Below are 56226 nucleotides of genomic sequence, written 5' to 3' on the forward strand. Positions count from 1 at the left end.
TGTCAGAGACGCACACGTTCGACCTCGTGCTCCGCGGCGGACGGATTCTCGATCCGGCCAACGGGCTGGATCTGGTCGGCGATCTGGCGGTCGCGAAGGGCCGCATCGCGGCGGTGGCGGAACGGCTGCCCGACGATGCCGCCGACACCATCCTCGATGTGACCGGAAAGCTCGTGACGCCGGGCCTGATCGACACCCACGCGCACGTCTTCGAAAAGGTCACCGGGCGCTTCGGGCTCAACCCGGACATGGTGGGCGTGCGCTCCGGCGTGTCGACGCTGGTCGATCAGGGCGGGCCGAGCCTGATGACCCTGCCGGCCTTCCGCCGCTTCATCGCCGAGCCGGCGCGCTCGCGCACGCTGTGCTTCCTGTCGGCCTATCTGGTGGGCGGGCTGGAGGGCCATTACTACCCGCAGCTCTACCGCCCGGATTGCGTCGATGTGGACGCGACCATCCGCGTCGGGCGCGAGAACCGCGACATCGTGAAGGGCATCAAGGCCCACGCCGAGGTCGGCGGCGCCTCGCGCTGGGGCTTGGACGTCATCAAGCAGGCCAAGCGCATCGCCGACGGCATCGGCGTGCCGCTCTACGTCCATCTCGGCCAGCTCTGGCCGGAGGTCGAGGGCGGCGAGGCCGTCGATCCCGACATGCTGGTGGAGGAGCTGGTCCCGCTGCTGGATTCGCGCGACATCCTGGCCCATCCCTTCACCCGCCACCCCGGCGGCTTCATCTCCACCCGCACCGGCGAGGTGCACCCGGTCATTTACAAGGCGCTGGAGCGCGGCCTGACCGTGGACGTCGGCCACGGCTCGCACTTCAGCTTCGAGATGGCGCGGCGGACGCTGGTGGCGGGCATCCTGCCCTACACGCTGGGCGCCGACCTGCACGGCTACAACGTGAAGGCCCCGACGGCGGGCGCCGGCGGCGACCGCGAGGCCAACCCCTTCTACGGCGTCGCTCCCTTCAGCCTGACCCACGCGATGACCGAGCTTCTGACGCTCGGCATGGCGCTGGGCGACGTGCTGAAGACGGTGACCAGCAACCCCGCCGCCATGCTGGGCATGGCCGACGAGATCGGCGCGCTGACTCCGGGCATGGCCGCCGACGTGGCGGTGCTGGAGGTCAAGGCCGGCCGCTGGCAGCTCAGCGACAACAGCGGCGAGCGGGTGACCGCGCCGGAGATGATCGTCCCGGCCTTCTCGCTGCGCGACGGCGTGGTGCAGGAGGTGGACAGCCCGCTGCTGCCGAAGCCGATTCCGGTGGCGGCGTAAGGCGGCGGACTCGCCCCCACCCTAACCCTCCCCCGCTCTCGCAGGGGGGGACTGCCGCCGCTTCGCAGAAATCTCCCTCCCCTGCGAAGCGGGGGAGGGCCGGGGTGGGGGCAGCGACGGCACCCGAACACCTCATCATCCCACGAGGACTCCGCCCATGTCCGAAGCCGCGCTCGCCTTTTGGATGTTCGAGGTCCCGGCCCGCTGCCGCGACGCCGAGGGGCGGCGGCTGGGCAAGGCCCGCGCCCTGTTGCTATCCCACCCGCGGCGCCAGCAGCGTATGATGCTGGAACTGGCGCACGACACCCCGCTCACCACGGGAAGCCGCGTCGTCACGAGGCGCGCGGCCTTCGTGGTGGAGCGGTGCGAAGGCGAGTCCGGCTTCGGCTTCCGGCGCTACGCCGTGCGCTGCGTCGGGACTCGGCCGGCGCCCTGACAAAAGCAGGCGTGACAAAAGCTGGGCGCGGCTGATCCACATCAAGGCGCCGGGGGGCTTGGAAGCGAATATTAATCGAACGATTAATAACCCGCTTCGGAGACTCCCATGACCATCCCCGCCTCCGCGCCGCATGAGGGCCTGTGCGCGAAACTCCTGCGCGGCTGGCGCGGCGCGCGGTCCCTGGACGCGCTCCAGGCGCTGGCGCCGCACGACCGCGACCGCGTGCTGGCCGACGCCGGCCTGACCGACCTGACCGCCCCGGCCGTGCTGCGCGCCGGCCATGTCGGGGCGCTGCTGCCCGCCGCGATGGCGCTGCACGGCGTCGACGGCGCCGTGGTGGAGCAGGACCGCCCCGACCTGATGAACGACCTGCAGCGCGTCTGCGCGCTCTGCCGCAGCGCCCGCACCTGCCGCCGTCTGCTCGCCGAGGGCTGCACGCAGCCGGAGCACGCGCTGCTCTGCCCCAACGCCGACACGCTCGACGCGCTCCGCTGAGGAGCGCGCCGAACACGGCGCCAGAACACAGCCGCAAAAAATCCCCAACCGTCTTCGTCGGAAAAGCGATTGACAGCGCCGCGACGTGACCGTTAGCATCCCTGAATAATTAATTGGCCGTATAATAAAACACGGGAACGGTTGCCGCATCGGACGGCACGCGTTCCCGCAACGGGCCGACGCGCCCACGCCGAGAGCGGCGGGGCGCCGACAGGGAATCGTCATTCGCCGTCATCGCGACATCACCGTCGAACGCGGAGGGAGAGATGAGAAACGTGGTACTGGGCGGCCTGCTGTTGACCGGCATCGCCGCGTCGGTTCCGGCGCAGGCGCAGGACACGGTCAGGATCGGGCTGGTCCAGCCGCTGACCGGATCGGTCGCCTACAACGGCAAGTCCGTGGTGGAAGGCGCCCGGCTCGCCGTCGAGGAAATGAACGCCGCGGGGGGCGTCCTCGGCAAGAAGATCGAGCTGATCGTCGAGGACGGCCAGTGCACCCCGGCCAACTCGGTCAACGCCGTCGAAAAGCTGGTGCAGAAGGACAAGGTCGTCACGCTGGTCGGCGCCTTCTGCAGTTCCGCCACCGCGGCGATCATGCCGGTGGCCCAGAAGTACAAGCTGCCGCTGATCACCGGCGTGTCGTCGAAGGCCAGCCTGACGGAACAGGGCAACCCCTATTTCTTCCGCGCCGCCGAGACGGACGCGCTGATGGCGGAAGCCTTCGCCAAGATCCTCGCCAACGACCTGAAGCTGACCAAGGTCGCCTACATCGGCGTCAACGACGATTGGGGCCGCGGCGGGGTTGAGGAATTCTCCCGCGACCTGACGGCGCTGGGCGTCAAGACGGTGCTGACCGAGTATTTCGACCACGGCGCCACCGACTTCTTCACCCTGCTGACCAAGCTGCGCGCCGCCAAGCCGGACGGCGTATTCGTCGCCGCGGAGACGCAGGACGGCTCCATCCTGGTCAAGCAGATCCGCGAGATGGGGCTGGACACCAAGGTGTTCGGCGTCGGCTCCTGGGCCACCGCCGACTTCATCAACCTGACCGGCGAGGCCGCGGAGGGCATCCACGCCGCCGTCCCCTACGCCTCCAGCATGGACACCCCGCGCAACCAGGCCTTCGTCCAGAAATATCAGGCAAAGTACGGCATCAAGCCCGGCAAGTACGGCGCCGCCGGCTACAACGCGCTGAACATCGCCGGGCAGGCCATCGCGCGGGCTGGCGGCACCGACGCCGAGGCCATCCGGGCGTCGCTCGCCAAGACCAGCTACGAGGCGCCGAACGGCGTCTACAAGTTCACCGACAAGGGCCAGGCCTATGGCTTCGACGCGGTGCTGGTGCGGATCGAGAAGGGCGAACCGAAGGTGATCGCCTCCACCCCGGTGGACGCGCCGCACTGACCAGCGGACGCCGCCAGGGCCATCGCATTTGGCCAAATAGCCCTCTCCCCTCTGGGGAGAGGGTGGCCCGGAGGGCCGGTGAGGGGAATGTGCAAGACGATACGTCCGGCAAAAGCACAACCCCCTCACCCTAACCCTCTCCCCAGAGGGGAGAGGGGACTTCAAATGCGATTAACCCTGGGCACACCGATCCAACGCACCGTTTGTGCGGGCCTGCTTTTGCGAGAACGTCATGGATCTCTTTCCGCAGTTCCTGGCCAACGGGCTGGTCATGGGCGTGTTCTACGCGCTCTCCGCCCTCGGCCTGACGCTGATCTTCGGCCTGATGCGCGTGGTCAACTTCGCCCATGGCGAGTTCTACATGCTGGGCGGGGTCAGCGGCTGGTTCGTCACCAATTACCTGGGCCTCGACTTCTTCAGCGGCCTGATCGTGGTCGCCGCCTTAATGGCCGCCGTCGGCTGGCTGGTCGACCGTTTCCTGATCGAGCGGGTGCGCGGCCAGGGTGAGGAGCCAGGCATCCTGCTGACCATCGGCCTGTCGATCTTCCTGGTCAACGGCACGCTCCTGCTGGTCGGCCCGGCGCCCATGAAGGTGGCCGGCGCGATGGCCGAAGGGCCGCTGTTCTTCGGCCCGATCGCGGTGACCAAGCTGCGCCTGCTCGCCGTGGCGGTGGGCATCGCGCTGATCGTCGGCGCCCATCTGCTGATCCGCCGGACCCGGCTGGGGGCGGCGATGCGCGCCACCTTCCAGGACCCGATGGCGGCCAGCCTCGCCGGCATCCGCACCGGCCACGTCTACGCCGCCACCTTCGCGCTGGGCTGCACGCTGGCCGCCCTGTCGGGGATGCTGCTGGCCTCCATCTACTCCGCCCAGGCGTCGGTCGGCGGGCTGATCAGCCTGAAGAGCTTCGTCGTGGTGATTCTCGGCGGCATGGGCAGCTTCGCCGGCGCCATCGCCGGGGGCCTGCTGCTGGGCGTCGCCGAGGCGATGTGGGGCGGCTACGTCTCCATGGGCATGGTGGACGTGATCGGCTTCGTCCTGGTCATCCTGATCCTGCTGTTCCGGCCCCAGGGCCTGTTCTCGATCCGCACGGAAAGGGCCTGACATGACCCTGGAACGCAACATCCTGCTGGCCCTTCTGGCCGGGGCGGCGCTTCTGCCCTTCGCGGTGACGGACCAGTACATCCTGCACCTCGCCATCATGGCGCTGTTCTACGCGGTGCTGGCGAGCAGCCTCAATCTGGTGGTCGGCTATGTCGGCGAATTCTCGCTGGGCCATACCGCCTTCCTCGGCACCGGCGCCTACACGGCGGCGCTGCTGTCCACCCAGGCGGGGATGCCGATGTGGGTGACGATCCCGCTGGCCGGGCTGGTCTCCGCCGTCTTCGGCTTCGCCATCGGGGCGATCACGCTGCGCCTGCAAGGCCCCTATTTCGTGATCGTCACCCTGTCCTTCGCCGAGGTGCTGCGCATCATCGCCAACAACTGGATCGCGGTGACCAACGGCCCGATGGGGCTGGCGGGCGTCGGCCAGACTCTCTTCGGGGACGTGGCAGTCACCGACAAGGCCGGCTTCTTCCTGATCATGCTGGGCATCGCGGCGGTGGCGCTCTACCTCTCCTACCGCTTCGTCTATTCCAACGCCGGGCGGGCGGCGGTGGCGGTGCGCGAGAACCGCTACGTCGCGCAGTCCATCGGCGTCGATCCCTTCGGCACGGCCATGCAGGCCTTCGTCCTGGGCGCCTTCCTGGCCGGCTTGGCCGGGGGCTTCTACGCCCACTACATCTCCTTCGTCGGGCCGGAGGTGTTCCGCTTCGCCTTCATGGCAACGATGATCATCATGGTTCTGCTGGGCGGCAAGGGCACGCTGATCGGCCCGCTGGCCGGTGCTGTGATCGTGACCGTGCTGGAGGAATACCTGCGCGAGGTGCAGGAACTCCGCCTCACCCTGTTCGGGCTGATCGTCATGGCCATCGTCCTGTTCCTGCCCAACGGCCTGATGGGCTTCATCGCCCTGCGCCGCGAGCAGCAGGCCGCCAAGCCGACCCTCAACGCCGCGAAGGAGCGAACCGTATGACGGCGACCACCGACCGGCAGCCGCTGCTGCGCGCCGACGACCTGACCATGACCTTCGGCGGCATCACCGCGGTCAAGGACTTCAGCTTCCACATCGAGCCCGGCGAGATCGTCGGCCTGATCGGCCCCAACGGCGCCGGCAAGACCACCTGCTTCAACATGCTGACCGGCTTCTACGCGCCCAGCAACGGGCGGGTGCGCTTCAAGGGGCAGGACATCACCAACCGCAAGCCGCACGCCATCGCCCGGCTCGGCCTCGTCCGCAGCTTCCAGAAGACCAACGTCATGAAGCGGCTGACGGTCTTCGAGAATGTGCTGACCGGCCATTACATGGCGAGCCGCCAATCCCTCCTCGCCACCTTCTTCCCCGGCGAGGCGGTGCGCCGCGCCGAGCGCGAGGCGCGGGAGAGCGCCGCCGCCATCGTCGAGACCATGGGTCTGGCCCAGCGCATGAACGCCCCGGCGCACCTGCTGTCCTGCGGCGAGCTGCGCCTGCTGGAGGTCGCGGTGGCGCTGGCCGCCAAGCCCAGCCTGCTGATGCTCGACGAGCCCGCCGCCGGGCTGAACAGCCACGAGGCCGGGACCTTCGGCGCGGTGCTGAAGACGCTGGTCGGGCGCAGCATCGACGCGCTGCTGATCGTGGAGCACAACATGGATCTGGTCATGTCGGTGTCCGACCGGATCGTCGTCCTCAACTTCGGCCGCAAGCTGGCCGAGGGCCGGCCCGCCGAGATCCTGGAGAACCGGCAGGTCGCCGAAGCCTATCTCGGAAAGGCCGCCGCATGACGCTGCTCTCCGAATCCCCTTCGCCCTCCGCCATCGCCGAGGCCGCAAACGCGCCGGTCCTCGCCGTGGAGGGCTTGCACGTCGCCTACGGCTCCACCGCGGCGCTGCACGGCGTGTCGCTGGACGTGCGGGCCGGCGAGACCGTCGCCCTGATCGGCGCCAACGGTGCCGGCAAGAGCACCATCCTGCGGGCCATCTCCGGCCTGCTGAAGGCGCGCTCCGGGACCATCGTCTGGAACGGCAAGCCGATCGCGAACCTGCCCGCCGACCGCATCGTCGCCGCCGGCATCGCCCACTGCCCGGAGGAACGGCACGTCTGGCCGAACATGACGGTGCAGGAGAACATCGCGCTCGGCGCCTATCTCTGCCGCTCGCGCGAGGAGGTGCAGCGGCGCATCGGCATGGCCTTCCACCGCTTCCCCCGCCTGCGCGAGCGGTCGCGCCAGATGGCCGGCACGCTCAGCGGCGGCGAACAGCAGATGCTCGCCATCGCCCGCGCGCTGATGTCGGAGCCGCGGCTGCTGATGCTGGACGAGCCCAGCCTCGGCCTCAGCCCGAAGATGGCCGACGAGGTGTTCGACGTGGTGCGCTCCGTCAACGCCCACGGCGTCACCGTCCTGCTGGTCGAGCAGAACATCCACAACGCGCTGGGCGTCGCCAGCCGCGCCTATGTGGTCAAGACGGGCCGCATCACCGCCAGCCGCCCCTCGGCGGAGCTGCGCGGCGATCCCGACCTGCTGCGCGCCTATCTGGGCGGCTGACGGCCGCAAGCGACGGCGAAAGGCCGTGTCACGAATAATTAAACGAACGACCGAACAATTCTCGGTCGCCGTCCTTCAGGAGGCAAGAGTGCGAACCAACATGCGAATTGGCATCGTCGGCGGCGGCATCGGCGGCGTCGCGCTGGCCGGCAGCCTGCTCCAGCGCGGCTTCGAGGTCCGCCTGTTCGAGCGGGCGCCGGGCTTCGGCGAGATCGGCGCCGGCATCCAGATGACGCCGAACGCGGTGAAGGTCATCAAGTCGCTGGGCCTGCTCGACCAGATGCTGGCCGCCGGCTTCCTGCCGCAGTCGCTGGTCGGGCGCAACTGGCGCAGCGGGCGGGAGACCTTCCGCACGCCGCTGATCGAGACCTGCCCGGTGCTCTACGACGCGCCCTTCATCCACATCCACCGGGCCGACCTGCACGCCATCCTGGCCTCGCTGGTTCCGGAGAGCGTCGCCCAGTTCGGGGTGAGCTGCACCGGCGTGCGCCAGGACAAGAGCACGGCGGTCGCCAGCTTCAGCGACGGCAGCGAGTTCGAGGCCGACCTGATCGTCGGCGCCGACGGCGTGCGCTCCGTCGTGCGCTCCGCCCTGTTCGGGCCGGAGGCCCCGCGCTTCACCGGACACATGTGCTACCGCGCCGTGGTGCCGACCGGCGGTGTGGTGGATTACGTCAGCCCCGACGCCTCCTTCTGGTTCGGGCCGCACAGCCACGTCGTGACCTACTACGTGCGCGGCGGCAAGGCCGTGAACATCGTGGCGGTCGCCGAAACCAAGGAGTGGGTGGAGGAGTCCTGGAACGCCCCCAGCAGCAAGGAGGAGATGCTCGGCGCCTTCCGCGGCTGGCACCGCAACGTGGAGACTCTCTTCAGCAAGGTGGATCAGGTCTACAAGTGGGGCCTGTTCGACCGCGACCCGATGACGAGCTGGTCGAAGGGCCGCATCACGCTGATGGGCGACGCCGCACACCCCATGCTGCCCTTCCTCTCGCAGGGCGCGGCGATGGCGATCGAGGACGCCTATGTGCTGGCCGAATCCCTGAAGGGGCACGGCAGCGACGTGGCCTCGGCGCTGCGCGACTACGAGGCGGAGCGGCTCCCCCGCACCAGCCGCGTCCAGTTGGAGGCGCGGGAGCGCGGGCGGACCTACCACCTGCCCTCCCCGCTGGCCCAGGCGAAGCGCGACTTCATGTACTGGCTGCGCGGGCTCTTCAACCCGCAGGCCACCGGCATCCAGGCCAACTGGGTCTACCAGTACGACGCCCGCGCCTTCCGCCCGAACCTCTCCGCCAAGCCGCGCCTCGTGGCGTGAGCGGGCGTCGCTTGCCCCCTCCCTAACCCTCCCCCGCTTCGCAGGGGAGGGGACAAAACTCCCTCACCTGCGAAGCGGGGGAGGGCCGGGGTGGGGGTCAGCCGCAAGACCTCTCCAAGGACCGACCATGACCAACAAGACCTATCGCATCGGCCAGATCGTCCCCAGCTCCAACACGACCATGGAGACGGAAATCCCGGCGATGCTGACCGCCCACGCGCTGGCGCACGGCACCCGCTTCACCTTCCATTCCAGCCGCATGCGCATGAAGACGGTGAAGAAGGAGGAGCTCGCCGCCATGGACGCCGAGTCCGACCGCTGCGCGTTGGAGCTGTCGGACGCCCGCGTCGACGTGCTGGGCTACGCCTGTCTCGTCGCCATCATGAGCATGGGCAAGGGCTACCACCGCGTCTCGCAGGAGCGGCTGCACGGGCGCACCGCGGAGAACGGCGGGACGGCCCCGGTCATCACCAGCGCCGGCGCGCTCGTCGACGGGCTGCACGTGCTGGGCGCCAAGAGGATCGCCCTGGTCGCCCCTTACATGAAGCCGCTGGCCCAGCTCGTCGTCGATTACATCGAGCATGAGGGCGTGCAGGTCGCCGATTGGCGCGCACTGGAAATCCCCGACAATCTGGAGGTCGGGCGCCACGACCCGTCCCGCCTGCCGGGGATCGTCGCAAGCATGGACACCGCCGGGGTGGATGCCATCGTGCTGTCGGCCTGCGTCCAGATGCCGTCGCTGCCCGCCATCGCGCAGGTCGAGGCGATGACCGGCAAGCCGGTGCTGAGCGCCGCCGTCGCCACCACCTACGCCAAGCTGAAGGCGCTGGGCCTGCCGACGCGCGTTCCGGGGGCCGGCGCCCTGCTCTCCGGCGCCTACTGACGGGGGTTGCCATGACCAGCAGCACCTACCGCTACGGCGCGAACGTCCGCGCCAACGGCATCCGCCAGCATTACCTGCGCTACGGCGGCGAGGGGAAAACCCGTCCCGTGGTGATCGTGCCGGGCATCACCAGCCCCGCCGTCACCTGGGGCTTCGTGGCGGAGCGCTTCGGGCGCAACTTCGACACCTACGTGCTCGACGTGCGCGGGCGCGGCCTGTCGGAGGCGTCGGACGCGCTCGATTACGGGCTGGACGCCATGGCCGCCGACGTGACGGCCTTCGCCGAGGCCCTGAACCTGCGCGACTACGCGCTGGTCGGCCACTCCATGGGCGCGCGCATCGGCCTGCGCGCGGTCAGCCGCCATGGCGCCGCCCCGGCGCGGCTGGTCATGGTCGATCCGCCGGTCTCCGGACCGGGCCGCCGTCCCTACCCGGCGCAGTTGCCCTGGTACGTGGACTCCATCCGCCTGATGCGCCAGGGCGCCGACCTGGAGGCGATGCGGCCCTTCTGCCCGACCTGGACGGAGGACCAGCTCCGCCTGCGCGCCGAATGGCTGCACACCTGCGACGAGCGGGCCATCGTCACCGCCTTCAACGACTTCCAGACCGACGACATCCACGCCGACTTCCCGTGCATCCCCTGCCCGGCCCTGCTGATCGCCGCCGGGCGCGGCGACGTGATCCGGCCCGAGGAGGAGGCGGAAATCCGCAAGCTCCAGCCCGAGCTGGCCGTCACCCGCGTCGAGGGGGCCGGCCACATGATCCCCTGGGACGACGAGGAGGGCTTCTACCGCGCCTTCGGCACCTTCCTCGGCACCGCCGTCTGACCGCCCATCCGGAGAGGGACACGCATCATGCCCGTCAGTGACGCCGATATGGTCCGCGCCTGGACCCATGTTCTGACCCTGTCGAAGCTGAAGCCGCAGGAGGTGGTCACCGTCCTGACCAGCGACGGCACCCATCCGCAGACCCTGCGCACCGCCCTGATCGCCGCCTCGAACCTGGGCGCGCGGGTCAACCGGCTGGACCTGCCGCCGGTGAACGCGGAGCACGCCCACAGCCGCGACAGCCTCGCCTATCTCGGCACCACCCCGCTGACCGGAAACCGCGCCGCCATGGCCGCGCTGAAGGAAAGCGATCTGGTGCTGGACCTGATGACGCTGCTCTTCTCGCCGGAGCAGATGGAGATCCTGGAGAGCGGCACGAAAATTCTCCTCGCCGTCGAGCCGCCGGAGGTGCTGGTCCGCCTGCTGCCCAGCCTGGAGGACAAGGCGACCGTCGGCGAGGCGACGGCGCTGCTGAAGGCGGCGAAGGAGATGCACGTCACCTCACGGGCCGGCACCGACCTGCGCCTGCCCATCGGCGAGTTCCCGACGGTGCAGGAATACGGCTTCGTCGACGAGCCCGGGCGCTGGGACCATTGGCCGAGCGGCTTCGGCTTCACCTTCCCCAACGAGGGACAGGCGAGCGGGCGGATCGTCCTCGACAAGGGTGACATCCTGCTGCCGATGAAGTCCTACCTGACCTCGCAGATCGAGATGACGGTGGAGAAGGGCTACGTCACCGCCATCACCGGCGGTTTGGACGCCGACCTGCTGAACGACTACATGGACGCCTTCGCCGACCCGGAGGCCTACGCCATCTCCCACATCGGCTGGGGCACGCAGAAGCGGGCGCGCTGGTCGACGCTCGGCCTCTACGACCGGGAGCAGACGCTGGGCATGGACGCGCGGGCCTTCGCCGGGAACTTCCTGTTCTCGCTCGGTCCCAACAACGAGGCGGGCGGGTCGCGCACCACCGCCTGCCACATCGACATCCCCATGCGGAACTGCACCGTCAGCCTGGACGGGCGCGCGGTCGTCCGCGAGGGCAAGCTGCTGGCCGGAAAGGAACTGGCATGAGTGTTTCGGAACAGGCCGTCTACGAGCGGCAGGGCTTCGGCCGGTCGCTGGGCATCCAGGGCCAGATCGGGCTGCTGATCGTCGATTTCGTCAACGGCTTCGCCGACCCGGCGGTGTTCGGCGGCGGCAACATCGCGCCGGCCATCGCCCGCACGGCGCAGGTGTTGGCGAAGGCCCGGCAGCGCGGCTGGTTCGTCGCCCACAGCCGGATCGTCTACGCCGACGACGGGTCGGACGGGAACGTCTTCTCCATCAAGGTGCCGGGCATGCAAACCCTGACCGAGCACGCCGCCATCAGCGCCATCGTGCCGGAGCTGACCCCGGTGCCGGGGGAGCTGGTGGTGCGCAAGACGGTTCCCTCGGCCTTTTTCGGGACCGGGCTGGCGCCGTGGTTGACACAGCGCGGCGTCGAGACTCTTTTGATCGCCGGAGCGACGACGAGCGGCTGCGTGCGGGCCAGCGTGGTGGACGCCATGTGCCACGGCTTCCGCCCGGTCGTCATGGCCGATTGCGTGGGCGACCGCGCCCTGGCGCCGCACGAGGCCAACCTGTTCGACATCGGCCAGAAATACGGTGACGTGGTTCCGGCGGAGCGCGTTCTCGCCTTGTGAGACGCGGCCGGGGTTGAAAGGAGGATCGCGCGTTGCACCATGTTAGACTTTCCATCCGAAGAGTGCCGCCGGGAGTGAGATGAGCCGACCGATGAGCAAAGTCCAGGACAGCGCGCCCGTCGCCGACACCGTGCCGGAAAGCGGCGCCGCGCGGGGCCGCCCCCCGCGCAGCCGCCGCGCCGGCCCGGGCCGTCCGGAGGGCACCAGCAACGTGCGCGACCAGATCCTGGACGCGGCGGAGCTGGAGTTCGCCAACCTCGGCTACGCCGGCACCAGCCTGCGCAACGTCGCCGACCGGGCCGAGGTGACCCAGGCCCTCATCAGCTATTACTTCGGGTCGAAGCACGGGCTGTTCGAGGAGGTCTTCCTGCGCCGCGGCCGGAAGATCGCCGACGAGCGCATGGAGCGGCTGGAGGCGCTGCGCCGCGGGCCCACGCCGCCGCCGGTGCGCGACATCGTTTACGCCTTCCTGATGCCGGCGCTCGCCATGCGCGAGACGGAGGGGGGCCGCACCTTCATGCGGCTCCAGGCCCGGCTGCACACCGAGCCGCCGGAGATTTCCTACAAGCTGCGCAACGAGGCCTACGACGCCTCGACGCGCATCTTCGCCGCCGCGCTGAAGGAGGCGTTGCCGCATCTGTCGGAGCGGGACGTCTACTGGCGGATGACGCTGATGATCGGCGCCTATCTCTACGCCTTCTCCGACACCCACCGGCTGGAGGAGCTGGCGCCGGGCATCTGCAATCCCGGCGACCCGGACGAGATCATCACGGAGATCAGCAGCTTCGTCAGCGCCGGCATGCTGGCCCCGGTGCCGGAACCGGCGCGGGCGCCGGGGAAGAGTAAGCGGGGGTAGGTTTTTTGGAAAGTGGCTGCGGTGCGCCCCCACCCAAACCCTCCCCCGCTTTGCAGGGGAGGGCTTTTTCTCCTCCCCCTGCGGAGCGGGGGGAGGCCGGGAGGGGGGCACCGCCGCAACCACTCCTCCCTCACCCCACCCCACCCGTCGACCCCCGCGCCACGCAGGTCCCCGACAGCACCACCTTGCGCGTCGCCCGCTCCGGATCGTCGAGCCGTTCGAACAGCAGAGTCATCGCCGCCCGCCCGATCTCGTGGACCGGCTGTTCGATCACCGTCAGGCCGGGGCCGACCAGCTCCGTCCAGGGCTCGTTGTCGAAGCCGGCCACCGCCAGATCGCCGGGAATCGTCAGCCCCAGCGTCCGCGTCGCCTTCACCACCCCCATCAGCAGCAGGCTGTTGCTGACCATCACCGCGTCCGGCATGGCGCCGGAGCGCCGGGCCTCCGCCAGCCAGCGGGCGATCTCCGCCTCCGCCGCCTCCGCCGTCGGCGGGACGAAGCGCGCCTCCGCGTGCAGACCGTGGGCGGCCAGCGCCGCCTGATAGCCGGCGTGGCGCTCCACCGCCGTGGTGCTGGTGTTGCCGAACAGGCCGGCGATGCGGCGGTAGCCCTGGCCATGCAGGTGATCGACCAGAAGGGCGGCGGCCTGCGGGTTGTCCAGCACCACCGAATCGAATCGCCCGGCCGGCGCGCTGCGGTCGATCAGCACGACGGGAAAATCGAGGTCGGTCCGGTCGAGCTGGGCCAGCGTCGCGCGGGTCGGCGCGAAGATCAGGCCGGTCACCCGCTCCTCCTGCATCAGCCGCAGGTACATGGCCTCCCGCTCCGGGTTCTCGTCGGTGTTGCACAGGATCACCCGCATGCCGGCCTGGAAGGCGGCGTCCTCCACCGCGCGGCTGACCGCGGTGAAGAAGGGGTTGCGGATGTCCGAGACGATCAGCCCAACGGTCTGGGAATGCTGCGAGCGCAGCCGCCGCGCCGACAGGTTCGGGCGGTAGCCGGTGGCCCGCACCGCGTCCTCCACCCGCGCGCGCAGCGCGTCGCTGACCGGGCCGTTGCTGAGCACCCGCGACACCGTGGCGACCGAGACGCCGGCCTCGCGGGCGACGTCCTTGATTCCGACCGCCTTGATTCCGATGGCTTTGACGTTGTCGCTCATGATGATCCGGCCACCGATCCGTCTTGAAACCGTTTTTGAAATCGTTTCCATCCCTTAGGGCCATTTCACCGCCCCATACGGTCCAGTCTGCCCGAAGGAGTCGGCGGATTCAATGCAAACTCCGTTGACAGACCCTGATGTAATCGTTTTCAATAACAGCGCTGCAAGGACGACACCCAAGACCGCCCGGCGCCAAACCGAACGGAGGAGACGGACCCGCCATGGCCCCCGACACCAACACCGCCATCATGCCCACCGGCCTGCCCACCGATCTGCTGCGGCCCGATCTGCTGCGGCTGAACGCCAGCCCCGCCAGCAAGGAGGAGGCGATCCACGAGGCCGCCCAGCTCCTGATCGCCGCCGGCTGCATCGATCCGGCCTACGCCGCCAGCATGCTGCGCCGGGAAGCGGTGGCGAACACCTTCCTCGGCCACGGTGTCGCCATCCCCCACGGCATGGTCGAGGACCGCGGCATGGTCCGCCGCAGCGGCATCGCCGTCCTCCAGGTGCCGGGCGGCATCGAATGGAATCCCGGCCAGACGGCCCATCTGGTGGTCGCCATCGCCGCCCAGTCCGACGCCCACATCGCCGTGCTGCGCCGCCTGACCCGGCTGATGCAGGACGAGGCGCGGCTGACCGCCCTGTTCACCGTCACCGACCCCGCCACCCTCGCCGCCGCCCTCGGCGAGGACGCGCCCGTTGCCGCCCCGGCCACACCGGGCGGCGATCTGGCGGAGCGGTTCGATTGGGTGGTGGATTACCCCACCGGCCTGCACGCCCGCCCGGCCACCGCCTGGGTGGAGACGGCGCGCGCGTCGGTCGCCCGCATCCAGGTCCGCCACGGCGATCTGGTGGCCGACGCCAAGGCGCTGGTGGCGCTGCTCCAGCTCGGCCTGCGCGCCGGCGACAGCGTGGTCGTCTCGGCGGAGGGCGAGGACGCCGTGGCGGCGCTCGCCCGCATGAAGGCGACCATCACCCGGCTGACCGCGCGGGAGAAGGCGGACGCCGCCGCCGCGGCGCAGAAGGCCCGCGCGCCCGCGCGCGGCTGGACGCCGCCGAACCCACTGCCCACCGTTCCGGGAATCGCCGCCAGCCCCGGACTCGCCATCGGCCCGGTGCATGTGCTGCCGCGCGCCGCGGTGTCGGTGCCCGACGAGCCGGTGCCGCTGATCGAGGGCGGCGACCGCCTGCACGAGGCGCTGAGCCTGACCCGCCAAAATCTGAAGGCGCTGGCCGACGACACCGCCCGCCGGCTCGGGCCTTCCGAAGCGGCGATCTTCACCGCCCAGGCGGAAATCCTGAACGACACCGACCTCGTGACTCTGGCCTGCCAGCTCATGGTCGAGGGGCACGGCGTCGCCTGGTCCTGGCATCAGGCGGTGGAGCGCACCGCCGCCGGGCTGGCCGCGCTCGACAACCCGGTGCTGGCCGGGCGCGCCGCCGACCTGCGCGACGTCGGCCAGCGCGTGCTGGCGCGGATCGACCCGGCGCTGCGCTCCGGCGGCGCGCCGGACCTGCCGGACACCCCCTGCATCCTGATCGCCGAGGATCTGTCGCCCTCCGACACGGCGGCTCTGGACATGGCGCGGGTGATCGGGCTGGCGACGGCGCAGGGCGGCCCGACCTCCCACACCGCGATCCTGGCCCGCACGCTGGGCCTGCCGGCCATGGTGGCGGGCGGCGCGGCGCTGATGGAACTGGCGAACGGCACCCCGGCCATCCTCGACGGGCAGAGCGGGCGCCTGCATCTGTCCCCCGCCGAGGCCGACACCGCCGACGCCCGCGCCTGGATCGCGCGGGAGGAGGCCCGCAAGGCCGAGGAGGAGGCCCGGCGCGGCCTGCCCGCCCGCACCCGCGACGGCCACGAGGTGGAGATCGGCGCCAACGTCAACCGCCCCGATCAGGTGGCGGTCGCCCTGTCGCAGGGGGCGGAGAGCGTCGGTCTGATGCGCACCGAGTTCCTGTTCCTGGAGCGCGGCGACGCCCCCGGCGAGGACGAGCAGTACGAGACCTACCGCGGCATGCTGACCGCGCTGGAGGGCCGCCCGCTGATCGTCCGCGCGCTCGACATCGGTGGCGACAAGCAGGTGCCGCACCTTCAGCTTCCCCATGAGGAGAATCCCTTCCTCGGCGTGCGCGGCGCCCGCCTGCTGCTGCGCAAGCCCGAGCTTCTGGAGACGCAGCTCCGCGCCCTCTACCGCGCTGCCAAGGACGGCGGAAATCTGTCGATCATGTTCCCGATGATCACGGCGCTGGGCGAGGTGCAGGCCCTGCGCGCCGCCTGCGAGCGCATCCGGGCGGAGTTGGACGCCCCGGCCGTGCCGCTGGGCATTATGGTCGAGGTTCCGGCGGCGGCCATCCAGGCCGACGTTCTGGCCCGCCATGTCGATTTCTTCTCCATCGGCACCAACGACCTGACCCAATACGCGCTGGCCATCGACCGCCAGCACCCCGAACTGGCGGCGGAGGCCGACAGCCTGCACCCCGCCGTGCTGCGGCTGATCCGCCTGACGGTGGAGGGGGCGGAGCGGCACGGCCGCTGGGTCGGCGTCTGCGGCGGCATCGCCGGCGACCCCTTCGGCGCGGCCCTGCTGACCGGGCTCGGCGTGCGCGAACTTTCCATGACGCCGCGCGACATTCCCGCCGTGAAGGACCGCCTGCGCGGCAGCGACCTGTCCGCCCTGAAGGAGGCCGCCCAACGGGCGCTGGAGTGCGAGACCGCCGACGCGGTGCGCGCGCTCGACGGAGGTGCTGCATGAGTACGCTCGAAGAGAACATCCGGCCCGTTGTCACCGTCACGCTGAACCCGGCCATCGACCAGACCATCACGGTCGAGGCGCTGCGCCCCGGCCACGTGCACCGGGCCAGCGCCGTGCGGCGCAACGCCGGCGGCAAGGGCGTGAACGTGGCGAGCTGCCTCGCCGACTGGGGAACGCCCGTCGTCGCCACCGGCCTGCTGGGCAGCGGCAACGCCGCCGCCTTCGAGGCGCTGTTCGCCGCCAAGGGCATCGCCGACCGCTTCGTCCGGCTGCCCGGCGAGACGCGCGTCAATGTGAAGATCGCCGACCTTGCCGCCGCCGACACCACCGACCTCAACCTGCCCGGCCTGACCGCCGACGCCGACGCGCTCGACCGCGTGCGCCGCACCCTGCGCGAGCTGGTCCTGCCCGGCACGCCGGTCCTGCTGGCGGGAAGCCTGCCGGACGGGCTGCCGGCGGACAGCTACGCGACGCTGACGGCGGACCTGCGCGCCCAGGGCGCCCGCGTCGTGCTGGACAGCAGCGGCCCGCCGCTGGCGGCGGCGCTGGCCGCCCCGGACCTGCCCTTCTGCATCAAGCCCAACCGGCACGAGCTGGAAGCCTGGGCCGGATCGTCCCTGCCCGCCACCGCCGACCTGCTGGAGGCGGCGCGCGGCCTGCACCGCAGCGGCGTGGCGGTCGTGGTGGTCTCGCTGGGGGCGGACGGGGCGCTGTTCGTGGCCGATGGCCCGGCGCTGCACGCCCGGCTGCCGGCGGTCACCGCGCTGAGCACGGTGGGGGCCGGCGACGCCATGGTGGCGGGGCTGATCGCCGCCTTCGGCGCGGAGCTGCCGCTGGAGGGCGTCGCCCGCCTGTCCGTGGCCTTCGCCACGGCGAAGCTCGGCTGCTTCGGACCCAACCTGCCGGGGGCGGACGCGGTCCGCGCGCTGGCCGGACAGGTCGAACTCTCAACGCTTTAATGAACGGGGAGCGGGTGACCGCTCGGGAGGAAACCATGGCGAACATGCTGGCCGTGATCGCGGCGGGCGATCTCAGCACCCAGGCCGTCCTGGCCGCCGAAGCGCTGCGCAAGGCCGCGGCGGCACTCGGCCACACCATCCAGGTGGAGGTGCGCTCCAGCCTCGGCGTCCGCAACACGCTGCCCGCCGGGGCGGCGCAGGGCGCGCAGGGAGTCATTCTCGTCGGCTCCGGCGACCTGGGCGAGGAGCGCTTCGCCGGGCTGAAGCGCAGCGCCGCGGCGCTCGACGCCGTGCTGCGCGACGCGCGGGCCGTGCTGGAGCAGGCGTTGGCGACCGCCCAGGCCCAGACGGCGACGCAGACGGGCACCAAGAAGATCGTCGCCATCACCTCCTGCCCCACCGGCATCGCCCACACCTTCATGGCGGCGGAGGGCATCCAGCAGGCCGCCCAGGCGCTGGGCCACGCCGTGCGGGTGGAGACGCAGGGCTCGGTCGGCGCCCGCGACACGCTGACCGAGCAGGAGATCCGCGAGGCCGACGTGGTGCTGATCGCCGCCGACACGCAGGTGGACCTCGCCCGCTTCGCCGGCAAGCGCGTCTTCAAGAGCGGCACCAAGCCCGCCATCAACGACGGGCGCGCCCTGGTCGAACGCGCGCTGGCCGAGGCGCAGCCCCACGGCGCCGCCCCGGCACCGGCCGACGGCGTGGCGGCGGCCAAGGTGGAGCGGGCGGCGGCGCAGCGCAGCGGCCCCTACAAGCATCTGATGACCGGCGTGTCCTTCATGCTGCCCTTCGTGGTGACCGGCGGCCTGCTGATCGCCATCGCCTTCGCGCTCGGCGGCATCTACGTGTTCGAGGACAGCCAGCAGGGCACGCTGGGCAACGCGCTGTTCCAGATCGGGGCCAAGGGCGCCTTCGCGCTGATGGTTCCGGCGCTGGCCGGCTACATCGCCTTCTCCATCGCCGACCGTCCGGGCATCACGCCGGGCATGGTCGGCGGCATCCTGGCCGCCAATCTCGGCGCCGGCTTCCTCGGCGGCATCGTCGCGGGCTTCATCGCCGGCTACGCCACCAGCTTCCTCAACCGCAACATCAAGCTGCACAAGAATCTGGAGGGGCTGAAGCCGGTGCTGATCCTGCCGCTGCTCGGCTCCCTCATCACCGGCCTCGCCATGATCTACGTGGTCGGCGCCCCGGTGGCGGAGGCCCTGGCGACGCTGAGCGCCTGGCTGAAGGGCATGCAGGGCAGCAGCGCGATCCTGCTCGGCCTGCTGATCGGCGCCATGATGGCCTTCGACATGGGCGGGCCGGTCAACAAGGCCGCCTACGCCTTCTCCACCGGCCTCATCGCCTCCCAGGTCTACACGCCGATGGCCGCCGCCATGGCCGCCGGCATGGTGCCGCCGCTCGGCATCGCGCTCGCCACCAAGCTGTTCGCCGACCGCTTCACCCGGGAGGAGCGCGAGGCCGGCAACGCCGCGGGCATCCTGGGCATCGCCTTCATCACCGAGGGCGCCATCCCCTTCGCCGCCCGCGACCCGCTGCGCGTCATCCCGGCGCTGGTGCTGGGCGCGGCGCTGACCGGCGCCATCTCCATGGGCATCGGGGCGGAGCTGAAGGTTCCGCACGGCGGCATCTTCGTCCTGCCCATCCCCAACGCCGTCACCCATCTGGCGGGCTACGTCGTGGCTTTGGTCGCCGGAACGGTCACCACCGCGGTCGCGCTGCGGTTCCTGAAGCGTCCGGTCAGTAGCGTGGCGACGGCGTAACAGCGCTGCGAAAGCGTCACTGAGATGAAAACGTTTACATAGCCCCTGGACAGAACGCCTCGTCGGCCCTATCTTTCTTTTGCTGCCTCGGCAGCACGCTCTATAGGGCGTTTCCTCCCTAGACTCAGGCCACGTGCGGTTCCCGTGCGTGGCTTTTTTTTGTCCGGCGCGTTTCGTTTGTTCGGCGTGCGGAACTGGTCCCAAATCTCTCCCTTGCCCGGATCGGGCGAACCTGAGAAGCCGGAGGCGAAAAGCACGAGGACCCGAATGCCCCGCAACAGACCGATGATCCTTGCAGCGCTGGTGGCCACCGCGGCCCTGGCCGCCGGATGCACCGATGTGAAGGAAAGCCTTCCGTCCCGGACCGCCACCGAACAGCTCCTGATCTCCAGCGCTGCGGACAACGCCGCCAACCGCCTGAGGCTGGAGCTGCCGGCGGACAAGCGGGCCTTCCTCGACACCGGCAATTTCGACGGCGCCGACGCCAAGTACGCCGCCAGCGCGATCAAGGAATCGCTGCTGCGCCAGGGCATCCGCCTCGTCACCGACCGGGCCGCCGCCGACACCATCATCGAGATCCGGCTGGGCGCCCTGTCGGTGAACCAGAGCAAGACGGTGCTGGGCATTCCCCCCATCACCCTCCCCGGCACGATCACCCTGCCGGAAGCGTCGGTCTACAGCTCCACCGAGAACCAGGCGGTCGCGAAATTTTCCGCCTTCGCCTACGACAACCGGAGCGGCGCCCTGGTCGCCTCGACGGAGCCGGCCTACGGCCTGTCGGGGGAGCAGAGCTACCGGGCGATGACGCTGTTCTCCTGGCGCACCTCGCCCCCCTACCCCGAAGACACCAACTGACGCGGCATCCCCGCGCGAAATCCTTGCGTTCAACCAAAGCCATGGCCGCATTCTCTGGCGCGGCTGGGGGTGGACGCGTAACATGCCGTGGCCCTGCGGGGCGGGGCACCAGGCGCAAAGGCGACGGCATCTTGGACGACCAAAGGGCGGAACGGGACGGCGACAGCGCCCGGCGATCGGAGCGGCTGCTGCTTGCCCAGAAGACCGCCCTGGAGCGGGCGATCGGCGGCGCCGGGCTGGACGAGGTGCTGGCCCTGCTGGTGCGGGCGGGCGCCGAGCAGCTCGGCGCGCGGGCGGCCATCTTTCTGGTGAACGAGGGCGGTCTCAGCCTGCGCTTCGGCGTGGCGGCGGGCCTGCCGGACGCCTACACACGGGCGGTGGACGGGTTTGAGATCGGCCCGGAAGCCCCCTCCTGCGGTCTGGCCGCCCACAGCGGGGAACGGGTGGTGGTCGAGAATGTCGCGCTGGACCCGCGCTGGGCGCCCTACCACGCGCTGACGCGGGAGCATGGCATTGCGGCCTGCTGGTCCACCCCGATCCGCGCGGTCAACGGGACGGTGCTGGGCGCCTTCACCATCTACCACGCCACCCCCTGCGCGCCCGGCCCCCTGGACCTGGAGTCGGTGGATCTGCTGACCCACACCGCCGCCCTGCTGATCGAACGGGACCGGACGGAGCGGGAGCGCCAGTCCAGCGAGGCGCTGCTGTCCTCCGTGCTGGAGCATCTGCCGGTCGGCGTCGCCGTCTACGACGCGCAGGGCCGCACCACCCGCAACAACCGGCTGATGCGAGACTACACCAACGGCTCCCTGCCGTCGGCCGACGACCGGGAGGCGTCGCGTTGGCGCGCCTTCCACCCCGACGGGCGGCCGGTCGATCGCAAGGATTTCTCGGGCGCGCGCGCGATGCGGGGCGAGATCGTGGTGCCCGGCATGGACTTCCTGCACCGCGCCGCCGACGGGACGGAGCATTGGACACGCGTGTCGGCGGCCCCGCTGCGCGACGACGACGGGCGGATCACCGGCGTGGTCGCCGTGGTCAGCGACATCGACGCGGAAAAGCGGGCGGCGCAGGACCTTGCCGCGGCCCTGGACGAGGCCCGGCGCAGCGAGCTGGTGGCCCACGAGATGAGCCACCGCATCATGAACAGTTTCCAGCTTCTGCACGGGCTGGTGTCGATGCAGACCGCCACGGTCACCGACCCGGCGGCGCGCAAGGCGGTGGAGCAGGCCTTCTCACGAATCCAGGCGATGGCGCTGGTGCAGCGCCGCCTGTTCGAGGCGACGCGCAACGACCTCGCCACGCTCGACGCGGCCGACTATCTGCAACGGCTGGGGGAAAGCCTGACCGGCGCCTTCATCGACTCGGGCCGCTGCACCCTGGTCATCGACGCCGCGCACGGAATCCCGATGCCCGCCGCGCAGGCCTCGTCCATGGGGCTGATCGTGACGGAGCTGGTGCTGAACGCCCTGAAGCACGCTTTCCGCACCCAGGAGCAGGGAACGGTGACGGTGCGGTTCGAAGCCTGCGGCGACGACCGCCGGCTGACGGTGACCGACGACGGGGCCGGCCTGCCGGACGGCGCCGGCACGGTGAAGCCCGCCGGGTCGGGTCAGGGCATGGGCATGACGCTGGTGCACGGTCTGGTGCGCCAGCTCGGTGGAAAGCTGGAGATCGACCGCCCCAATCAGGGCGGCCGCCCCGGAACCCGCTTCGTTCTGACTTTTCCCGCCTGACCGTTCCAACGGCCGGGCGTCGAAGCCACCGGGTCCCGGGATGGCGCGGCGTTCTGATTTTTAGGCGACGGCTTCCATCGGCTTTTCCACCTTGCCGCCGAACCCGTTCTCCAGCGCCCAGATCGCCGCCTGGGTGCGGTTGGAGGCGTTGATCTTGCGCAGCAGGCTCTTCAGGTGAACCTTCACCGTCGCTTCGGTGATGTTCAGATGATTGGCAATCATCTTGTTGCTGTCACCCTGCAGCAGACGCTCCAGGATTTGCGTCTCGCGCTGCGACAGGCCCTTGGCCGCGGTCGGGCCGTTGGCGCTGGTGTTGGCGCCGGCCTTGCCGGTGATGAGGAGGGCGGCGAGGTGGGTCGGGAAGACCTTTTCGCCGATCATCACCAGACGCAGCGACTGCGCCAGCGCGGCCGGGGAAATGTCCTTCATCAGGAAAGCGTCGGCGCCGGCCTGGATGGCGTTGGCCATTTCCTGGGCGTCGAGGTGGCTGGCCAGAAGGACGAGCCGCGCGTTCGGATACTGCTCCCGCAGGACGGTGACGGCCTGGACCGTGCCGTTGGCGGAAGCCGGATCCATCATGATGAGCTCGGGCGTGTCGCCCTCCATCATGCCCGGCGGCGGTACGTCGCTGAAACTGGCGGCCTCTTTCGTGATGCGGAACTCCCCTTCCGAGAAGAGGGCCTTCATGCCTTCGCGGAAAAGTTTGTTGGCGTCGATCAGAAAGATGGAGACCGATTGCATCGTCCAGTCACTCTCGAAGGTGATTGAGATGAGCCACCCTACCCTATCGTTGGCGGGCCGACCACCCGTCCGTTAGTAGAATATTAACCAATGAAGTCCGAGGCACGTCCTCCCATCGGGCATATGCCCCTCCCCGTAAAGCCGGTCCAGGACGCTCCCGGATGCCCGGAAACCCAGAAAAACCCAGGCTGAACAGGCCACTACCCATTTTGCGCAGGAATCGGACGCCGTCTCGTTAATATCACGGCAACCATAATCGGCCATTGGTACAGTCATCGTAATTCATCGCTTGGATGGGTGCCCGACATGCCGATGGTGTCCATGTGGAAGAAGATCAGTCCCTGTCACTTCGTGATGCAGGACTGTCACCGCCGGATTGAAATCCGTTACCACGCCACCGGCTCGCAGAGCGGCTGGGGCGTCTACGCCGACGGGACGCTGGTGCAGCAGCGCGCCGCCTTCACCGAAGCGCGCGGCATTGCCATGGGGCTGGCGACCGGTTCCTGAAACGGGCCTTGCCCGCCTGATGTCACAGCGCGGACATCGGGCGGTTAACCGGCTCTTGAGACTGTTCCGCGCAGGATGGCCTTCGTCGCAGGAGGCCGTCATGACGTTCCGCCCACTTCCCCTTCTCTGGCGCCGGTTGGCGCTTGGCGCCCTTCTCGGCCTCATGGGGATCGCCTTTTGGGCCGCGCTGCAACCGCAGTTGGCGCCCAGCGGCCTTTACGGCTTCGACAAGCTGGTGCATGCCGGGGCCTTCGGGCTCCTCACCCTGCTCGGCATCCTGGCCAGCGCCAACCGGCGCGCCGCCGTCCTGGCGGTGCTGGCGGTCTTCGCGCTCGGTGCCGCCATCGAGGTGGCGCAATCCTTCGTCCCGGGACGCGAGGCCAGCCTGTCCGATCTGGCTGGGAACGCCGTGGGAATCGCGTTGGGAATCACGACCGTCCGGCTGGGACATCGCGCCGCCCAACGCGCGCGCCGCGCGCGCCATGGAATAGTCACGCAGCCCACGGCGTTTGCGTCCTTACCGGAGTGAGGGGACGCAGCGTCCGGATCGACAATCCCGAGCAGCCTCCTCCGTTTTTGGTTTTGTTCGTCTACCGAACTATGCTATGCCGAAAGGCAGGACATCTGGAGTAACGCTTATGGACTGGCATAACGAAAAGGCTAAGACCGGCGCCCGCGCCCTGGAATCCGCGTTCGGCGTGATGCTGACGGTCTGCGAGGCCACCGACGGCTGGTGGAACTGGCACGCGGAGCATGAGGGGCTGAGCTGGACCCCCGACGCCCGCTGGTTCGCCACCCGCCGCGAGGCGCAGGACGCGGCCGAGGAGTGGGCCTCCACCCTGGCGCCGCAGCATCTGGGCTTCCTCCACCGCGCGGCCTGACGCCGTTCAGCGATGCGATCGGGGCGGTGCCGTTGACCCGCCCCGCGTCCGCTTCCACAATGGCCATCGTGCCAAGGCGACGGGAAGCGGCTGCGATCATCCCTTGGGACTGTCGATCAGGCCCATGGCGGTGATGAGATGCAGCACGAGACCCCCACCCTTCCCGGACTCCCGCTTCAAAAAGCCTTCCTGCCGCCCGAGGCCACCCTGGTGGCGGTCGGAACCGGTGCCGGGCGTTGGACGGACGGCGCCGCTGGCCGGGCGTGCCTTGCCCCATCATCCGCCGCGCCGGGACTCGATGCGTGGTGCGGTCCGATCGGGCCGCGCCACATCGACTGGCTGATTTTGGATGGCTGCGGCGACGCCCTGGCGATGCTGGACGGTGCCGCCGATCTTCTGCGCCTGCGCCGCATCGACTTCCTCCAATTCGAGGAGTCCGAGTCCGGCGGGCAACTGGCCGCGCTGTACGCGCGCCTTCAAGCCCATGGCTATTCGCTGTTCCGCTTCGCCGACCGCAATCTGGAATTCCGCGCCACGCCGCCGGAAGACGGGCGCGGCGGCCTTCACATGGCGGTCGCCCCCCGCCACTGGAACCGGCTGTTCGCGCGCAGCCAGGGCATGTTCCGCTACAAGGACCTGTTCCCCCGCCACGGCGTCGCGCCGCGCGGCATCATCCATGTCGGCGCCCATGAGGGGGAGGAATACGCCAACTACCGGGACTCCGGCGCCACCCGAGTCCTCTTCATTGAGGCCGACCCGGCGACCTTCGCCACGCTCCAGGCCAAATTCGCCGGAAACGGCGACGTCGTCTGCCTGAACGCCGCGGTGTCCGACCGGGCCGGGCGGGCGCGCTTTTCCCGCATGTCGAGCCGCCAGTCCAGCTCCCTGCTGGAGCCGACCGGTCATTTGACCGTCTATCCCCACATCACCGTCGACGAGGTCATCGAGGTGGAGACCCGATCCCTGCCGGACCTGCTGGCGTCCCATGGCCTTGCACCAGGGGACTTCAACGTGCTGGCGATCGACGCGCAGGGATCGGAGCGCCGGATTCTCACCGGCTGCGGCGATCTGCTGGCCGGTTTCGACGCGGTGGTGACCGAGGTGAGCTACGCGGAGCTGTATGAAGGGTCCGGCCTCGCCGCCGACGTGGACGACATCCTGTTCGCCCACGGCTTCGACCGCGTCGCCGAGACCAGCCCCTACCATCACAGCTGGGGCGACGCGCTCTACGTCCGCCGTCCCGGCTGACGCCAGTCAGGGCAGCAGGACCGGCCCGTTCCACGGATCGAAGGGCACCAGCCGCGCCCGTTCGCGGTCGGGGCGCAGCGCGGCGCGCAGCGCCGGGTTCAGCATCGCCGCCGTCACCGAGAAGGAGCTGTTGGACACGGCGACGTGGTCGGCCCGCGACAGAATCCAGTGGTCGGTGAAGAACTCCGCCCCCGGCAGCGGCGCCCCCAGATCGCCGGCGAGGAGGGGGCGGTAGCGGGCGAAGCGGTCCGCCAGTTCCGGCGCATCGGTGGCGAGATAGAGCACCGGCCGGTCCAGCGTCGTCCACAGATCGGCCAGCCAGTCGAGATACCAGCCCTCCGGCGCGATCCAGAAGCGGTCGTTCAGGCCGAAATCGCCGCGACGCAGATGGATCGCCACCAGGGTCCGCCCGCGCGCCCGCACGCCGTCCAACGCCGCCGTTGCCCGCTCCGCCACCGTGCCGACAGGCGTGAAGAAGGCGCGGAACCGCTCGCGGTGCTGCGCCAGCGGCGCGGTGTCGCCGCAGAAATAACCGACCACGTCATGACCGCCCGCGCCCGTCAGCGCCCGCCCATCCAGCAGCGCCGGAACGCCGCAGTCCTCCTCGTGCAGGCCGGGAAGCGGCGGTCCGTGAAGCGGGTCGTCCAGCCCGTAGAGATGACGTCCGATCCACTCCGGCGTTTCCAGCTCCATCCCGTTCCGCTCCGCGCAGACGCGCAGACAACCGTATTGGAGGAGCTGGTTGCCGAACCGCCCGGCGTGGCCGAGCGTGGACACCGACAGGCGCCGCTTGCCCGACGCGCGGCGCGGCGGCGGAGCGTCGCCCACGGCCCGGCGCAGCAGCAGCAGCGCCCGGCGGGAGAAGCCCGTGCCGAGGCCCGGTGCCGCGGCGATCGCCCGGTCGTAGAGGGCCAGCGCCTCGCCGTCCGCCCCCTGCGCCTCGCGGACCGCGCCGGCCAGAAGCAGGCCGGTGGGAAGGCCAGGGGAGAGCCGCAGCGCCCAACGCGCGCAGCGGCTGGCCCACGCCGCATCGCCCCGCCGCAGCGCGGCGCGGCCGAGCGCCACCCAGGAGTCACCGTCGTCCGGGCGCGCGGCCAGCGCCCGATGCAGCAGAGCCGCCGCTCGCTCCGCCGATCCGGCGCGCTCGCACAGCCGGCCACGCTCGGCCAGCGCCGCCGCGTCGCCGGGACGCAGCCGGCCGGCGCGGTCCAGCGACCGGTCCGCCGTTTCCAGGGCGTGCAACGCGTCGAGCGCCGCGCCGAGGGCAAGGTGCAGCTCCGCCGAGGCGGGGTCGAGCGCCAGCCCGCGCCGCGCCGCCGCCAACGCCGCGCGCGGCTTCTCGGCCATCTGCTGGGCGGCGGCAAGCCGGACCAGCAGTCCGGTGTCGGCGGGTGCCGCCAGCGCGGCGCGGCGCCCCGCGGAGACCGACGCGCCGCGCTGCCCCAGGTCGCTCAGCAGCAGGCACAGGCTCGCCCAACAACCGCCTTGCGCGGGGTCCAGGGCCAGCGCCGGACGAAGCGCGGAAATGGCCCGTTCCGTCTGGCCGAGCGTCTGCCGCACCTCCGCCTCCACCATCCGGGCGCGCAGCAGCGTCGGGTCGAGCCGGGCGGCGATCCCGGCCAGCCGAGCGGCCTCCTGCAACCGTCCGAGCCCCTTGGCGGCCATCGCCGCGTCGAAGGCAGCGGACAGATTTTGCGGATCGAGGGCCAGCGACTGCGTGTAGAGCGCCGCGGCGGAGGCCAGGGCGCCGGAATCGAAGGCGGTCTCGGCCAGGACGCGGAGCGCCGGGGCCAGCCGCTCCGCCGCCTCCCCATGATCCGGCCGCAGGCGCAGCGTGGCGAGCCAGCTCGCCACCGCGTCCGCGGTCCGTCCGAGCGCGTCCTGAACCTTGCCGCGGTTGAGGTGATAGGTCGGCGATGCCGGATCACCCGCCACGGCGGCGTCGAGATGGACGAGCGCCACCGCGGCCCGCCCGGTCTGGGCGAGCAACAGCCCCATCAGATGGCTGGCGTCGGGATGGCCGGGAACCGCCTCCAGAATACGGCCATAGAGGGTTTCCGCCTCCGTCACCCGCCCGGCGATGTGATGGTCGAGCGCGATGGACAGGGCTTCGGAGACGGTGGCCATGGGCCGGGGCAATCCGCGTGGGGCCGCTTCGGGATGGCGCCACAGTGGCCGGGCCACCCCCGGACTGTCAACCGCCGGACTGTCAACCGCCGGACTTGGCCTTCGCGGCCGGGAACACCCTCGCGCGCAGGAAATCCACCAGCGCCCGCACCTTCGGCGAGGGGTGCTTGCTCGCCGGCCACAGCACATGGAAAACGCCGGTGCGCTCCACGTGATCGGCCAGGACCGGCTCCAGCCGGCCGTCGGCCAACGGCTCGCGGATGGCGAAGTCCGGAAGGTAGGCGATCCCCAGCCCCTGCAGCGCGAAGCACACGCGCGTCTCGATGTTGTTGCAGATCATCGAGGTCGGCAATTGCAGTTCGGGCTCGCCGGGCGCCTGCCGAAGCGCCCAGGTTTCCAGCTTGCCGCTGTTGGGAAAGCGGTAGTGCAGGCAGGCGTGCTGCCGCAGATCGGCCGGCGTTCGCGGCATACCCCGCCGCGCCAGATAGTCCGGCGAGGCGACCAGCAACAAACGGAAGCTCCCCAGCCGGCGCGCCGACAGCCGTGAATCGGCCGGCTCGCCCGTGCGCACCACGGCATCGAAGCCCTCCTCGATCACGTCGACCATGCGGTCGGTGAAGTCCAGGTCCAGTTCGATCTCGGGATAGGCGCGCATGAACTCGCCGAGCACCGGCAGGACCAGCGAGCTGACCAGCGGCAGGCTGACGCGCAGGCGCCCGCGCGGCACGGCGGAGGCCTGTGACAGCTCCAGCTCCGCCGCCTCGATCTCGGCCAGGATGCGGCGGCTGCGCTCCAGGAACAGCGCGCCCTCGGCGGTCAGCGTGACGCTGCGCGTGCTGCGGTGGAACAGGCGCACGCCCAGCTTATCCTCCAGCCGCGCCACGCTCTTGCCAACGGCCGAGGCCGACACGCCGAGCAACCGGCCGGCGGCGACGAAGCTGCGCGTCTCGGCAACCTGCACGAACACCACGAAGCCGTTCAGGCTGTCCATCCAGCGCCTCCATTGCGGACATCCAGCTCCGCATAATCAGGAACTGCACCCGGCTTTTTCTTTAATAGCAGGATTTTTATCGTCACGGCATCGCCCATTGAAACGAGCCGCGTGCCATGACCCATCCGCCCTTTGTCCTCCGCCAAGGCGTTCCGCCGGCGACCCTCCGTGAGCGCGTCCACGGCGCCGTCCAGCGGGCGCTCGACGAGCAGCGGCTTGTCGGCGCCGTCGTCCTGGTGGCGCGGGACGGCGCGCTGGTCCACCGGCAGGCCGCCGGCTTCGCCGACCGCGAAAGCGCGCGGCCGATGGCCGTGGAGACGGTCTTCCGTCTGGCCTCGGTCAGCAAGCCCATCGTCTCCACCGCGGCGCTGGCTCTGGTGGCGCAAGGCCGGCTCGACCTCGACGCGGGCATCGCGCGCTGGCTGCCCCGGTTCCAGCCCCGGCTGGCCGATGGCCGACCGGCGCGCATCACGGCGCGGCAGCTGCTCAGCCACACGGCCGGTCTCGGCTACCGCTTCTTCGAGGCCGACGCGGACGGCCCCTATGCGCGGGCCGGCGTGTCGGACGGCATGGACGCGTCCGGCATCAGCCTGGACGAGAACCTGCGCCGTCTCGCCGGCGTGCCGCTGCTTTACGAACCGGGGACGGGCTGGGGCTACTCACTGGCGACCGACGTGCTGGGCGCGCTGGTCGCGCGGGTGCACGGCACGACGCTGGCCGAGGCGGTGCGCCGGCTGGTGACCGGCCCGCTGGGCATGGCGGACACCGGCTTCACCGCCCGTGATCCCCGGCGCGTGGCGACCGCCTATGTGGGCGATACGCCGCGGCCGCATCGGCTGGCCGAGGGCGAGACGGTTTCTCCCTTCGAGGGCGCCGTCGGCATCGCCTACAGCCCTGCGCGCATCTTCGATCCGCAGGCATTTCCGTCGGGCGGCGCGGGCATGGCGGGGACGGCGGAGGATCTGCTGCGCTTGCTGGAAACCCTGCGGCAGGGCGGCGGCGCCCTCCTGCCCGGCGACCTGATCGCGGAGATGGCCCGGGACCAGACGGGCGGCCGCAACCTGCCCAACGCGCCCGGCTTCGGCTTCGGGCTGGGCTTCTCGGTCCTGCGCGACCCGGCCTCGGCCGCCTCGCCCGAATCGGAAGGAACCTGGCGCTGGGGCGGCGCCTACGGCCATTCCTGGTTCGTGGACCGGGCGCGGGGCCTCAGCGTCGTCGCCTTCACCAACACGCTCTACGAAGGCATGTCCGGCCGCTTCGTCACCGACTTGCGCGATGCGGTCTATGGCGCCTTGGAGGCGCGGCCATGAGGAGGACACCCCCGCGCACAAGCGCCGCCGCTTCGGACCGTTTGCCCCTGGCCTCGTTGCTGGCGCTCGCCATGGCGGCCTTCATCACCATCCTCACCGAAGCGCTGCCCGCCGGACTGCTGCCGCAGATGGCCCAAGGGCTGGGAGTAACCGAGGCTTGGGTCGGCCAGACCGTGACGATCTACGCCGGCGGTTCGCTGGCGGCGGCCATCCCGCTGACCACCGCCACGCAGGGGGTGCGCCGCCGCCCGCTGCTGCTGGCGGCCATCGCCGGCTTCGTCGTCGCCAACACCGTCACGACGTTTTCCGGCAGCTTCGCCCTGACCATGGTGGCGCGTTTCCTGGCGGGCGTGTCGGCCGGCCTGATGTGGGCGCTGCTGGCAGGCTATGCCGCGCGCATGGTGCCCGACCACCAGAAGGGCCGGGCCATCGCCGTTGCAATGGTCGGCACGCCGTTGGCGCTGTCGCTCGGCGTGCCGGCCGGCACCTTCCTGGGCAATCTGGTGGGCTGGAGGGTGTGCTTCGGCATCATGAGCGCACTGGCGCTGGCGCTCATGCTGTGGATGCGCGTCGCGCTGCCGGACTTCGCCGGACAGGCGGCGGGCAGGCGGCTGCCCCCGGGGCGCGTGTTCACCCTGGCCGGCGTGCGCCCGGTGCTGTTCGTGGTGCTGGCCTTCGTGCTGGCGCACAACATCCTCTACACCTACATCGCGCCGTTCCTGGCGGCGTCGGGCATGGCTGGGCGGACGGATCTGGCGCTGCTGGTGTTCGGCGTCGCGTCGCTGCTGGGCATCTGGATCGTCGGCCTGCTGATCGACGGCCATCTGCGGGCGCTGACGCTGGCCAGCACCGGCGTGTTCGGTCTGTCCGCGCTGGCGCTCGGCGCGGCGGGCGACGCCCCGGCCGTGGTCCTTGCGGCGGTGGCCGCCTGGGGTCTGGCGTTCGGCGGTGCGGCGACGCTGTTCCAGACGGCGCTGGCCAGGACCGCGGGCGACGCGGCGGATGTCGCCCAGTCCATGCTGGTCACCGCCTGGAACACGGCCATCGCCGGCGGCGGCATCGTCGGCGGCGTGCTGCTCGAGCGGCTGGGCGTCGGCGCCTTCGCGCCGGCCCTGCTGGTGCTGCTGGCGGTGGCGTTGCTGGTGGTGTGGGGAGCGAGGCGGCACGGCTTTCCCGCCCCGACCGACGCGACCGGAGCGGGAGAGGGGGCTGCCGTCGCCGTCAGTCCGTGCGGTCCAGCCGGCGCAGATGCAGCATGTAGAGCCGGGAGAAGCGCGTCACCAGATCGTGGAAGGGCAGCGGCTTCACCGGGGTGAAGGGCAAGGCCAGCTCCGGCGCGCCCGTCCCCGTGGCGTGGCGCGCCAGTTCGCGGCCCACGGCGGTGCCCAGCGCCATGCCGCGCCCGTTGTAGCCGACCGCCCCGGTCACGCCGGGCGCCAGCTCGTGGAAATGGGGCCGGAAATCGGCGGTCATCGCCAGATGCCCGCTCCAGCTCCGCGCGATGGCCGGGTTGCCGATCTGGGGGAAGACGCGGCGGATGCGCTCGCGTGTGCGCTCCCGCGCCCGCCGCTCGGCGTCGGCCGACCGCACCAGCGTGCAGCCGGAGACCAGCCGGTTGTCGGCGGTCCAGCGGAAGAAATGCAGGTCGCCGCGGGTGTCGCTGCACGCCATGTCGGAGGGCAGCACGCTGGCGCGCAGGGCGGCGGGCAGCGGCTCCGTCACCATCTGGAAGTTCAGCACCGGCACGATCGAGCGGCGCAGCCCCGGCCACAGATCGTCGGTGTAGGCGTTGGTCGCCAGCACGACACGGTCGGCGGTCACGGAGCCCTGCGGCGTGGTCAGCGTCCAGCCGGTGCCGGCGCGCGCGATGGACACGACCGGCGTGTCGCTGTGGATGGTGACTCCCAGCCCGAGGGCGGCCCGCGCCATCTCGCGGGCCAGCGACAGCGGGTTCACATGGCCGCCGGTCGGCGCGACCATGGCGCCGTGCCAGAAGCGCGTGCCCAGCGCCCGTTCCGTCTGCGCCGCGTCGAGCAGCGCGACCTCCGCCCCCAGTGCCCGCCACTGCGCGACGCGCTGCTCCGCCGCCTTCATGCGGCCCGGCCGGTGGGCCGGCTGGATCCAGCCCTTCTGCACGCCGTCGCAGCGCATCTGGTAGCGCTCGATCAGGTCGAAGACCAGCGCCGCCGATCCGCCGACCATGCGGGCCAGCGCCGATCCCTTCGCCTCGCCATAGGCCGCCGTCAGGTTGGCGGGGTCGAGGCGCGACAGCGTCGGGATGATCTGGCCGTTGTTGCGACCCGACCCGCCGAAGCCCGGCTCGCGCGCCTCCAGCACCGCCACGCGGACACCCTGCTCGGCCAGATGGATCGCCGTGGACAGGCCGGTGACGCCCGCCCCGACCACCGCCACATCCACCCGGACCGCTCCGTCCAGCGGGCCGGTCTCCGGGCCGGCGACGGCGCTCGCCGCCCAATGGGAGTCCGGCAGCGGCGCGTCCAGCAGCGGTTTGAGAAGCGCGCTCATCGCGTCCCCTCCTCCACCAGCAGCGTCTTCGCCAGCGCCACCCAATAGCTGGCGCCGATGGCCAGGTTGGCGTCGTTGAAGTCGTAGCCGGGGTTGTGCAGCAGGCAGCCGCCGTCCGTCGGCCCGTTGCCCAGCCAGACGTAGCAGCCCGGCCGTTCCTTCAGCATGAAGGCGAAATCCTCCGCCCCCATGGAGGGCATCGGATCGTGGTCGATGTTCGCCTCGCCGACCAGCGCGGCGGCGACGCGGGCGCACAGCGCGGTCTCGGCGGCGCTGTTGACGGTCGCCGGATAGCGTCGCTCGTAGCGCACGCTGGCGGTGCAGCCGAAGGCGGCGGCGGTGTGCTCGGCCAGCGCGCGCAGCCGCGCCTCGACCACGTCCTGCACCCCCTCCTTGAAGGCGCGGACGGTGCCGCGCAGCGTGACCTCCGCCGGGATGACGTTCCAGGTGTCGCCGCCGGTGATCCAGGTGGTGGAGACCACGGCGCTGTCCAGCGGGTGCAGGCTGCGCCCCGGAATGGTCTGCAGGGTGGTCAGCAGATGGCCGGCGGCGGTCATCGGGTCGTGGCCGAGATGCGGCATGGCGGCGTGGCTGCCCTTGCCGTGGACGGTCACCTCGAAGATGTCGTAGCTGCCCATCATCGGCCCCGGCCGCAGTGCGATCTGCCCGAGCGGCAGGCCCGGCCAGTTGTGCATGCCGTAGACGCTCTCCACCGGGAACCGCTCGAACAGCCCCTCGGCGATCATCTCGCGCGCACCGCCCTCGTTCTCCTCCGCCGGCTGGAAGATGACGTGCAGCGTCCCGGCGAAATCGGGATCGTCGGCCAGGATCTTCGTCGCCCCCAGCAGCATCGTGGTGTGGCCGTCGTGGCCGCAGGCGTGCATCCGGCCCGGGTTGACCGAGCGGTGGGCGAAGTCGTTGGTCTCGTGGATGTGCAGCGCGTCCATGTCGGCGCGCAGCGCGATGGCCCGGCCGCCGGGCCGCCGGCCCTTCAGCGTGCCGACCACGCCGGTGCGCCCCAGCCCCGTCGCCACCTCCAGCCCGAAGGCGCGCAGCTTGTCCGCGACGAAGGCGGCGGTCTCGTGCTCCTCGAAGGCGGTTTCGGGATGGGCGTGCAGATGGTGCCGCCACTGCCGCATCTCCGGAGCCAGGGCCTCGGCGGCGGGATGCAGGCGGACGTTCGCGGGGATGGTCATTCCGGGGACTCCTGGGGTCCGCCCGCCGGCAGGCTGTAGCGGAAGTCGCAGTGGCTGGCGCCCTGCATGATGGTCTGGGTGCGGGTGAAGCGGACGTCGGGGCGGTAGCCGCACATGAACTCGCCGTCCCGGTTGCAGGACAGGATGTCGCCGATCTCCTCCACGCCCATGGCGCGGTAGCTTTCGGCGTAGCGGCAGCGGGTGACGTTGAAGCCCAGCCGGTCGGGCGCGCTCTCGATCACCTCCAGCCGCAGGGCGTCCCCGGCGGTCCACAGGGCCAGCCGCTCGTGGAAGGTGGCGAGGTCGGCGGTGCCGCGGGTGGCGCGGTCCTCCGCCGCCATGGCGGCGCCGGCCTCGCGGGCCATCACCTCGATGGCGCGGGCGAGCACGGCCCGCGCCCGCTCCCGCCCGATCTCGGGCAGGAGCTGGTCGTAGAGCGCCTTGGCGAAGGCCGCCTCGATGCGCCGCCGCTCCAGGATGGGCAGGGGGGCAGACGCGGGAGTTGGGGCGGGAGCGGCGTTTTCGGTGTCGGTGGTCATCGCTGCGATCCTTTTTCCGTCAGCCGCCGAGATAGGCCGCCCGCACGCGCGGGTCGGCGGCCAGATCGGCGGCGCTGCCCGAGAGTGTCACCCTTCCCGCCTCCATGACATAGGCGTGATCGGCGACGCGCAGCGCGGCGCGGGCGTTCTGCTCCACCAGCAGGATCGAGGTGCCCTCGCCGCGGATCTGGACCAGCAGGTCGAAGATCTGCTTCACCACCATCGGCGCGAGGCCGAGCGACGGCTCGTCGAGCAGCAGCAGGCGGGGCTTCGACATCAGGGCGCGGGCGATGCACAGCATCTGCTGTTCGCCGCCCGACAGCGAGCCCGCCTTCTGGGTCAGCCGCTCGCGCAGGCGGGGAAACAGCTCCAGCATCCGCTCCATGCGGGCGGCGCGGTCGTGGCGCAGCGTCCGCCCGCCAAGCAGCAGGTTCTCCCGCACCGTCATGGTGCCGAAGATCTGCCGCCCCTCCGGCGCCTGGGCAAGGCCGCGGCGAACCACCTCGTGGCTGGGGCTGTCCGTCATGTCCCGGCCGTCGAAGACGGTGGCGCCACCCGTGGTGCGGTAGATGCCGGACAGGGCGCGCATCAGCGTGGTCTTGCCGACGCCGTTGGCGCCCAGCACGGCGACGATGGCCCCCTCCGCCACGTCGAGCGAGACGCCGCGCAGGATTTCCTGCGGCCCCATGCGCACCGTCAGGTCGCGGACCTCAAGGATGCGGCGCCCAGAGACGGCGGTGGCGATGGCGTGTGCGGCGTCAAGCGGCATCGTCTTCCACTCCCAGATAGGCTTCGAGGACGGCGGGGTCGCGCTGCACCGCCTCCGGCGTGCCGTCGGCGATCTTCCGGCCGGACGCCAGGACGATGACGCGGCTGCAGCTTCCCATCACCAGCCCCATGTCGTGCTCGACCAGCAGGACGGTGACGCCGCCGGCGTGCAGGCGGCGGATGAAGTCGGCCAGCTCCGCCGTCTCGGTGTCGTTGAGGCCCGCCGCCGGCTCGTCGAGGATCAGCAGGCGGGGCGCCGTCGCCAGGGCGCGGGCGATCTCCAGATACTTGCGCTTGCCGTAGGACAGGTTGGCGGCGATGTCCCCGGCCTGGGCGGTCAGGCCGACGCGCTCCAGCGCCTCCCAGCTCCGCTCGCTGACCGCGCGGCTGTGGGCGCCGCCGTTGACCAGCGCCCGCCAGGGCGACTGGCCGAAGGCGCCGACCGCCCCGACGGACACGTTGTCGAACACCGTCATGTTGGGGAAGACACGCAGGTTCTGGAAGGTGCGGCCCATGCCCATGCGGGCGATCTGCCAGGGCTTGCGCCCCGTGACGTCCTGCCCGTCGAAGGTCACCGTGCCGTCCGACGGCGGGGTGAAGCCGGTGATCAGATTGAACAGGGTGGTCTTGCCGGCGCCGTTGGGGCCGATCAGCCCGACCAGCTCGCCCTTGGCGATGGTGGCGCTGACGTCGCTGACCGCCAGCAGGCCGCCGAAGCGCCGGGTCAGCCCCTGGATGGAGAGAAGCGTGTTGCTCATGATCCGCCTCACTTCCAGCCGACGGGCGTGCCGCCGGCGATGGTGGCCCAGCCGCGGGAGAAGGAGCGGCGGACGAAGCCCAGCGCGGTGCCTTCGGCCAGCATGCCCTTTGGCAGCAGCAGGATGGACAGGAACATGGTCGCCCCGACGGCGATCATGCGGTAATCGCCAATGTCGCGCAGCGCCTCCGGCAGGACGATCATGAACAGGGCGCCGACGACCGCGCCGGGAAGGCTGCCCAGCCCGCCGACCACCACCATCGCCAGGATCAGGATCGATTCCATGAAGCGGAAGTTGTCCGGCGCGATGTAGGCGGAGGTGTGGGCCAGCAGCGCCCCGGCGATGCCGGCGAAGAAGGTGGCGACGACGAAGGACTCGATCTTCAGCCGCTCGACGTTGATGCCCATGCTGTCGGCGCACTGGTCGTCCTCGCGCAGGGCCCGCAGCGCGTTGCCGTAGTAGGAGTGGGTCAGCCGGTGCAGCACCCAGACGCAGGCGACGGCGATGACCGCGACCGCCAGATAGCGGCTGAGCAGCGTGTCGGCCTGCCAGCCGAACAGCGAGATCGGCGGGATGCCGCGGATGCCCATCGGGCCGCGGGTCACGTCCACCCAGTTCAGCAGGACCACGTAGATCATCTCGCCGATGCCGAGCGTGGCGACGGCGAAGTAGATGCTGACCAGCCGCATGGTCGGCAGCGCCACCAGGAAGCCGAACAGGGCGGCGATCAGCCCCGCCGCCGGCAGCGTGACGATGAAGGGCAGGCCGAGCCTGGTGGACAGCAGCGCCGCCGCGTAGGCGCCGATGCCGTAGAAGGCGGCGTGGCCGATCGACAGCAGCCCGGCGGTGCCCGTCACGTGGTTCAGGCTGGCCGACAGGATCACGAAGATCATCGTCGTGATGGCGATCTGGGCGAGGTAGCTGGACCCGGTGCCGACGATCGCGGCGGGCACGGCGCCGAAGGCGACCGCCAGCAGGAGGAAGGTCCAGGCGAACCGCCGGCCTCGCCCGGAAAACGCGGCGGGCGGCGCGAGGGTGTCCGGCATCAGCCGGGCGTCAGGCACGTTCACGTCCATGTCCGAACAATCCTTGCGGGAAGAAGACCAGCGTGATGACCAGAAGGCTGTAGGTGATCAGGTCCTTCCAGCCGCTCGACAGGAACTCGGTCGCGATGCTTTCCGACACGCCGAGCAGCAGGGCGCAGGCGACCGCCCCCGGGATGCTCGACAGGCCGCCCATCACCATGGCCACGAAGGCCTTCACCCCCGGCGCGAAGCCCATGTGCGGCGAGATCGCGCCGTCGTAGAGGCCGACCAGGATTCCCGCCGTGGCGCCCAGCATCGAGCCGACCGCGAAGGTGGTGACGATGGTGCGGTCGGTGTTGATGCCGACGTAGCGGGCGCCGAGCTGGTTGTTGGACACGGCGCGGATGCCGAGGCCGGTCTGGGTGCGGTAGAGCAGGAACTGCAGCGCGCCCAGCATGACGGCGGAGGTGGCGAAGATGACCAGGCTGCCGCTGGCGACCATGACCGGCCCGATGGCGACTGGCTGCTGCAGCAGGTAGCCGGACGGGATGCCCTGCATGTCGCCGCCGAAGATGTGCATCATGATCTCGCGCGTCACGATCGACACGGCGAGCGAGGAGAGCAGCGTCGCCTCGCGCATGGCGCGGGACTTCTGGCTGGCCTCGTCGGTGAAGCGGCGGAAGGGGCGGAAGGCGATGCGCTCCAGCCCGACGCCGGACACCGCGCCCACCGCCAGGACCAGCGGCACCACCGCCAGCAGCGGCGGGGCCATCGCGGTGATGACCATCAGCCCGACGAAGGCGCCGATGGTGTAGACCTCGCCATGGGCGAAGTTGACGACGTTCAGGACGCCGAAGATCAGCGTGAAGCCGATCGCCATCAGGGCGTAGACGCACCCGATGGACAGGCCGTTGATGACCTGCTGAAGGAAGAAGACATCGAAGACCATGGCGTGCTCCAGGCTTCGGGGAGCGCGCCCGCCGGTCCCGGCGGAGCGCGCACCACGGCGTGTGTCCCGAAAGGAGGATCGTGTGGAAAGCCCTAGGGCGTCCCTGGGGCGTCCTTAGACGGTACCGGTCAGGGGCCGGTCACGACCTGGAAGCGGCCGTCCTTCACCATCATCTTGGCCAGCGCCTTCGCCGGCTCGCGGGTGACGGGGTCGAAGCTGGTGGCGCCGGTCACGCCGGGATAGCCGGTGGTGGCGGCCAGCGCGTCGCGCAGGCTCTCGCGCGTCACCGACGGGCCGGCCTTGGCGACGGCGTCCAGCATGATGCCGACCGCGTCATAGGCCTGGGCGGCGAACATGCCGGGCTCCGACTTGAAGCGCGCCGCATACTCCTTCACGAAGGTCTGCACCGCCGGGTCGGGGTTGTCGGGCGTGAAGGTGGTGGCGAGGTGCAGCCCCTCCACCGATTCACGTCCCAGCTCGATCAGCTTGGGCGAATAGAGCGAACTGGTGCCGTAGAGCGGGATCTTGATGCCGAGCTGCTCGCGCTGCTGGGCGAAGGCGGCCCCCTCTTCGTAGAACATCGCGAGGTAGATCACGTCGGGCTTCTGCCGGGCGACCTTGGTCAGGATGGAGCGGAAGTCGCGGTTGCCGGGGTTGAACGCCTCGGTGGCGGTGATCTTGCCGCCCTTGGCCTTGAAGCCGCTGACGAAACCGTCGAGCGCCGAGATGCCCCAGTCGTTCTGGATGTAGATCACCGCCGCCGTCTTCTTGCCCGCCGCGATGATCCAGTCGGCGTTGTACGGGCCTTCGAAGGCCTGGGTGGTGATGTTGCGGAACTGCCAGGGGCTGAGCTTGGTGAAATCCGGATGCGAGGCGGTCTGGGAGAGCTGCGGCATCTTCTCCGCCGCGTAGATCTCGCCCGCCGCCATCGACACGGTGGAGGAGAAGTCGCCGATCACCCCGACGACCTTGGAATTGTCGAGGAACTTGTGCGCGATGTTGCGCGCCTCCTTGGGATCGTCCTTGCTGTCCTCGAAGGTGATGGCGACCTTGGCGCCGGCCAGCTTGCCCGAGGCGTTGAACTCCTCCAGCTTGATCTGGGCGGCGTTGCGGAACATCTCGCCGTACTGGCTGCGGTCGCCGCTGAGAGGCGCCTGATAGCCGATGACGATCTCGCGGTCGGCGGCCTGGGCAAGGGTGGCGCCGGTGGTGGTGGCCAGCATGGCGCCCAGAACGGCGCCGAAAACAGCACGCTTTTTCATGGTTCGGTTCCCCTGTCGGCGAGGCTGGACGGTCAGTGCGCGGCGGCCGGATCAACGGCGGGCGCGGCGGCGCCCGGCGTGATCGTCAGGTGGCAGCAGGTGCTGCGGCCCGGCTTCCAGGTGTCGACCTCGATCTCGAAGCCGGCGGTCTCGAAGGTGCCCTTGTCGACCGCGCCGGCGAGTTCGCAGAGCGTCTCCACCGTCTGCGCCGGCAGATTGGCCTCCAGCCAGGCTTCCTTCAGCGGACAGGTGTGGAAGCGGATCTCCAATACCTCGTCGGTGCAGCGCACGACCTCCGGCCCGAACTGGGCCTCGGCGTCGGGGATGAATTTCAGGAAGGAGTCGCGCAGGCCGGCCAGATCGGCCGGGGCGTGGGGCGCGAAATTGTGGGCGATGGCCGCACCCCGGCGATAGATGGTGCGCGCCATGATCTCCCGGGCCTTCTCCTCGCCGATCTCCTTGCGCATCTCGTCGAAGGCCGCCTCATAGACCATCGCGCGGCTCTTCATCGCGTTGCGCAGAAGTGTGCGAAACTCGTCCATCGGTGAATGCTCCTGTTCTTTGCCAAGTGTCTTGCGGTGGCGATTTTTGTTTTTTGTAAGCGCTTGTTATTGCGTCAGAGGGACGGGCCGCCCTGAAGGAAGGCCTCGATCCGCGCCTCGTCGGCGGCGGTGTCGAAACCGGCCCGCGTCATCCAGGCGTCGTCGTGGTAGGTGTTGCGGTAGCGCTCGCCGGAATCGCAGATCAGCGTCACCAGCGACCCGGCCCGCCCGGCCTCGCGCATCCGACCGGCGATCCAGCACAGCCCGAAGAAGTTGGTCCCGGTGGACCCGCCGACCATCCGGCCCAGCCGCCGCGACAACACCCGCATCGCCGCCAGCGAGGCCACGTCGGGCACCTTGATCATCTGGTCGACGACCTCGGGGATGAAGGACGGCTCGACGCGGGGCCGCCCGATGCCCTCGATGCGCGATCCGCGCTCACAGGTCAGCGCGGCGTCGCGGTTGACGAAGCTGTCGTAGAAGACCGAATGCTCGGCGTCGGGAACGCACAGCCGGGTCGGCAGGTGGCGGTAGCGGATGTGGCGCCCGATGGTGGCGGCGGTGCCGCCGGTGCCGGCGCTCATCACGATCCAGTCGGGCACCGGGTGGCGCTCGCTGCGCATCTGGCCGAAGATCGATTGGGCGATGTTGTCGGTGCGCCAGTCGGTGGCGCGCTCGGCGTAAGTGAACTGGTCGAGATAGACGCCGCCCAGCCGCACCGCCAGCGCCGCCGCCTCGGCGTAGATCGCCTTGGAGGATTCGACGAAGTGGCAGCGCCCGCCGTGCAATTCGATGGCGGCGACCTTCTCGTCCGAGGTGCCGCGCGGCATCACCGCGTGGAAGGGCAGGCCGAGCAGCCGGGCGAAATAGGCTTCCGACACCGCGGTGGAGCCCGACGACGCCTCGATCACCGGCGTGCCTTCGCCGATCCGCCCGTTGCAGATGGCGAACAGCAGCAGCGACCGCGCGACGCGGTGCTTCAGGCTGCCGGTGGGGTGGGTCGATTCGTCCTTCAGGTAAATGTCGATCCCGGACAGCTCCGGAACGTCGAGCTTCAGCAGCGGCGTGTCAGGCGACCGCGCCGCCTCGGTCTCCAGCAGCTCGATCGCACGCCGGGTCCAGTCGCGGCCGGTGGCCTCGGGCAGCGGGGTGTAATCGAGGCGGAACGGCTGACGGATCGAACCGGCGCCGGGAGGAAACGGCACGGTCTGCGCGGAAGCGGTCATGTCACCCTCAAAGCGCGATGACGGCGTCGATCTCGACCGACGCGCCGAGCGGCAGCGCCGACACCTCGACGGTCGAGCGGGCGGGGAACGGCGCCTGGAAGAAGCCGGCATAGAGCTCGTTCACCGCCTTGAACTGGGTGAGGTCGGTCACGTAGACGGTTATCTTCACCGCCTTCGCCAAGCTGGTTCCCGCGGCCTCGGCGATCGCCGCGATGTTGGTCAGGCTGCGCGCCGCCTGGGTGGGCGCGTCCGGGCCGGCGAAGGCCCCGGTGGCCGGGTCGATCGGCAGCTGGCCGGAGACGAACAGCAGTCCCCCGGCGACGCGGGCCTGGGCGTAGGGGCCGATGGCGGCCGGGGCTTTGTCCGTGGCGATGGTGTCGGTCATCATCCTGATCTTTCCTGTGTTGGCCCTGTGGTGGCGGCCGTCGCCTGCTCAAAGGCCGGGCGGTCTGCCCGCGATGGCGGCATGCGGGTGCATGCAAAATCCTCAAAACGAAAAAGCTTTTCTCCTGGCGGGCCAAACGAGCAAAATCATCCGTCCCAACCGCGAAGGCCCCGAGCAACCCTGATGACCATCGACGCCACCGACCGGAAGATCCTGGCCGCCCTTCAGGCCGACGCGACCCTGTCGCTCGCCGACCTCGGCAAGCAGGTCGGCCTGTCCGCCACCCCCTGCTGGCGCCGCGTGCAACGCCTTGAACAGGAAGGCTATGTCCGCCGCCGCGTGGCCTTGCTGGACCGCGCCAAGCTGAACGTCGACGTGACCGTCTTCGTGGCCGTCCGAACCAGCAAACACTCGGCGGAGTGGCTGGAGGAGTTCCGCCGCGTGGTGGCCGACATACCGGAGGTTGTTGATCTCTACCGCCTGAGCGGCGAAATCGATTATCTGCTGCGGGTGGTCATTCCGGACATCAAGGCCTACGACGCTTTCTACCGAAAGCTCATCGAGCGCATCGAGCTTCAGGATGTCTCATCGATGTTCGCCATGGAGGAAATGAAGTCGACAACGGAAGTCCCTCTTTCTTACGTAAAGACCTAGAACAACTAGGATTTTACTTGTTGGTTTTCTTTTTAGACTCACGCTTCAGCAATTTTTGCGAAGCCCCTGTAGTGATTCTCAATATCGCATGGTTCGTATGAGAATTTTTTACTTTTTTGGCTGTAGCCATGCATCATCGTAGAAAATTTTTCTACAAATTAGGCGTTTTTCACAAAATTCATCCTGGGATTGGCAGCAAACCAGATGGGTCGGGTGTTTGTAAGCCCCGTCATGGCGTCCCCTTCCGCGCAGCAATCGCCTCGGCATCAAATCCCTCTCCCGCCCCGGGAGAGGGTGCCCGCGTAGCGGGCGGGTGAGGGTAGAACCGAGGATCAGGGCGCTGATTCTCGGCAGGCCCTCACCCTTCCCACGCTTCGCGCGGGCCCCTCCCCTCTCCCGGGACGGGAGAGGGGATATCACATGCGAGTGTCTCGCCTCCCTCTGGGCCGGCGCTCCGCCCCCGTTGCCTATTGCCTGCGCAAAGCGGGCGGTCTATATGCGTCACGTCTCACTCAATGAGACGCTGAAACCGCCAGGGCAGGCGAACCTTGAAAACGCGCAGCACTCAGACTCCCGACGCCGCCGCCAACGTCCCAGAAGACGCGGCCAAGCCGAAGGCGGCCGCCACAGACCGGACCTTCGCGATCCTGGAACTGGTCGCGTCGGCCTCCGGCCCGCTGGCGGTGAAGACCATCGGGGCGACGCTCGGCCTGCCCAAGCCGACCGCCCACCGCCTCGTCAACGGCCTGATCGAGAAGGGCCTTCTGGCGCGGGACCTGGAAACGCGCGACGTCATCATCGGCGTCGAGGCGGCGCGGCTGGCGGTCGGCATTCTGCGCGCATCGCTGTCCCGCGCGCCGGTCCGCTCCGTGCTGCGCGCGGTCAGCGCCGAGTTGGGGGAAACCTGCAACGTCGGCGTCCTCGACGGCGGCGACGTCGTCTATCTCGACCGCGTGGAGGTCGAGCACTGGCCCCTGCGCCTCCAGTTCGGCGTCGGATCGCGCGTGCCGATGCACTGCACGGCCATGGGCAAGCTGTTCCTCGCCACGCTGCCGGACGGTATGCGCAGCCGCCTGCTCGCCTCCGGTCCCTTCTCCGCGCAGACCGCCCACACCCTCACCGATCCGGACGCGCTGGCCGCCGAGCTGGAGCGCATCGCCGCGCGCGGCTACTCGCTCGACGACGAGGAGTATGTGGTGGGCGTGTTCTGCGTGGCCGTGCCGATCCTCTCCTCCACGGGCCGGATGGTGGCAGCCATCGCCGTGCAGGCCCCGAAGGTCAGACTGTCGCACGACCGCGTCGAGCAGGTCCTGCCCATCCTCCGCCGCGGCGCCGAGGCCCTGTCCGCGCAGTTCGGATAGTCCCTCCTACCCCCATCGTTCTTCAAAACCGGACGTTTCATCGCCCGAGCCGCGGGATGCCGGCCGGGCATGCCCCCGTATGTTCGGATAATTGGGCACACGAACTTTTTGGGCTTGCGCGACCCAGGGTCCTGTGAGTTAATGATACAAATCGTATCGCTGAGTGAGACCAAGAGGCCGGGCGATACGCTTCCAGTCACGGGGAGGAACGATGACGCGGAAGATCGCCTTGGGCTCCGCCCCGTTGCAGGAGCCCCGCGAACCGACCACCGAAGACGTTGCCGACACCAACGCTGCCGACAACAACTCCGCCGACCGCCGGCCCCTCGCCGACCGCGTCCTGGCCTTGCTGGACGCGGTGGCCGGGGCGGGGCAGCCGATGGCCGTCAAGGACATCGCCGAGAAGCTGGCCCTGCCGAAGCCGACCGCGCACCGGCTGATCGCCATGCTGGAGGAACGCGGCTTCCTCGCCCGCCCGATCGACGGCCGGCTGGTGACCGTCGGCCCGAAACTGCGCACCCTGGCGCTCAACACGCTGCGCAGCTCCCTGGGCCAGGCGCCGTCGCACGCCCGGCTGCGGGCGCTCAGCCTGGAGCTGGGGGAGACCTGCAACATCGGCGTGCTGGAAGGCGGCGACGTCGTCTATCTCGACCGCGTCGAGGTCGAAGGCTGGCCGCTGCGGCTGGAATTCGGCGTCGGTTCGCGGGTGCCGCTGCACTGCACGGCGATGGGCAAGCTGTTCCTCGCCTTCCTGCCGGAGCTGCCGCGGCGGCGCCTGCTGGATTGCCTGCCGCTGCCCCGGATGGCGGCGGCGACGCTGTGCGACCCGGCGCTGTTCCGCGCCGAGCTGGAGCGCATCGCCGCCTGCGGTCACTCCTTCGATGACGAGGAATACATGCCGGGCGTCTTCTGCGCGGCGGTGCCGATCCGCGACGGCGCGGGACGGATGATCGCCGCCCTGGCGGTGCAGGCGCCGAAAGTCCGGCTGTCGCGGGAATCGGTGGCCGACCGCCTGCCGGTCCTGCACCGCGCCGCAAGCGACATGGCCCGCGCGCTGGGCATCGACGCCGCCCCGGCCGAGCCGGCCCTCTCACCCTAAGGAAGACGGACGCCATGGCAAGGACGCTTGAGACGACCGCCGCCGGATGCCCGGCCCGGCTGATGGCGCGCAGCGCCGCCCTGGAGCCGGTTCCAACGGCGGTGGTCGCCGCAGGGTCGCCGGTTGCGCTGGAAAGCGCGCGGCGCGCCACCGATCTCGGCCTCATCGAGCCGGTGCTGGTCGGCGATCCGGCGGCCATCGCCGACAGCGCCCGCCGGATCGGCTGGACGCTCCACGGCGCGTGCGTGGTTCCGGCACGCGACGACGCGGCGGCGGCGCGGATCGCGGTGGCGCTCGCCCGCTCCGGCGACGTCGGCGCGCTGATGAAGGGGCACATCCACACCGACACGCTGATGCTCGCGGCCCTCGACCCGAAATGCGGGCTGCGCATCGGGCGCCGCTTCACCCACGCCTTCCACATGACGCTGCCGGGGTCGAGCCGCGAGCTGGTCATCACCGACGCGGCGATCAACGTGGCGCCGTCGCTGACGACCCGGCTGGACATCATCCGCAACGCGGTGGAGCTGTGGCGGCTGGTCGGCGGCAGCGACCCGCGCGTGGCGCTGCTGTCCTGCACCGAGGAGGTGACCGAGCGCGTGCCCTCCAGCATGGACGCCGACCGGCTGACCCGCCTGTGCCGGCAGGAGGTGCCGGGCGCGACGGTGTTCGGGCCGCTGGCGCTCGACCTCGCGGTGTCCGCCGAGGCGGCGCGGATCAAGAACCTGACCCACCCCTGCGCCGGAGCCGCCGACATCCTGGTGGTGCCGAACATCGAGACCGGCAACGCCCTGTTCAAGGCGCTGGTGCATTTCCTGGACGCGGTCGCCGCGGGCATCGTGCTCGGCGCTGCGGTGCCGATCGTCCTCACCTCGCGTGCCGACCCGCCGGCGGCCCGCATCGCCGCCGCCGCCATCGCCCAGATCGTCGCCGGGCGCCGCTCCGCCACGCCGGGCCCGCCCTATCCCGCCACCGCAGCCAAGGGAGGCGCCGCACCCGGCCTGCACGCCTGACGGTCAAAAATAAATCCTGGGAGGGAATGCAAATGCTCCGCAACGCCTTGACGCTCACCGCGGCGGTGGCCGCGCTGCTGACACCCGTCCTGTCATCCGCCCCCGCGCGCGCCGACGACTACCCATCGCGCCCCATCGAGGTCATCGCGACCTTCGGGGCCGGCGGCGGCGCCGATTTGATGGCGCGCCAGTTCGCCCGCCTCGCCGAACCGCATCTCCACGTCGCCATGCCCGTCGTCAACGTATCCGGGGCGTCGGGCAACGCCGGCCTGACGCGGGTCCTGACCAACCCGGCCGACGGCTACACGGTCGGCACGCTGATCGCGCTGTCCGTCTCCTCCTGGGCGTCGGGCCTGGGCACGGCGAAGCCGGACAATTTCGTCTATGTGGCGATGATGCAGAACTCGCCGTCGATGCTCTACGTCTCGAAGAACAGCCCCTTCAAGACCTACGAGGAGTTCGCCGCCCACGCCAAGGCCAACCCCGGCAAGCTGCGCGTCGCCACCTCCGGCTACGGCACGCAGGACGACATCACGCTGAAGTATCTGGGAAGCCAGGGCGTGCCGGTGACCAACGTCCCCTTCGCCCGCCCCTCGGAGCGCTACGCCTCGCCCATCGGCGGCCACACCGACGCGATCTACGAGGAGCCGGGCGACGTCGCCCAGTTCCTGAAATCCGGCGACCTGCGCCCGATCGTCGTGTTCGACAAGCAGCGCCACCCCTCCTTCCCCGACGTGCCCGCCTCGGCGGAGCTGGGGCTGGACATCGGCGACCTGCCCAACTTCCGCACGCTGGCGGTGCCCGCCAGCACGCCGCCGGAGCGCGTGCAGAAGCTGCACGAGGCCGCCGCCAAGGTGCTGGCGAGCCCGGAATGGAAGGCCTTCTGCGCCGACACCTTCACCTGCGTCGACACGCTGGTGACGCCGGACCAGGCCAAGGAGGAGGTGAAGGCCTTCTACGAGACGGTGAGGGGCTATCTGGACCGCTTCGCCACCAAGACCGTCGGCCAGACACCGGGCTGAGTCCGGTTCCAAATCCGCCCCACCCGTTTCATCGCTCCTCAGGGAGGGAACCGTGACTCCCCTGTCCCACGGTCTTCGCCGGCTGGCGACACCCGCGGCCCTGCTCACCGGGTCGCTTCTTCTCTCGCAACACATCGTGCGCGACAGCACCATGATCGCCGGCCTGCCGGACCCGGTGGGACCGACGGGATGGCCCCGGCTGATGCTGGGCGCGGTCGGGCTGTGCGCCCTGATCTGGATCGCCAAGGAACTCCTGGCGCTGCGGCGCGCGGTCCACCAGCAGAAACCGGTCGACGAGGAATACGAAGGCTACGCCAATGGCCGGGCCATGATCGGGCTGGGGCTGGTCGTCCTCTACGGCCTCGCCCTGCCGCAGCTCGGCTTTCCGGTCGCCACCCTCGCCTTCGTCGCTTTGTGGTGCGTCATCGGCGGCATCCGGCGCCCGCTGACGCTGGCTCTGGTCACCGGCATCGGCTGCGTGGTGCTGCTCTACGTCTTCGTCCTCCTCGCCCAGATGCCGCTGAACCGCGGCCATGGCGTCTTCGACGACTTCACCGTCGCGCTTTACCGCCTGCTCGGCATCTACTGAGCCGGCCACCGGAAGGATCGTCCCATGGATATCCTCGCCAATCTGGCCGGTGGCTTCGCCGGCGCCCTCGACCCGTACAATTTCGTCCTCCTCGTCTCGGGCCTGATGCTCGGGGTGGTGGCCGGCGCGCTGCCGGGCATCTCCTTCGTCAACGCCATGGCCATCGCCCTGCCCTTCACCTACCTGCTGCCGCCGGTCACGGCGATGTCCTTCCTCGGCGGCATCTATGTGGGTGGCGTGTTCGGCGGCTCGATCTCCTCGATCCTCATCAACATCCCCGGCACGCCGGCCTCGCTGCCAAGCTGTTGGGACGGCTACCCGATGACGCGCAAGGGCCTGTCCTCGCGGGCGTTGAGCATCGCCATCACCGCGTCCGCCTTCGGCGGGCTGGCCAGCGCGTTGCTGCTGACTTTCGGCGCCCCGCCCTTCGCCAGCTTCGCGTTGAAGTTCGACCAGCCGGAATTCTTCGCCGCCACCATCCTGGGCCTCGTCAGCGTCATCGCCATCGCCAAGGACGCGCCGCTGATGAGCGCGATCTCGATGTTCCTCGGCCTGCTGATCGGGACGGTCGGCGTCGATCCGATGTACGGCATGCCCCGCCTGACGTTGGGCGTCCCCGACCTGGAGAGCGGCATCAACTTCACCGTCGTGATGATCGGCCTGTTCGCCATCGGCGAGGTCGTGGACCTCATCTGCAAGCGGGCCGGCGGCGGCCGCTCCATCACCACGAAGCCCGGCAAGCAGGTCGGCCTGTCGGACCTGTGGCGGATCAAGTCCTCGATCCTGCGCGGCACCGGCCTCGGCTGCACCATCGGCGTCATTCCCGGCGCCGGGGCCACGGTGGGGGCGGTCATCGCCTACAGCGTGGAAAAGCAGGCGTCGGGTAAGGGTGACCGCTTCGGCACCGGCGTCGAGGAGGGGCTGGCGGCCCCGGAGGCGGCCAAGAACGCCACCACCGGCACCGCCATGATCCCGCTGCTGACGCTGGGCATCCCCGGCAGCGCCGCCACGGCGATCATGCTGGCCGCCATGTTGATCCACGGGCTGAACCCCGGCCCGCTCCTCTTCACCTCGAACGCCACGCTGGTCTACACGATCTTCGCCAGCATGCTGATCGCCAACCTGCTGATGATCGTCGCGGCGATGGGCGTGGCACGGGTCTTCTCGACGCTGATGCGCGTGCCGCCGGCCATTCTCGGCGCCTTCATCATCGTGCTGAGCGTCGTCGGCGCCTACGGCGTGCGCAACAACCTGTTCGACGTCTATGTCTGCCTCGCCTTCGGCATCGCCGGCTACGTCATGAAGCGCACCGGCTTCCCGCCGGCCCCGCTGGTGGTCGGCGTGATCCTGGGGCCGCTGTGCGAGCGCTACTTCCTCACCTCGCTCGCCAACTACGACGGCAACATGACGGTCTTCTTCACCCGTCCGATCAGCGGAACGATCCTGGCTCTGGCCATCGCCTTCCTCGTCTGGTCGATGTGGCCGTCGGGCAGGCCGCTGCTCCGCCGCCCGCCCAAGGACCAGCCTCACAAGGAGCCGCCGCAACGGGTGCTCAAAGCCTGACCGTCCGAACAAACGAACGAACCTTCAGGGAGAGAGACAAGCAACCATGGACAACATCATGCTCGACCGAACGCCGGCCAGCGCCGACCAGGAGGCCGTCGCCGCCCTCGTCGCCCACGCCCGCGCCGCCCAGCGCGCCTTCGCCGACGCGACGCAGGAGCGGGTGGACGACGCCGTCGCCGCGCTCGCCTGGGCCATCTACGAACCGGGCCGCGCCCGCGCCCTGGCGGAGCTGGCGGTGGCCGACACCGGCCTCGGCAACGTCGCGGACAAGGTCATCAAGAACCAGCGCAAGACCTTCGGGACGCTGCGCGACCTGATGCGGGTGCGCACCGTCGGCGTGATCGAGGAGGACACCGCCAAGGGCATCGTCAAAATCGCCAAGCCGCTGGGCGTCGTCGGCGCCGTCACCCCCTCCACCAACCCGGCGGCCACGCCGGTCAACAAGGCGATGATGGCCGTTAAGGGCCGCAACGCCATCATCATCGCCCCCTCCCCCATGGGCTCCGCCGCCACCGGCCGCACGGTCGAGCTGATGCGGGCCGAGCTGGCGCGCATCGGCGCGCCGGAGGATCTCGTGCAGATGATCCCCACCCCGATCACCAAGGGCCTGACCCAGGCGCTGATGGAGGCGGTCGACCTTGTCGTCGTCACCGGCTCCCAGGACAACGTACGCCGCGCCTATTCCAGCGGCACCCCGGCCATCGGCGTCGGGGCCGGCAACGTTCCGGTCATCGTGGACGAGAGCGCCGATCTGGCCGAGGCGGCGCGCAAGATCGCCGCGTCGAAGACCTTCGACAACGCCACCTCCTGCTCGTCGGAGAACGCGCTCGTCGTCCTCGATTCCGTCTACGACGCGACCATCGCGGCGCTGGAAGAGGCCGGCGCCTATCTCTGCACGGCGGAGGAGCGGGAGCGCGTGCAATCCCGCCTGTGGGAGAACGGCAAGCTGAACCGCAAGCTGATCGCCAAGGACGCCGCCGTCCTGGCCGAGGCGTTCGAGCTGGCGCCCAAGGCGCGCGAGGCCCGCTTCTTCCTGGTGGAGGAATCCGGCGTCGGCAAGGCGCACCCCTTCTCCGGCGAGAAGCTGTCGCTGGTGCTGGCCGTCTACCGGGTGCCGGACTTCGACGCGGCGGTCGATCAGGTCCGCAAGATCCTCGACCACCAGGGGCGCGGCCATTCCTGCGGCATCCACACCAAGGACGAGGCCCACGCCAAACGGCTGGCCGACGAGCTTGACGTGGTGCGCGTGCTGGTCAACTTCGCCCACACCTTCGGCAACGGCGGCGGCTTCGACAGCGGGCTGAACTTCACCCTCTCCATGGGCTGCGGGAGCTGGCAGAAGAACTCCATCTCCGAGAACCTGAGCTGGAAGCACTTCGTCAACATCACCCATCTCGTCCGCCCGATCCCGGAGGACAAGCCGAGCGAAGAGGCCCTGTTCGGCCCCTTCTGGTCCCGCCACGGACGCTGACGGAGGCGACGATGAACTTCGAGGAACAGGCCGGAAAATCCGTGCTCGCCCGCGCCGGGGTGAGCGTCCCGCAGGGGCGCCTCTGCGCCAGCGCGCAGGAGGCCGAAGCCGCCGCCCGCGCCATCGGGCCGGTGGTGGTCAAGGCGCAGGTGCCGACCGGCAAGCGCGGCAAGTCGGGCGGCGTCAAGCTGGCCGCCACGCCGGAGGAGGCCGCAGCATCCGCGCAGGCCATCCTGGGCATGGAGATCGGCGGCTTCCCGGTCGCCCGCGTCCTGGTCGAGGAGCAGGCGGCCATCGCCCGCGAATTCTACGCCGCGGTGCTGAACGACCCAGCCAGCCGCAGCCCGCTCGTGCTGTTCTCCACCGAGGGCGGCATGGACATCGAGGAGGTCGCGGCGACCCGGCCCGAATCCCTGCGCCGCATGGCGGTGGACATCCGCAAGGGCTTCGGCCCGGCGGACGCGCGCCGCCTGCTGCTTGGGCTGGATCTCGGCGAGGCCGCGGTGCCGGTGGCGGCGATGCTGGTCGATCTCTACCGCGTCTACCGCCAGCACGACGCCGAGCTGCTGGAAATCAACCCGTTGGCCCTGCTCGCCGACGGCCGCGTCGTGCCGCTGGACTGCAAGCTGACGGTGGACGATGCCGCCCTCTACCGGCAGGCGGACATCGCCGAACTGGGCGCCAAGGAGCCGCTGTCGGCGCTGGAGGAGCGCGGGCGGGCGCTCGACCTCAAATTTATCGAGCTGGAGGGCAACGTCGGCGTTCTGGCGAACGGCGCCGGCCTGACCATGACGACCATGGACGTGGTCAGCCACGCCGGCGGGCGCCCCGCCAACTTCCTGGAGATCGGCGGCGAGGCCTACACCAAGGGGACGGAGGCGCTGGACCTCGTGCTGTCCAACCCCGGCGTCAAAAGCCTCGTCGTCAATTTCTGCGGCGCCTTCGCCCGCACCGACGTGATGGCCGGCGGCGTGATCCAGGCCTGGAAGACGCTGAACCCCACCATCCCCGTCTTCTTCTCCATCCACGGCACCGGCGAGGACGAGGCCGTGCGCATGGTGCGCGAGGAGCTGGGGATCGAACCCTACGACCGGATGGAAGACGCCATTTCGGCAGCCGTGGAGGCCGCGCGATGATCGTACGCAAGAGCGACCGGGTCCTGGTGCAGGGCATCACCGGCAAGCAGGGCACCTTCTGGACCGAGCAGATGCAGGCCTACGGCACCACCGTGGTCGGCGGCGTGAACCCGAAGAAGGCCGGGCAGAACCATTGCGGCGTGCCCATCTTCGCCACCGCGAAGGAGGCCATGGCGAACGGCGGCTTCGACGTGTCGGTGATGTTCATCCCGCCCGCCGCCGCCAAAGCCGCCGCCATCGACGCCATCGAGGCGGGGGCGAAGACCGTCGTCTGCCTGACCGAGCACATCCCGTCGCACGACGTGATGGAGATGCACGCCGCAGCGGCGGAGCACGGCACCCGCATCATCGGGCCGAACACCGCCGGCATCGTGACGCCGGGCGAGGGCTTCGTCGGCATCATGCCCGCCTTCAACCCGCGCGTCTTCCAGCCGGGCCGGGTCGGCGTCATCTCGCGCAGCGGCAGCCTGGGCACGCTGGTCTGCCTGAACCTCGTGCGCGGCGGCCATGGCCAGTCGGCCTTCCTCGGCATCGGCGGCGACCCGATGATCGGCACAACGACCAAGGACGCGCTGGCCGCCCTGATCGACGATCCGGGCACCGACGCCATCGCGCTCGTCGGCGAGATCGGCGGCAGCATGGAGGAGGAGGCGGCGGAGCTGGTGGCGAAGACGGACAAGCCCGTCGTCTCCTTCATCGCCGGCCGTGCCTCCCCGCCGGGCAAGAAGATGGGCCACGCCGGCGCCATCGTGACCGGCGACCGCGGCAGCTACGCCTCCAAGCGCGGCGCGCTGGAACGCGCCGGGGCCGTGGTGGTGGACGTGCCCGGCGACCTGCCGGCGGCCCTCGACGCGCTGATGGCTGAGGCCGCGAAACGGTCGGGCGCGCAACGGCTCGCGGACTGACTGCGCGGCAGCACTTTCGAAGAACGGCACGGCAGCACAGCCCCCTCTCCTGGCCCCCTCTCCCGGCCCCCGCCGGGAGAGAACGGGGAGGCATTCCGGAAGGGAACGGAACAGGATGGCGAAGATCGACGACGTCGGCGGCCAGCGCGCGCGCGGGTTCGCCTTTACCCAGGGCTTCCAGCGAAGGAGCGGGCCGGCGGCGCCCGAGGACGCGCGCGGCTGGCTCGACCGCTACCAGTCGCCGCGCGAGGAACTGAACCCCTCGCCGACCGTCTCCGACACGGTCAAATACACCACCTGCTACATGTGCGCCTGCCGCTGCGGCATCAAAGTGCACATCAAGGACGGCCAGCTCCGCTTCATCGAGGGGAACAAGGACCATCCGGTGAACCACGGCGTGATCTGCGCCAAGGGGTCCGCCGGCATCATGACCCAGAACTCCCCGGCCAAGCTGCGCAAGCCCCTGCTGCGCACCGGGGAGCGGGGCACCGGCGAGTTCCGTGAGATCGAGTGGGACGAGGCGCTGACCATCCTGACCGAGCGCCTGTCCAAGATCCGCGACAGCGACCCCTGCAAGCTCGCCTTCTTCACCGGACGCGACCAGAGCCAGTCGCTGACCGGCTTCTGGGCGGCGCAGTTCGGCACGCCCAACTTCGCGGCGCACGGCGGCTTCTGCTCCGTCAACATGGCGGCGGCGGGCATGTACACGCTGGGCGGCAGCTTCTGGGAGTTCGGGGAGCCGGACTGGGACCACACTCGCTACCTGCTGCTGTTCGGCGTGGCCGAGGACCATGACAGCAACCCGATCAAGATCGGCCTGTCGAAGATGAAGGCGCGCGGCGCCAAGATCGTCTCCGTCAACCCGATCAAGACCGGCTATTCCGCCATCGCCGACGAGTGGGTCGGCATCCGTCCGGGCAGCGACGGGCTGTTCGTCTTCGCCCTGATCCACGAGCTTCTGCGCGCCGACCGCATCGACGCCGAGTATCTCGTCCGCTACACCAACGCCCCCTGGCTGGTCATCCAGGACCCCGGCGCCCCCGACGACGGCCTGTTCGCCCGCGACGCCGACGGCGCCCCGCTGGCCTGGGACGCGGTGGAGCAGCGCACCGTTCCCGCCACGCAAGCCGGCATCCGCCCGGCGCTCGTCGGCGCCGTCACCCTGCCGGACGGGCGGCGGGCCGTGCCCTCCTTCCATCTGCTGGCCGAACGCTACCTCGACCCGCAGCACGCGCCGGAGGCGGTGGCCGAGCGCTGCGGCGTCCCCGCCGACACCATCCGCCGCATCGCCGCCGAGATGGCGCACCTCGCCTTCCAGGAGACGCTGACCATCGAGCAGCCCTGGACCGACTGGGCCGGGCGGCGCCACGAGCGGATGGTCGGGCGGCCCATTGCCATGCACGCCATGCGCGGCATCTCCGCCCATTCCAACGGCTTCCACACCTGCCGGGCCATCCACATCCTGCAAATCCTGCTGGGCACCATCGACGTGCCGGGCGGCTGGCGCTACAAGTCGCCCTACCCCCGCCCGCCCCGCCGGGTCCCAAACCCGCCGGCAGCGCGGCGAGACCGGCCCGGCAAGGCCATCCACGGGATGCCGCTCGGCTACCCCATGGGACCGGAGGACCTGCTGGTCGGCGAGGACGGGCAGCCGCTGCGTATCGATAAGGCCTTCAGCTGGGACGCGCCGCTGTCGGTGCACGGCCTGATGCACATGGTGGTCGCCAACGCCTGGGAGGGCGACCCGTACCGCGTCGACACGCTGTTCATGTACATGGCCAACATGGCCTGGAACTCGTCGATGAACACGTCCGAGACGATGCGGATGCTGTCCGACAAGGACCCGGACAGCGGCGAGTACCGCATCCCTTCATCGTCTATTGCGACGCCTACGCCTCGGAGATGGTGGCCTACGCCGACCTCGTGCTGGCCGACACCACCTACCTGGAGCGGTGGGACTGCATCTCGCTGCTCGACCGCCCGATCGGCAGCGCGCACGGCCCCGGCGATTCCATCCGCCAGCCGGTGCTGACCCCCGACCGTGACGTGCGGCCCTTCCAGGACGTGCTGATCGAGCTGGGCGCGCGGCTCGGCCTGCCGGCCTTCGTCCGGGAGGACGGCAGCCCGCGCTACCCCGGCGGCTATCCCGACTACATGACCAACCACGAGCGCAAGCCCGGCATCGGCCCGCTGGCCGGCTGGCGCGGCGCCGACGGGAAGGACGCCGGCAAGGGCGCGCCCAACCCGGACCAGCTCGACCGCTACGTCCGCAACGGCTGCTTCTGGCATTTCGAGCTGCCGCCGGAGCAGCACTATTTCAAGCACGCCAACCAAGCCTATCTGGAAACCGCCACCCGCATGGGCTTCCTCGACAAGCCGGAGCCGGTGATCCTCCAGCTCTATGTCGAGCCGCTCCAGAAATTCCGCCTTGCCGCGGCGCGGGCACGGCGCGGTGGTGCCGCCCGCCGACAGCGGCCGCGGTGGAGACCTACTTCGACCCCTGCCTCTGGTATCCGCCGCTGGAGGAGGAGGGGCTGGACGTGAGCGCTTCCCGCTGCACGCGGTCACCCAGCGCCCGTGCCATGTACCATTCCTGGGGCTCGCAGAACGCCTGGCTGCGGCAGATCCTGGCGCGCAACAGCCTCTACATCGCGCGCTCCACCGCGGAGGCGCTCGGCCTCGCCGACGGCGACTGGGCCTGGGTGACCAGCCCGACCGGGCGCATCCGGGTGCCGGTCCGTCTGATGGATGGGGTGGAGGCCGGGACGGTGTGGACCTGGAACGCCATCGGCAAGCGCTCCGGCGCCTGGAACCTGTCCACCGACGCGCCGGAGGGGACCAAGGGCTTCCTGCTCAACCACCTGATCTCGGAACTGCTGCGGAGCGCAACGGCTACCGCCACGCCAACGCCGACCCGGTGACCGGGCAGGCCGCCTGGTACGACCTGCGCGTCCGTGTCGAGAAGGCGTCGCCGAAGGAGCGCGCCGAGACCATGCGCGCTTCCCGCCCAGGCCATGCCGCCGGGCGTCGAGCCGCCGGCCCGCCATCCTGCGCACCGGCGCCGCCTTCCGTCCAATCTCGGGAGTGCGGTCATGAGAGCCTTCCCAACGCGAGCCCGGCGCCCCGGCTGGGGCTGGTCATCGACCTCGACACCTGCGTCGGCTGCCACGCCTGCGCGGTGGCCTGCAAGCAGTGGAACGACGGCGGCCACATGGCGCCGCTGACCGATACCGACGCCTACGGCGCCGGCCCGGACGGGGTGTGGTTCAACCGTATCCACAGCTTCGAGGCCGGAACCGGTGACAGCGGCTGCGGGTCGCGCACCACCAACTTCCCGCGCTCCTGCCTGCATTGCGAACAGCCGGCCTGCGTGACCGTCTGCCCGACCGGCGCCTCCTACAAGCGGGCCGAGGACGGCATCGTGCTGGTCAACGAGGATTTGTGCATCGGCTGCAAGCTCTGCTCCTGGGCCTGCCCCTACGGCGCGCGGGAGTTCGACCAGGACGTCGGCGTGATGAAGAAATGCACGCTGTGCATCGACCGCATCCACAACGAGACGCTGGCGGAGACGGAGCGGGTGCCGGCCTGCGTCATGGTCTGCCCGACCTCCGCCCGGCATTTCGGCGACCTCGCCGACCCGTCCTCCGCCGTCTCGAAGCTGGTGGCGGAGCGCGGCGGCTACGACCTGATGCCGGAGCTGGGCTACGAGCCGACCAACAAGTACCTGCCGCCCCGCCCCCGCCCCCCCTGGCGCTCGACGAGCGCGTCACCAAGGACAGCGCCAACGACGATTTGCCGCTCCACGGCCTGCTGAAATGGGCCGACCGCATCCTGGCGCGCTGAGGGAGGGAATCCGATGCATCCGGCCTTCTCCATCATCTTCTTCACCAGCGCGGCGGGCGCCGGCTACGGCCTGCTCGCCCTGCTCGGCCTGCTGGCGCCCTTCGGCCTGCTGCCGGCGAGTCCGCTGTTCGGCCTCGCCGCCCTCGCCCTCGCCTTGGGGCTGGTGGTGGCCGGGCTGCTGTCCTCGCTGGCCCATCTCGGCCGGCCGGAGCGGGCATGGCGGGCGCTGTCGCAGTGGCGCAGCTCCTGGCTGTCGCGCGAAGGCGTCGCGGCGGTCGCCACCTTCCTGCCGGCGGGCGTCTTCGCCATCGCTTGGCTCTTCTTGGGGAGCGGTGTGGCGGGGGTCGCCGGCTGGATCACCGCGGCGATGGCGGCGGTCACCGTCTATTGCACGGCGATGATCTACGCTTCGCTGAAGCCCATCCGCCAGTGGGCCAACCCGTGGGTGCCGCGCACCTATCTGGCGCTGTCGCTGATGACGGGGCGCTGCTGCTGAACGCGCTGCTGGGCGTGGCGGGGCAGGCGGCGGGCTGGTCCTCCCTGCTGGCCTTGGCGTC

General features: G+C 70.2%; 55 protein-coding genes (2 of these 55 only partly in view). 40 read left to right on the forward strand and 15 right to left on the reverse strand.

Features of this window, described 5'->3' with window-relative positions:
• The 14 genes from D3869_RS28910 to D3869_RS28975 form a co-directional block, all read left to right on the forward strand.
• On the forward strand, positions 1–1271 hold the 3' portion of the coding sequence (locus tag D3869_RS28910; RefSeq protein WP_137143098.1) for an amidohydrolase/deacetylase family metallohydrolase. 1 nt of this gene lie to the left of the window's left edge; the window shows 1271 of its 1272 coding nt (coding positions 2–1272); the start codon is cut by the window's left edge — 2 of its three bases fall inside, at positions 1–2; it ends in the stop codon at positions 1269–1271.
• Between the two features lie 157 nt (positions 1272–1428).
• Positions 1429–1707 carry a hypothetical protein gene (locus D3869_RS28915; RefSeq protein WP_137107455.1) on the forward strand — a complete coding sequence of 93 codons (279 nt, stop codon included), beginning with the start codon at positions 1429–1431 and terminating at the stop codon, positions 1705–1707.
• A 108-nt stretch (positions 1708–1815) separates the two neighbouring features.
• On the forward strand, positions 1816–2205 hold the full coding sequence (locus D3869_RS28920; RefSeq protein ID WP_137143099.1) for a hypothetical protein: 390 nt from the start codon (positions 1816–1818) through the stop codon (positions 2203–2205).
• Between the two features lie 266 nt (positions 2206–2471).
• Positions 2472–3608 carry an ABC transporter substrate-binding protein gene (locus D3869_RS28925; RefSeq protein ID WP_137143100.1) on the forward strand — a complete coding sequence of 379 codons (1137 nt, stop codon included), beginning with the start codon at positions 2472–2474 and terminating at the stop codon, positions 3606–3608.
• A gap of 232 nt (positions 3609–3840) precedes the next feature.
• Positions 3841–4713: a branched-chain amino acid ABC transporter permease gene (locus tag D3869_RS28930; protein ID WP_137143101.1), complete on the forward strand. Its 873-nt coding sequence runs from the start codon at positions 3841–3843 to the stop codon at positions 4711–4713.
• 1 nt (position 4714) lies between these two features.
• Positions 4715–5686, forward strand: a complete 972-nt coding sequence (locus D3869_RS28935) for a branched-chain amino acid ABC transporter permease (RefSeq protein ID WP_137143102.1) — start codon at positions 4715–4717, stop codon at positions 5684–5686.
• Positions 5683–6471 carry an ABC transporter ATP-binding protein gene (locus tag D3869_RS28940; protein ID WP_094306992.1) on the forward strand — a complete coding sequence of 263 codons (789 nt, stop codon included), beginning with the start codon at positions 5683–5685 and terminating at the stop codon, positions 6469–6471. Before D3869_RS28935 ends, D3869_RS28940 begins: the two co-directional genes overlap by 4 nt.
• Positions 6468–7232, forward strand: coding sequence for an ABC transporter ATP-binding protein (locus D3869_RS28945; RefSeq protein WP_137143103.1), 765 nt, complete (start codon positions 6468–6470; stop codon positions 7230–7232). Before D3869_RS28940 ends, D3869_RS28945 begins: the two co-directional genes overlap by 4 nt.
• A 100-nt stretch (positions 7233–7332) precedes the next feature.
• A complete protein-coding gene (locus tag D3869_RS28950) occupies positions 7333–8544 on the forward strand; it encodes an FAD-dependent monooxygenase (protein WP_094306990.1) in 1212 nt (403 codons plus the stop codon).
• Positions 8545–8671: 127 nt separating this feature from the next.
• The gene (locus D3869_RS28955; protein ID WP_137143104.1) at positions 8672–9427 is read left to right on the forward strand and encodes a maleate cis-trans isomerase family protein; all 756 of its coding nucleotides are present in this window, start codon (positions 8672–8674) and stop codon (positions 9425–9427) included.
• A gap of 11 nt (positions 9428–9438) precedes the next feature.
• Positions 9439–10254 (forward strand): alpha/beta fold hydrolase, encoded by an 816-nt coding sequence (locus D3869_RS28960; protein WP_137143105.1) that lies wholly within the window; start codon positions 9439–9441, stop codon positions 10252–10254.
• Between the two features lie 27 nt (positions 10255–10281).
• Positions 10282–11328, forward strand: a complete 1047-nt coding sequence (locus D3869_RS28965) for a 2,5-dihydroxypyridine 5,6-dioxygenase (protein ID WP_137107446.1) — start codon at positions 10282–10284, stop codon at positions 11326–11328.
• Positions 11325–11939 (forward strand): isochorismatase family protein, encoded by a 615-nt coding sequence (locus D3869_RS28970; protein ID WP_109068459.1) that lies wholly within the window; start codon positions 11325–11327, stop codon positions 11937–11939. Before D3869_RS28965 ends, D3869_RS28970 begins: the two co-directional genes overlap by 4 nt.
• 91 nt (positions 11940–12030) lie before the next feature.
• Complete coding sequence (locus tag D3869_RS28975) at positions 12031–12795, forward strand: TetR/AcrR family transcriptional regulator (protein WP_137143106.1); 765 nt, start codon at positions 12031–12033, stop codon at positions 12793–12795.
• Between the two features lie 130 nt (positions 12796–12925).
• Here the strand turns inward: D3869_RS28975 and D3869_RS28980 are convergent, their stop codons facing one another.
• Positions 12926–13954, reverse strand: a complete 1029-nt coding sequence (locus D3869_RS28980) for a LacI family DNA-binding transcriptional regulator (RefSeq protein WP_137143107.1) — start codon at positions 13952–13954, stop codon at positions 12926–12928.
• A 221-nt stretch (positions 13955–14175) separates the two neighbouring features.
• Between D3869_RS28980 and ptsP the strand changes: the two genes are divergently transcribed.
• The 5 genes from ptsP (at position 14176) to D3869_RS29005 (ending at position 22032) form a co-directional block, all read left to right on the forward strand.
• A complete protein-coding gene (gene ptsP / locus D3869_RS28985) occupies positions 14176–16713 on the forward strand; it encodes a phosphoenolpyruvate--protein phosphotransferase (protein WP_137143108.1) in 2538 nt (845 codons plus the stop codon).
• Positions 16710–17672 (forward strand): 1-phosphofructokinase, encoded by a 963-nt coding sequence (gene pfkB, locus D3869_RS28990; protein WP_137143109.1) that lies wholly within the window; start codon positions 16710–16712, stop codon positions 17670–17672. Before ptsP ends, pfkB begins: the two co-directional genes overlap by 4 nt.
• A gap of 35 nt (positions 17673–17707) precedes the next feature.
• Positions 17708–19441, forward strand: coding sequence for a fructose-specific PTS transporter subunit EIIC (locus D3869_RS28995; protein WP_137143110.1), 1734 nt, complete (start codon positions 17708–17710; stop codon positions 19439–19441).
• 267 nt (positions 19442–19708) lie between these two features.
• On the forward strand, positions 19709–20296 hold the full coding sequence (locus D3869_RS29000; protein ID WP_137143111.1) for a DUF6655 family protein: 588 nt from the start codon (positions 19709–19711) through the stop codon (positions 20294–20296).
• 131 nt (positions 20297–20427) lie between these two features.
• Entirely contained in the window at positions 20428–22032 is a 1605-nt protein-coding gene (locus tag D3869_RS29005) for a sensor histidine kinase (protein ID WP_137143112.1), read from the forward strand.
• A 60-nt stretch (positions 22033–22092) separates the two neighbouring features.
• Here D3869_RS29005 and D3869_RS29010 read toward each other — a convergent pair whose 3' ends face one another.
• The gene (locus D3869_RS29010) at positions 22093–22773 is read right to left on the reverse strand and encodes a LuxR C-terminal-related transcriptional regulator (protein ID WP_137143113.1); all 681 of its coding nucleotides are present in this window, start codon (positions 22771–22773) and stop codon (positions 22093–22095) included.
• A gap of 306 nt (positions 22774–23079) precedes the next feature.
• Between D3869_RS29010 and D3869_RS29015 the strand changes: the two genes are divergently transcribed.
• The 4 genes from D3869_RS29015 to D3869_RS29030 all read left to right on the forward strand — a co-directional run bounded on the left by D3869_RS29015 (position 23080) and on the right by D3869_RS29030 (position 25409).
• Positions 23080–23280 carry a hypothetical protein gene (locus D3869_RS29015; protein ID WP_014200194.1) on the forward strand — a complete coding sequence of 67 codons (201 nt, stop codon included), beginning with the start codon at positions 23080–23082 and terminating at the stop codon, positions 23278–23280.
• Positions 23281–23380: 100 nt separating this feature from the next.
• Entirely contained in the window at positions 23381–23809 is a 429-nt protein-coding gene (locus tag D3869_RS29020; RefSeq protein WP_094306980.1) for a VanZ family protein, read from the forward strand.
• Between the two features lie 109 nt (positions 23810–23918).
• On the forward strand, positions 23919–24161 hold the full coding sequence (locus D3869_RS29025) for a hypothetical protein (protein WP_040137885.1): 243 nt from the start codon (positions 23919–23921) through the stop codon (positions 24159–24161).
• A 138-nt stretch (positions 24162–24299) separates the two neighbouring features.
• A complete protein-coding gene (locus D3869_RS29030) occupies positions 24300–25409 on the forward strand; it encodes an FkbM family methyltransferase (RefSeq protein ID WP_137143114.1) in 1110 nt (369 codons plus the stop codon).
• A gap of 6 nt (positions 25410–25415) precedes the next feature.
• Here the strand turns inward: D3869_RS29030 and D3869_RS29035 are convergent, their stop codons facing one another.
• Both D3869_RS29035 and D3869_RS29040 read right to left on the reverse strand, forming a co-directional pair.
• Positions 25416–27536, reverse strand: a complete 2121-nt coding sequence (locus tag D3869_RS29035) for a tetratricopeptide repeat protein (protein WP_137143115.1) — start codon at positions 27534–27536, stop codon at positions 25416–25418.
• Between the two features lie 82 nt (positions 27537–27618).
• Positions 27619–28527 (reverse strand): LysR family transcriptional regulator, encoded by a 909-nt coding sequence (locus tag D3869_RS29040; RefSeq protein WP_137143116.1) that lies wholly within the window; start codon positions 28525–28527, stop codon positions 27619–27621.
• A 116-nt stretch (positions 28528–28643) separates the two neighbouring features.
• On the opposite strand from D3869_RS29040, the gene D3869_RS29045 reads away from it, so the two are divergent.
• Both D3869_RS29045 and D3869_RS29050 read left to right on the forward strand, forming a co-directional pair.
• Entirely contained in the window at positions 28644–29837 is a 1194-nt protein-coding gene (locus D3869_RS29045) for a serine hydrolase domain-containing protein (RefSeq protein WP_137143117.1), read from the forward strand.
• Complete coding sequence (locus D3869_RS29050) at positions 29834–31153, forward strand: MFS transporter (RefSeq protein WP_137143118.1); 1320 nt, start codon at positions 29834–29836, stop codon at positions 31151–31153. The genes D3869_RS29045 and D3869_RS29050 overlap by 4 nt, the downstream gene beginning before the upstream one ends.
• On the opposite strand, the gene D3869_RS29055 is transcribed toward D3869_RS29050, so the two are convergent.
• The 11 genes from D3869_RS29055 to D3869_RS29105 all read right to left on the reverse strand — a co-directional run bounded on the left by D3869_RS29055 (position 31059) and on the right by D3869_RS29105 (position 41013).
• Positions 31059–32363: an NAD(P)/FAD-dependent oxidoreductase gene (locus tag D3869_RS29055; protein ID WP_137143119.1), complete on the reverse strand. Its 1305-nt coding sequence runs from the start codon at positions 32361–32363 to the stop codon at positions 31059–31061. The two genes, D3869_RS29050 and D3869_RS29055, sit on opposite strands and share 95 nt — an antisense overlap.
• Positions 32360–33559 (reverse strand): M20 aminoacylase family protein, encoded by a 1200-nt coding sequence (locus D3869_RS29060; protein WP_137143120.1) that lies wholly within the window; start codon positions 33557–33559, stop codon positions 32360–32362. Before D3869_RS29060 ends, D3869_RS29055 begins: the two co-directional genes overlap by 4 nt.
• The gene (locus D3869_RS29065; RefSeq protein ID WP_059399629.1) at positions 33556–34098 is read right to left on the reverse strand and encodes an L-2-amino-thiazoline-4-carboxylic acid hydrolase; all 543 of its coding nucleotides are present in this window, start codon (positions 34096–34098) and stop codon (positions 33556–33558) included. Before D3869_RS29065 ends, D3869_RS29060 begins: the two co-directional genes overlap by 4 nt.
• Before the next feature lie 19 nt (positions 34099–34117).
• Positions 34118–34867 carry an ABC transporter ATP-binding protein gene (locus tag D3869_RS29070; protein ID WP_137143121.1) on the reverse strand — a complete coding sequence of 250 codons (750 nt, stop codon included), beginning with the start codon at positions 34865–34867 and terminating at the stop codon, positions 34118–34120.
• Positions 34857–35624 carry an ABC transporter ATP-binding protein gene (locus D3869_RS29075; RefSeq protein WP_094307113.1) on the reverse strand — a complete coding sequence of 256 codons (768 nt, stop codon included), beginning with the start codon at positions 35622–35624 and terminating at the stop codon, positions 34857–34859. Before D3869_RS29075 ends, D3869_RS29070 begins: the two co-directional genes overlap by 11 nt.
• Before the next feature lie 8 nt (positions 35625–35632).
• Positions 35633–36700: a branched-chain amino acid ABC transporter permease gene (locus D3869_RS29080; protein WP_137143122.1), complete on the reverse strand. Its 1068-nt coding sequence runs from the start codon at positions 36698–36700 to the stop codon at positions 35633–35635.
• A complete protein-coding gene (locus tag D3869_RS29085; RefSeq protein ID WP_059399728.1) occupies positions 36681–37598 on the reverse strand; it encodes a branched-chain amino acid ABC transporter permease in 918 nt (305 codons plus the stop codon). The genes D3869_RS29080 and D3869_RS29085 overlap by 20 nt, the downstream gene beginning before the upstream one ends.
• Positions 37599–37726: 128 nt before the next feature.
• The gene (locus D3869_RS29090; RefSeq protein WP_137143123.1) at positions 37727–38860 is read right to left on the reverse strand and encodes an ABC transporter substrate-binding protein; all 1134 of its coding nucleotides are present in this window, start codon (positions 38858–38860) and stop codon (positions 37727–37729) included.
• Between the two features lie 32 nt (positions 38861–38892).
• On the reverse strand, positions 38893–39402 hold the full coding sequence (locus tag D3869_RS29095) for an L-2-amino-thiazoline-4-carboxylic acid hydrolase (RefSeq protein WP_137107425.1): 510 nt from the start codon (positions 39400–39402) through the stop codon (positions 38893–38895).
• 74 nt (positions 39403–39476) lie between these two features.
• A complete protein-coding gene (locus D3869_RS29100) occupies positions 39477–40628 on the reverse strand; it encodes a PLP-dependent cysteine synthase family protein (protein ID WP_137143124.1) in 1152 nt (383 codons plus the stop codon).
• 7 nt (positions 40629–40635) lie between these two features.
• On the reverse strand, positions 40636–41013 hold the full coding sequence (locus D3869_RS29105) for a Rid family detoxifying hydrolase (RefSeq protein WP_137143161.1): 378 nt from the start codon (positions 41011–41013) through the stop codon (positions 40636–40638).
• Positions 41014–41202: 189 nt separating this feature from the next.
• On the opposite strand from D3869_RS29105, the gene D3869_RS29110 reads away from it, so the two are divergent.
• From D3869_RS29110 to D3869_RS34800, 15 genes are all read left to right on the forward strand, one after another.
• A complete protein-coding gene (locus tag D3869_RS29110; protein WP_085557996.1) occupies positions 41203–41667 on the forward strand; it encodes an Lrp/AsnC family transcriptional regulator in 465 nt (154 codons plus the stop codon).
• 548 nt (positions 41668–42215) lie between these two features.
• Positions 42216–43028, forward strand: a complete 813-nt coding sequence (locus D3869_RS29115) for an IclR family transcriptional regulator (RefSeq protein ID WP_137143126.1) — start codon at positions 42216–42218, stop codon at positions 43026–43028.
• Positions 43029–43239: 211 nt separating this feature from the next.
• On the forward strand, positions 43240–44127 hold the full coding sequence (locus tag D3869_RS29120; RefSeq protein WP_137142656.1) for an IclR family transcriptional regulator: 888 nt from the start codon (positions 43240–43242) through the stop codon (positions 44125–44127).
• Positions 44128–44141: 14 nt separating this feature from the next.
• Positions 44142–45137 carry a bifunctional enoyl-CoA hydratase/phosphate acetyltransferase gene (locus tag D3869_RS29125; RefSeq protein WP_137142657.1) on the forward strand — a complete coding sequence of 332 codons (996 nt, stop codon included), beginning with the start codon at positions 44142–44144 and terminating at the stop codon, positions 45135–45137.
• Between the two features lie 32 nt (positions 45138–45169).
• The gene (locus D3869_RS29130; RefSeq protein ID WP_137142658.1) at positions 45170–46159 is read left to right on the forward strand and encodes a Bug family tripartite tricarboxylate transporter substrate binding protein; all 990 of its coding nucleotides are present in this window, start codon (positions 45170–45172) and stop codon (positions 46157–46159) included.
• A 52-nt stretch (positions 46160–46211) separates the two neighbouring features.
• Positions 46212–46748, forward strand: coding sequence for a tripartite tricarboxylate transporter TctB family protein (locus D3869_RS29135; protein ID WP_137107419.1), 537 nt, complete (start codon positions 46212–46214; stop codon positions 46746–46748).
• 24 nt (positions 46749–46772) lie between these two features.
• Positions 46773–48311, forward strand: a complete 1539-nt coding sequence (locus tag D3869_RS29140) for a tripartite tricarboxylate transporter permease (RefSeq protein WP_137142659.1) — start codon at positions 46773–46775, stop codon at positions 48309–48311.
• A gap of 46 nt (positions 48312–48357) precedes the next feature.
• Positions 48358–49785 (forward strand): acylating sulfoacetaldehyde dehydrogenase, encoded by a 1428-nt coding sequence (sauS, locus tag D3869_RS29145; RefSeq protein WP_137142660.1) that lies wholly within the window; start codon positions 48358–48360, stop codon positions 49783–49785.
• Between the two features lie 11 nt (positions 49786–49796).
• Positions 49797–50921, forward strand: a complete 1125-nt coding sequence (gene sucC, locus D3869_RS29150; RefSeq protein WP_137142661.1) for an ADP-forming succinate--CoA ligase subunit beta — start codon at positions 49797–49799, stop codon at positions 50919–50921.
• Positions 50918–51826, forward strand: coding sequence for a succinate--CoA ligase subunit alpha (locus D3869_RS29155; RefSeq protein ID WP_137142662.1), 909 nt, complete (start codon positions 50918–50920; stop codon positions 51824–51826). The genes sucC and D3869_RS29155 overlap by 4 nt, the downstream gene beginning before the upstream one ends.
• 115 nt (positions 51827–51941) lie before the next feature.
• A complete protein-coding gene (locus D3869_RS29160) occupies positions 51942–53858 on the forward strand; it encodes a molybdopterin-dependent oxidoreductase (RefSeq protein ID WP_432613439.1) in 1917 nt (638 codons plus the stop codon).
• A 508-nt stretch (positions 53859–54366) separates the two neighbouring features.
• Complete coding sequence (locus tag D3869_RS34790) at positions 54367–54747, forward strand: molybdopterin dinucleotide binding domain-containing protein (protein WP_432613440.1); 381 nt, start codon at positions 54367–54369, stop codon at positions 54745–54747.
• The gene (locus D3869_RS29165; protein WP_432613441.1) at positions 54744–55640 is read left to right on the forward strand and encodes a 4Fe-4S dicluster domain-containing protein; all 897 of its coding nucleotides are present in this window, start codon (positions 54744–54746) and stop codon (positions 55638–55640) included. The genes D3869_RS34790 and D3869_RS29165 overlap by 4 nt, the downstream gene beginning before the upstream one ends.
• A 42-nt stretch (positions 55641–55682) precedes the next feature.
• Positions 55683–56165: a dimethyl sulfoxide reductase anchor subunit family protein gene (locus D3869_RS34795; protein WP_432613442.1), complete on the forward strand. Its 483-nt coding sequence runs from the start codon at positions 55683–55685 to the stop codon at positions 56163–56165.
• Positions 56111–56226, forward strand: the start of a protein-coding gene (locus D3869_RS34800) for a hypothetical protein (protein ID WP_432613443.1). It continues 256 nt past the right edge of the window; only the first 116 of its 372 coding nucleotides appear in the window; it begins with the start codon at positions 56111–56113; its stop codon lies off the right edge, out of view. Before D3869_RS34795 ends, D3869_RS34800 begins: the two co-directional genes overlap by 55 nt.

The sequence above is a fragment of the Azospirillum brasilense genome (assembly GCF_005222205.1).
Classification (GTDB): domain Bacteria; phylum Pseudomonadota; class Alphaproteobacteria; order Azospirillales; family Azospirillaceae; genus Azospirillum; species Azospirillum brasilense_G.

Bases quoted from the DNA above. Each gene is read 5' to 3' on its own strand.
- D3869_RS29070 (WP_137143121.1), bottom strand. From the start codon at position 34,867: ATGCCGCTTGACGCCGCACACGCCATCGCCACCGCCGTCTCTGGGCGC.
- ptsP (WP_137143108.1), top strand. From the start codon at position 14,176: ATGGCCCCCGACACCAACACCGCCATCATGCCCACCGGCCTGCCCACC.
- D3869_RS29075 (WP_094307113.1), bottom strand. From the start codon at position 35,624: ATGAGCAACACGCTTCTCTCCATCCAGGGGCTGACCCGGCGCTTCGGC.
- D3869_RS34795 (WP_432613442.1), top strand. From the start codon at position 55,683: ATGCATCCGGCCTTCTCCATCATCTTCTTCACCAGCGCGGCGGGCGCC.
- pfkB (WP_137143109.1), top strand. From the start codon at position 16,710: ATGAGTACGCTCGAAGAGAACATCCGGCCCGTTGTCACCGTCACGCTG.
- D3869_RS29055 (WP_137143119.1), bottom strand. From the start codon at position 32,363: ATGAGCGCGCTTCTCAAACCGCTGCTGGACGCGCCGCTGCCGGACTCC.
- sucC (WP_137142661.1), top strand. From the start codon at position 49,797: ATGAACTTCGAGGAACAGGCCGGAAAATCCGTGCTCGCCCGCGCCGGG.
- D3869_RS29095 (WP_137107425.1), bottom strand. From the start codon at position 39,402: ATGGACGAGTTTCGCACACTTCTGCGCAACGCGATGAAGAGCCGCGCG.
- D3869_RS29130 (WP_137142658.1), top strand. From the start codon at position 45,170: ATGCTCCGCAACGCCTTGACGCTCACCGCGGCGGTGGCCGCGCTGCTG.
- D3869_RS28975 (WP_137143106.1), top strand. From the start codon at position 12,031: ATGAGCAAAGTCCAGGACAGCGCGCCCGTCGCCGACACCGTGCCGGAA.
- D3869_RS29035 (WP_137143115.1), bottom strand. From the start codon at position 27,536: ATGGCCACCGTCTCCGAAGCCCTGTCCATCGCGCTCGACCATCACATC.
- D3869_RS29060 (WP_137143120.1), bottom strand. From the start codon at position 33,559: ATGACCATCCCCGCGAACGTCCGCCTGCATCCCGCCGCCGAGGCCCTG.
- D3869_RS28965 (WP_137107446.1), top strand. From the start codon at position 10,282: ATGCCCGTCAGTGACGCCGATATGGTCCGCGCCTGGACCCATGTTCTG.
- D3869_RS29050 (WP_137143118.1), top strand. From the start codon at position 29,834: ATGAGGAGGACACCCCCGCGCACAAGCGCCGCCGCTTCGGACCGTTTG.
- D3869_RS29065 (WP_059399629.1), bottom strand. From the start codon at position 34,098: ATGACCACCGACACCGAAAACGCCGCTCCCGCCCCAACTCCCGCGTCT.
- D3869_RS29030 (WP_137143114.1), top strand. From the start codon at position 24,300: ATGCAGCACGAGACCCCCACCCTTCCCGGACTCCCGCTTCAAAAAGCC.
- D3869_RS28925 (WP_137143100.1), top strand. From the start codon at position 2,472: ATGAGAAACGTGGTACTGGGCGGCCTGCTGTTGACCGGCATCGCCGCG.
- D3869_RS28945 (WP_137143103.1), top strand. From the start codon at position 6,468: ATGACGCTGCTCTCCGAATCCCCTTCGCCCTCCGCCATCGCCGAGGCC.
- D3869_RS29085 (WP_059399728.1), bottom strand. From the start codon at position 37,598: ATGGTCTTCGATGTCTTCTTCCTTCAGCAGGTCATCAACGGCCTGTCC.
- D3869_RS29155 (WP_137142662.1), top strand. From the start codon at position 50,918: ATGATCGTACGCAAGAGCGACCGGGTCCTGGTGCAGGGCATCACCGGC.
- D3869_RS28950 (WP_094306990.1), top strand. From the start codon at position 7,333: ATGCGAATTGGCATCGTCGGCGGCGGCATCGGCGGCGTCGCGCTGGCC.
- D3869_RS28960 (WP_137143105.1), top strand. From the start codon at position 9,439: ATGACCAGCAGCACCTACCGCTACGGCGCGAACGTCCGCGCCAACGGC.
- D3869_RS29000 (WP_137143111.1), top strand. From the start codon at position 19,709: ATGCCCCGCAACAGACCGATGATCCTTGCAGCGCTGGTGGCCACCGCG.
- D3869_RS29090 (WP_137143123.1), bottom strand. From the start codon at position 38,860: ATGAAAAAGCGTGCTGTTTTCGGCGCCGTTCTGGGCGCCATGCTGGCC.
- sauS (WP_137142660.1), top strand. From the start codon at position 48,358: ATGGACAACATCATGCTCGACCGAACGCCGGCCAGCGCCGACCAGGAG.
- D3869_RS29105 (WP_137143161.1), bottom strand. From the start codon at position 41,013: ATGACCGACACCATCGCCACGGACAAAGCCCCGGCCGCCATCGGCCCC.
- D3869_RS28995 (WP_137143110.1), top strand. From the start codon at position 17,708: ATGGCGAACATGCTGGCCGTGATCGCGGCGGGCGATCTCAGCACCCAG.
- D3869_RS29025 (WP_040137885.1), top strand. From the start codon at position 23,919: ATGGACTGGCATAACGAAAAGGCTAAGACCGGCGCCCGCGCCCTGGAA.
- D3869_RS28915 (WP_137107455.1), top strand. From the start codon at position 1,429: ATGTCCGAAGCCGCGCTCGCCTTTTGGATGTTCGAGGTCCCGGCCCGC.
- D3869_RS29125 (WP_137142657.1), top strand. From the start codon at position 44,142: ATGGCAAGGACGCTTGAGACGACCGCCGCCGGATGCCCGGCCCGGCTG.
- D3869_RS28920 (WP_137143099.1), top strand. From the start codon at position 1,816: ATGACCATCCCCGCCTCCGCGCCGCATGAGGGCCTGTGCGCGAAACTC.
- D3869_RS29160 (WP_432613439.1), top strand. From the start codon at position 51,942: ATGGCGAAGATCGACGACGTCGGCGGCCAGCGCGCGCGCGGGTTCGCC.
- D3869_RS28970 (WP_109068459.1), top strand. From the start codon at position 11,325: ATGAGTGTTTCGGAACAGGCCGTCTACGAGCGGCAGGGCTTCGGCCGG.
- D3869_RS28940 (WP_094306992.1), top strand. From the start codon at position 5,683: ATGACGGCGACCACCGACCGGCAGCCGCTGCTGCGCGCCGACGACCTG.
- D3869_RS28980 (WP_137143107.1), bottom strand. From the start codon at position 13,954: ATGAGCGACAACGTCAAAGCCATCGGAATCAAGGCGGTCGGAATCAAG.
- D3869_RS28935 (WP_137143102.1), top strand. From the start codon at position 4,715: ATGACCCTGGAACGCAACATCCTGCTGGCCCTTCTGGCCGGGGCGGCG.
- D3869_RS28955 (WP_137143104.1), top strand. From the start codon at position 8,672: ATGACCAACAAGACCTATCGCATCGGCCAGATCGTCCCCAGCTCCAAC.
- D3869_RS28930 (WP_137143101.1), top strand. From the start codon at position 3,841: ATGGATCTCTTTCCGCAGTTCCTGGCCAACGGGCTGGTCATGGGCGTG.
- D3869_RS29020 (WP_094306980.1), top strand. From the start codon at position 23,381: ATGACGTTCCGCCCACTTCCCCTTCTCTGGCGCCGGTTGGCGCTTGGC.
- D3869_RS29015 (WP_014200194.1), top strand. From the start codon at position 23,080: ATGCCGATGGTGTCCATGTGGAAGAAGATCAGTCCCTGTCACTTCGTG.
- D3869_RS29100 (WP_137143124.1), bottom strand. From the start codon at position 40,628: ATGACCGCTTCCGCGCAGACCGTGCCGTTTCCTCCCGGCGCCGGTTCG.
- D3869_RS29045 (WP_137143117.1), top strand. From the start codon at position 28,644: ATGACCCATCCGCCCTTTGTCCTCCGCCAAGGCGTTCCGCCGGCGACC.
- D3869_RS29040 (WP_137143116.1), bottom strand. From the start codon at position 28,527: ATGGACAGCCTGAACGGCTTCGTGGTGTTCGTGCAGGTTGCCGAGACG.
- D3869_RS29010 (WP_137143113.1), bottom strand. From the start codon at position 22,773: ATGCAATCGGTCTCCATCTTTCTGATCGACGCCAACAAACTTTTCCGC.
- D3869_RS29140 (WP_137142659.1), top strand. From the start codon at position 46,773: ATGGATATCCTCGCCAATCTGGCCGGTGGCTTCGCCGGCGCCCTCGAC.
- D3869_RS29120 (WP_137142656.1), top strand. From the start codon at position 43,240: ATGACGCGGAAGATCGCCTTGGGCTCCGCCCCGTTGCAGGAGCCCCGC.
- D3869_RS29080 (WP_137143122.1), bottom strand. From the start codon at position 36,700: ATGGACGTGAACGTGCCTGACGCCCGGCTGATGCCGGACACCCTCGCG.